Origin of the sequence: Allohahella marinimesophila (assembly GCF_039538005.1) — a bacterium.
Taxonomy (GTDB): Bacteria; Pseudomonadota; Gammaproteobacteria; order Pseudomonadales; family Oleiphilaceae; genus Allohahella; species Allohahella marinimesophila.
This window is the reverse complement of the sequence record NZ_BAABBO010000001.1, coordinates 691,059-747,024: the sequence shown is the minus strand read 5'-3', so window position 1 is coordinate 747,024 and position 55,966 is coordinate 691,059. Positions and strand designations below refer to the sequence as shown.

General features: G+C 57.2%; 56 protein-coding genes (2 of these 56 only partly in view). 27 read left to right on the top strand and 29 right to left on the bottom strand.

Translation table 11 applies throughout. The annotated features are described in order from the left end of the window. The 3 genes in view from ABD735_RS03330 to htpX are tightly spaced (at most 15 nt apart) and all read left to right on the top strand, a layout consistent with a single transcriptional unit that may run on beyond the window. A protein-coding gene (locus tag ABD735_RS03330) for a pyridoxal phosphate-dependent aminotransferase (protein ID WP_344803794.1) crosses the window boundary here: on the top strand, positions 1-877 show its 3' portion. Its footprint begins 341 nt before the window's first position; only the last 877 of its 1,218 coding nucleotides appear in the window; the start codon falls outside the window, past its left edge; it ends in the stop codon at positions 875-877. A gap of 5 nt (positions 878-882) precedes the next feature. Continuing rightward, complete coding sequence (locus ABD735_RS03325; protein WP_344803258.1) at positions 883-1,272, top strand: hypothetical protein; 390 nt, start codon at positions 883-885, stop codon at positions 1,270-1,272. A gap of 15 nt (positions 1,273-1,287) precedes the next feature. Next, the gene (gene htpX, locus ABD735_RS03320) at positions 1,288-2,178 is read left to right on the top strand and encodes a protease HtpX (RefSeq protein WP_344803256.1); all 891 of its coding nucleotides are present in this window, start codon (positions 1,288-1,290) and stop codon (positions 2,176-2,178) included. Positions 2,179-2,184: 6 nt separating this feature from the next. Here the strand turns inward: htpX and ABD735_RS03315 are convergent, their stop codons facing one another. The 3 genes from ABD735_RS03315 to ABD735_RS03305 are packed head-to-tail and all read right to left on the bottom strand — an operon-like array spanning position 2,185 to position 5,855. Next, complete coding sequence (locus ABD735_RS03315) at positions 2,185-2,898, bottom strand: flagellar brake protein (RefSeq protein WP_344803254.1); 714 nt, start codon at positions 2,896-2,898, stop codon at positions 2,185-2,187. Positions 2,899-2,946: 48 nt separating this feature from the next. Further along, the gene (locus ABD735_RS03310) at positions 2,947-4,194 is read right to left on the bottom strand and encodes a 4-phosphoerythronate dehydrogenase (protein WP_344803252.1); all 1,248 of its coding nucleotides are present in this window, start codon (positions 4,192-4,194) and stop codon (positions 2,947-2,949) included. A 26-nt stretch (positions 4,195-4,220) separates the two neighbouring features. Beyond that, on the bottom strand, positions 4,221-5,855 hold the full coding sequence (locus ABD735_RS03305) for a DEAD/DEAH box helicase (RefSeq protein WP_344803250.1): 1,635 nt from the start codon (positions 5,853-5,855) through the stop codon (positions 4,221-4,223). A gap of 339 nt (positions 5,856-6,194) precedes the next feature. Here ABD735_RS03305 and dsbD point away from each other — a divergent pair, with 339 nt between their 5' ends. After that, entirely contained in the window at positions 6,195-8,171 is a 1,977-nt protein-coding gene (gene dsbD, locus ABD735_RS03300; protein WP_344803248.1) for a protein-disulfide reductase DsbD, read from the top strand. Between the two features lie 2 nt (positions 8,172-8,173). Here the strand turns inward: dsbD and tusA are convergent, their stop codons facing one another. Continuing rightward, a complete protein-coding gene (tusA, locus tag ABD735_RS03295; protein WP_344803246.1) occupies positions 8,174-8,431 on the bottom strand; it encodes a sulfurtransferase TusA in 258 nt (85 codons plus the stop codon). A 342-nt stretch (positions 8,432-8,773) separates the two neighbouring features. Here tusA and ccoN point away from each other — a divergent pair, with 342 nt between their 5' ends. The 10 genes from ccoN to ABD735_RS03245 all read left to right on the top strand — a co-directional run bounded on the left by ccoN (position 8,774) and on the right by ABD735_RS03245 (position 18,993). Next, complete coding sequence (ccoN, locus tag ABD735_RS03290; RefSeq protein ID WP_344803244.1) at positions 8,774-10,201, top strand: cytochrome-c oxidase, cbb3-type subunit I; 1,428 nt, start codon at positions 8,774-8,776, stop codon at positions 10,199-10,201. A 26-nt stretch (positions 10,202-10,227) separates the two neighbouring features. Next, entirely contained in the window at positions 10,228-10,842 is a 615-nt protein-coding gene (ccoO, locus tag ABD735_RS03285; protein WP_344803242.1) for a cytochrome-c oxidase, cbb3-type subunit II, read from the top strand. Positions 10,843-10,847: 5 nt separating this feature from the next. Continuing rightward, the gene (locus tag ABD735_RS03280) at positions 10,848-11,021 is read left to right on the top strand and encodes a cbb3-type cytochrome oxidase subunit 3 (RefSeq protein ID WP_344803241.1); all 174 of its coding nucleotides are present in this window, start codon (positions 10,848-10,850) and stop codon (positions 11,019-11,021) included. A 6-nt stretch (positions 11,022-11,027) separates the two neighbouring features. Continuing rightward, positions 11,028-11,921 (top strand): cytochrome-c oxidase, cbb3-type subunit III, encoded by an 894-nt coding sequence (gene ccoP / locus ABD735_RS03275; protein WP_344803239.1) that lies wholly within the window; start codon positions 11,028-11,030, stop codon positions 11,919-11,921. Positions 11,922-12,013: 92 nt separating this feature from the next. Next, positions 12,014-13,462, top strand: coding sequence for a cytochrome c oxidase accessory protein CcoG (gene ccoG, locus ABD735_RS03270; RefSeq protein WP_344803237.1), 1,449 nt, complete (start codon positions 12,014-12,016; stop codon positions 13,460-13,462). A 42-nt stretch (positions 13,463-13,504) separates the two neighbouring features. Further along, entirely contained in the window at positions 13,505-14,107 is a 603-nt protein-coding gene (locus tag ABD735_RS03265) for a FixH family protein (RefSeq protein ID WP_344803235.1), read from the top strand. Continuing rightward, positions 14,088-16,607, top strand: a complete 2,520-nt coding sequence (locus ABD735_RS03260; RefSeq protein ID WP_344803233.1) for a heavy metal translocating P-type ATPase — start codon at positions 14,088-14,090, stop codon at positions 16,605-16,607. The genes ABD735_RS03265 and ABD735_RS03260 overlap by 20 nt, the downstream gene beginning before the upstream one ends. Positions 16,608-16,614: 7 nt before the next feature. Further along, on the top strand, positions 16,615-16,833 hold the full coding sequence (gene ccoS / locus ABD735_RS03255) for a cbb3-type cytochrome oxidase assembly protein CcoS (protein WP_344803231.1): 219 nt from the start codon (positions 16,615-16,617) through the stop codon (positions 16,831-16,833). Further along, entirely contained in the window at positions 16,833-17,564 is a 732-nt protein-coding gene (locus tag ABD735_RS03250; protein ID WP_344803229.1) for a sulfite exporter TauE/SafE family protein, read from the top strand. Before ccoS ends, ABD735_RS03250 begins: the two co-directional genes overlap by 1 nt. Then, positions 17,557-18,993 (top strand): methyltransferase domain-containing protein, encoded by a 1,437-nt coding sequence (locus ABD735_RS03245; RefSeq protein WP_344803227.1) that lies wholly within the window; start codon positions 17,557-17,559, stop codon positions 18,991-18,993. Before ABD735_RS03250 ends, ABD735_RS03245 begins: the two co-directional genes overlap by 8 nt. Positions 18,994-19,019: 26 nt before the next feature. Here the strand turns inward: ABD735_RS03245 and ypfJ are convergent, their stop codons facing one another. Both ypfJ and ABD735_RS03235 read right to left on the bottom strand, forming a co-directional pair. Next, complete coding sequence (gene ypfJ, locus ABD735_RS03240; protein ID WP_344803225.1) at positions 19,020-19,877, bottom strand: KPN_02809 family neutral zinc metallopeptidase; 858 nt, start codon at positions 19,875-19,877, stop codon at positions 19,020-19,022. 30 nt (positions 19,878-19,907) lie between these two features. Further along, complete coding sequence (locus tag ABD735_RS03235; RefSeq protein ID WP_344803223.1) at positions 19,908-21,341, bottom strand: mannose-1-phosphate guanylyltransferase/mannose-6-phosphate isomerase; 1,434 nt, start codon at positions 21,339-21,341, stop codon at positions 19,908-19,910. 180 nt (positions 21,342-21,521) lie between these two features. Between ABD735_RS03235 and ABD735_RS03230 the strand changes: the two genes are divergently transcribed. Next, positions 21,522-21,803, top strand: a complete 282-nt coding sequence (locus ABD735_RS03230) for a hypothetical protein (RefSeq protein WP_344803221.1) — start codon at positions 21,522-21,524, stop codon at positions 21,801-21,803. A 25-nt stretch (positions 21,804-21,828) separates the two neighbouring features. Here the strand turns inward: ABD735_RS03230 and ABD735_RS03225 are convergent, their stop codons facing one another. Beyond that, positions 21,829-22,815, bottom strand: coding sequence for an NADPH:quinone oxidoreductase family protein (locus ABD735_RS03225; protein WP_344803219.1), 987 nt, complete (start codon positions 22,813-22,815; stop codon positions 21,829-21,831). A gap of 54 nt (positions 22,816-22,869) precedes the next feature. Then, on the bottom strand, positions 22,870-24,009 hold the full coding sequence (gene mtnA, locus ABD735_RS03220; RefSeq protein WP_344803217.1) for an S-methyl-5-thioribose-1-phosphate isomerase: 1,140 nt from the start codon (positions 24,007-24,009) through the stop codon (positions 22,870-22,872). A gap of 106 nt (positions 24,010-24,115) precedes the next feature. Between mtnA and ABD735_RS03215 the strand changes: the two genes are divergently transcribed. From ABD735_RS03215 to ABD735_RS03195, 5 genes are all read left to right on the top strand, one after another. Further along, positions 24,116-25,552, top strand: coding sequence for a TRZ/ATZ family hydrolase (locus ABD735_RS03215; protein ID WP_344803215.1), 1,437 nt, complete (start codon positions 24,116-24,118; stop codon positions 25,550-25,552). Between the two features lie 167 nt (positions 25,553-25,719). Next, complete coding sequence (gene ubiG, locus ABD735_RS03210) at positions 25,720-26,424, top strand: bifunctional 2-polyprenyl-6-hydroxyphenol methylase/3-demethylubiquinol 3-O-methyltransferase UbiG (RefSeq protein WP_344803792.1); 705 nt, start codon at positions 25,720-25,722, stop codon at positions 26,422-26,424. Then, positions 26,417-27,127: an HAD family hydrolase gene (locus ABD735_RS03205; RefSeq protein WP_344803213.1), complete on the top strand. Its 711-nt coding sequence runs from the start codon at positions 26,417-26,419 to the stop codon at positions 27,125-27,127. The genes ubiG and ABD735_RS03205 overlap by 8 nt, the downstream gene beginning before the upstream one ends. A gap of 24 nt (positions 27,128-27,151) precedes the next feature. Continuing rightward, the gene (locus ABD735_RS03200) at positions 27,152-27,901 is read left to right on the top strand and encodes a YciK family oxidoreductase (protein WP_344803211.1); all 750 of its coding nucleotides are present in this window, start codon (positions 27,152-27,154) and stop codon (positions 27,899-27,901) included. Between the two features lie 78 nt (positions 27,902-27,979). Next, positions 27,980-28,483, top strand: coding sequence for a DUF1499 domain-containing protein (locus ABD735_RS03195; RefSeq protein WP_344803209.1), 504 nt, complete (start codon positions 27,980-27,982; stop codon positions 28,481-28,483). 33 nt (positions 28,484-28,516) lie between these two features. Here ABD735_RS03195 and ccmI read toward each other — a convergent pair whose 3' ends face one another. Genes ccmI through ccmA form a run of 9 tightly spaced genes read right to left on the bottom strand, consistent with a single transcriptional unit; the run spans position 28,517 to position 35,930 of the window. Then, on the bottom strand, positions 28,517-29,860 hold the full coding sequence (ccmI, locus tag ABD735_RS03190) for a c-type cytochrome biogenesis protein CcmI (RefSeq protein ID WP_344803207.1): 1,344 nt from the start codon (positions 29,858-29,860) through the stop codon (positions 28,517-28,519). After that, on the bottom strand, positions 29,860-30,357 hold the full coding sequence (locus ABD735_RS03185; RefSeq protein ID WP_344803205.1) for a cytochrome c-type biogenesis protein: 498 nt from the start codon (positions 30,355-30,357) through the stop codon (positions 29,860-29,862). The genes ccmI and ABD735_RS03185 overlap by 1 nt, the downstream gene beginning before the upstream one ends. Beyond that, entirely contained in the window at positions 30,354-30,890 is a 537-nt protein-coding gene (locus ABD735_RS03180) for a DsbE family thiol:disulfide interchange protein (protein ID WP_344803203.1), read from the bottom strand. The genes ABD735_RS03185 and ABD735_RS03180 overlap by 4 nt, the downstream gene beginning before the upstream one ends. A 3-nt stretch (positions 30,891-30,893) precedes the next feature. Then, positions 30,894-32,999 carry a heme lyase CcmF/NrfE family subunit gene (locus ABD735_RS03175; RefSeq protein ID WP_344803201.1) on the bottom strand — a complete coding sequence of 702 codons (2,106 nt, stop codon included), beginning with the start codon at positions 32,997-32,999 and terminating at the stop codon, positions 30,894-30,896. Next, on the bottom strand, positions 32,996-33,454 hold the full coding sequence (gene ccmE / locus ABD735_RS03170) for a cytochrome c maturation protein CcmE (protein ID WP_344803199.1): 459 nt from the start codon (positions 33,452-33,454) through the stop codon (positions 32,996-32,998). Before ccmE ends, ABD735_RS03175 begins: the two co-directional genes overlap by 4 nt. A gap of 53 nt (positions 33,455-33,507) precedes the next feature. Continuing rightward, entirely contained in the window at positions 33,508-33,759 is a 252-nt protein-coding gene (gene ccmD, locus ABD735_RS03165; protein ID WP_344803197.1) for a heme exporter protein CcmD, read from the bottom strand. After that, positions 33,756-34,547, bottom strand: a complete 792-nt coding sequence (locus tag ABD735_RS03160) for a heme ABC transporter permease (protein WP_344803195.1) — start codon at positions 34,545-34,547, stop codon at positions 33,756-33,758. The genes ccmD and ABD735_RS03160 overlap by 4 nt, the downstream gene beginning before the upstream one ends. A 28-nt stretch (positions 34,548-34,575) precedes the next feature. Further along, entirely contained in the window at positions 34,576-35,247 is a 672-nt protein-coding gene (gene ccmB / locus ABD735_RS03155; RefSeq protein ID WP_344803193.1) for a heme exporter protein CcmB, read from the bottom strand. Further along, complete coding sequence (ccmA, locus tag ABD735_RS03150) at positions 35,244-35,930, bottom strand: heme ABC exporter ATP-binding protein CcmA (protein WP_344803191.1); 687 nt, start codon at positions 35,928-35,930, stop codon at positions 35,244-35,246. Before ccmA ends, ccmB begins: the two co-directional genes overlap by 4 nt. Positions 35,931-36,097: 167 nt before the next feature. On the opposite strand from ccmA, the gene fliK reads away from it, so the two are divergent. The 5 genes from fliK (at position 36,098) to ABD735_RS03125 (ending at position 40,397) form a co-directional block, all read left to right on the top strand. Beyond that, the gene (fliK, locus tag ABD735_RS03145) at positions 36,098-38,038 is read left to right on the top strand and encodes a flagellar hook-length control protein FliK (RefSeq protein ID WP_344803189.1); all 1,941 of its coding nucleotides are present in this window, start codon (positions 36,098-36,100) and stop codon (positions 38,036-38,038) included. Between the two features lie 2 nt (positions 38,039-38,040). Beyond that, positions 38,041-38,334 carry an EscU/YscU/HrcU family type III secretion system export apparatus switch protein gene (locus ABD735_RS03140; protein ID WP_344803187.1) on the top strand — a complete coding sequence of 98 codons (294 nt, stop codon included), beginning with the start codon at positions 38,041-38,043 and terminating at the stop codon, positions 38,332-38,334. Positions 38,335-38,443: 109 nt separating this feature from the next. After that, the gene (locus ABD735_RS03135) at positions 38,444-38,728 is read left to right on the top strand and encodes a DUF1244 domain-containing protein (protein WP_344803185.1); all 285 of its coding nucleotides are present in this window, start codon (positions 38,444-38,446) and stop codon (positions 38,726-38,728) included. A gap of 349 nt (positions 38,729-39,077) precedes the next feature. Further along, entirely contained in the window at positions 39,078-39,278 is a 201-nt protein-coding gene (locus ABD735_RS03130; RefSeq protein WP_344803183.1) for a hypothetical protein, read from the top strand. Between the two features lie 186 nt (positions 39,279-39,464). After that, positions 39,465-40,397, top strand: coding sequence for a hypothetical protein (locus ABD735_RS03125; RefSeq protein ID WP_344803181.1), 933 nt, complete (start codon positions 39,465-39,467; stop codon positions 40,395-40,397). Between the two features lie 69 nt (positions 40,398-40,466). On the opposite strand, the gene ABD735_RS03120 is transcribed toward ABD735_RS03125, so the two are convergent. The 8 genes from ABD735_RS03120 to ppc all read right to left on the bottom strand — a co-directional run bounded on the left by ABD735_RS03120 (position 40,467) and on the right by ppc (position 48,187). Next, on the bottom strand, positions 40,467-41,066 hold the full coding sequence (locus ABD735_RS03120) for a YceI family protein (protein ID WP_344803179.1): 600 nt from the start codon (positions 41,064-41,066) through the stop codon (positions 40,467-40,469). Between the two features lie 85 nt (positions 41,067-41,151). Then, entirely contained in the window at positions 41,152-41,709 is a 558-nt protein-coding gene (locus ABD735_RS03115) for a cytochrome b (RefSeq protein WP_344803177.1), read from the bottom strand. A 29-nt stretch (positions 41,710-41,738) separates the two neighbouring features. Then, positions 41,739-42,650, bottom strand: coding sequence for a class I SAM-dependent methyltransferase (locus tag ABD735_RS03110; RefSeq protein ID WP_344803175.1), 912 nt, complete (start codon positions 42,648-42,650; stop codon positions 41,739-41,741). Then, on the bottom strand, positions 42,607-43,071 hold the full coding sequence (locus ABD735_RS03105; protein ID WP_344803173.1) for a hypothetical protein: 465 nt from the start codon (positions 43,069-43,071) through the stop codon (positions 42,607-42,609). Before ABD735_RS03105 ends, ABD735_RS03110 begins: the two co-directional genes overlap by 44 nt. A gap of 12 nt (positions 43,072-43,083) precedes the next feature. Then, entirely contained in the window at positions 43,084-43,884 is an 801-nt protein-coding gene (locus ABD735_RS03100; RefSeq protein ID WP_344803171.1) for an undecaprenyl-diphosphate phosphatase, read from the bottom strand. 67 nt (positions 43,885-43,951) lie between these two features. Next, a complete protein-coding gene (gene tsaB, locus ABD735_RS03095; protein WP_344803169.1) occupies positions 43,952-44,677 on the bottom strand; it encodes a tRNA (adenosine(37)-N6)-threonylcarbamoyltransferase complex dimerization subunit type 1 TsaB in 726 nt (241 codons plus the stop codon). Next, positions 44,678-45,331 carry an adenylate kinase gene (adk, locus tag ABD735_RS03090; RefSeq protein ID WP_344803167.1) on the bottom strand — a complete coding sequence of 218 codons (654 nt, stop codon included), beginning with the start codon at positions 45,329-45,331 and terminating at the stop codon, positions 44,678-44,680. A gap of 111 nt (positions 45,332-45,442) precedes the next feature. Further along, positions 45,443-48,187, bottom strand: a complete 2,745-nt coding sequence (gene ppc / locus ABD735_RS03085; RefSeq protein ID WP_344803165.1) for a phosphoenolpyruvate carboxylase — start codon at positions 48,185-48,187, stop codon at positions 45,443-45,445. 288 nt (positions 48,188-48,475) lie between these two features. Here ppc and ABD735_RS03080 point away from each other — a divergent pair, with 288 nt between their 5' ends. Beyond that, complete coding sequence (locus tag ABD735_RS03080) at positions 48,476-48,817, top strand: type 1 pili tip component (RefSeq protein WP_344803163.1); 342 nt, start codon at positions 48,476-48,478, stop codon at positions 48,815-48,817. Positions 48,818-48,878: 61 nt separating this feature from the next. On the opposite strand, the gene mazG is transcribed toward ABD735_RS03080, so the two are convergent. Together mazG and ABD735_RS03070 are read right to left on the bottom strand one after the other, a co-directional pair. After that, entirely contained in the window at positions 48,879-50,090 is a 1,212-nt protein-coding gene (mazG, locus tag ABD735_RS03075) for a nucleoside triphosphate pyrophosphohydrolase (protein WP_344803161.1), read from the bottom strand. Beyond that, positions 50,087-51,511, bottom strand: a complete 1,425-nt coding sequence (locus ABD735_RS03070) for a DNA recombination protein RmuC (protein ID WP_344803159.1) — start codon at positions 51,509-51,511, stop codon at positions 50,087-50,089. The genes mazG and ABD735_RS03070 overlap by 4 nt, the downstream gene beginning before the upstream one ends. Before the next feature lie 105 nt (positions 51,512-51,616). Between ABD735_RS03070 and ABD735_RS03065 the strand changes: the two genes are divergently transcribed. Then, positions 51,617-52,126: an acyl-CoA thioesterase gene (locus tag ABD735_RS03065; RefSeq protein WP_344803157.1), complete on the top strand. Its 510-nt coding sequence runs from the start codon at positions 51,617-51,619 to the stop codon at positions 52,124-52,126. Here ABD735_RS03065 and ABD735_RS03060 read toward each other — a convergent pair. After that, positions 52,110-55,091 carry a S8 family serine peptidase gene (locus tag ABD735_RS03060; protein WP_344803155.1) on the bottom strand — a complete coding sequence of 994 codons (2,982 nt, stop codon included), beginning with the start codon at positions 55,089-55,091 and terminating at the stop codon, positions 52,110-52,112. The two genes, ABD735_RS03065 and ABD735_RS03060, sit on opposite strands and share 17 nt — an antisense overlap. 40 nt (positions 55,092-55,131) lie before the next feature. Beyond that, a protein-coding gene (locus tag ABD735_RS03055; protein ID WP_425548556.1) for a tRNA nucleotidyltransferase/poly(A) polymerase-related protein crosses the window boundary here: on the bottom strand, positions 55,132-55,966 show its 3' portion. It continues 404 nt past the right edge of the window; 835 of the gene's 1,239 nt are visible here — the last part of the coding sequence; the start codon falls outside the window, past its right edge — the gene reads right to left on this strand; the stop codon is at positions 55,132-55,134.

The following is a 55,966-nucleotide window of genomic DNA, read 5'->3' as shown; positions in this document are numbered from 1 at the left end:
CCTGCTCAACAGTGGAGACGAGGTACTGATTCCTGCACCGGACTATCCACTGTGGACCGCTGCCGTCACGCTATCTAGCGGAAAAGCGGTGCATTACCGCTGTGATGAAGAGGCAGACTGGTACCCGGACCTCGATGATATCAGGAGCAAGATCACGCCGAATACCCGTGCCATGGTCATCATCAACCCGAACAACCCAACAGGTGCGGTCTATGACGAGGCCATGCTCAAGGGCATGATCGAGATCGCCCGAGAACACCGCCTGGTGCTGCTGTCCGATGAAATTTATGACAAGGTGCTTTACGATGGCACGACTCACACTTCAACGGCCGCACTGTGCGACGATTTGCTGGTCATGACCTTCAACGGTCTCTCCAAGAACCATCGTGCTGCCGGATATCGAGCTGGCTGGCTTATTATCAGCGGCGCCAAGCACAAGGCAAGAGACTACATCGAAGGCCTCAACATCCTCAGTTCGATGCGGCTGTGCTCCAATGTGATGGCCCAACTCGCCATTCAGACAGCACTCGGTGGCTATCAGAGCATCGATGACCTGGTGGCGCCGGGTGGTCGGCTGTATGAGCAGCGGAAAGTCGCTTACGATGCCCTGACCTCCATTCCAGGCGTCACCTGCGTGAAGCCAAAGGGAGCCATGTACATGTTCCCGAAGCTGGATCCGAAGCGCTATCCCATTCTGGATGACGAACGGCTGGTCTACGACCTCCTGAGTCAACAGCAGATCCTGCTGGTTCAGGGCAGCGCCTTCAACATGGACGATACCCAGCATCTGCGCATCGTGTTCCTGCCAAGGGTGGATGAAGTCGCGGATGCCATTGGACGCATCGGACGCTTTCTCGCCGGCTACGAACAGCACTAGTCGCCATGGCAGATCTCCATATCGAGGAGTTTCACAAGCACTGCATCGCAGTGCTGCTCCAGCTCTACACAGTGTTCCCACGCAAGGCTACGGTTTTTGTCGAAGACATCATCGGTCCTGAAGAAAAGGATGAATTCGGTCTGAACAGTAACTTGCACCAGAGCTGTTTTGGCGCAATGATCTGGCTGGCTGATGAGGGCTACCTGCGTTACGAATCCACCATACGGCAGGAAGCCGTTGATCAGGCGGTGCTTACCCAGCACAGTTTCGCCAGACTGGCGAAGCTGGTACCTGAACGGGGCCAATCGGTGGCACACGTTCTCGAGCAGGCGCTCCGTCATGAGTCCAGTACTACCTTGTCACGGCTGTGCGAAGACTATCTGGTGCACGACTAGAAGGAGTGTTGAAAGGTGTTGAGAATTATCCTGTTCCTCGCTACAAACCTGGCCGTCGTGCTGGTTGCGAGCTTTACCCTGCGGCTGCTTGGTTTCGATTCATATCTGCAGCAAAGCGGTGGCGGCCTCAACCTGACGGCCCTGCTGGTGTTCTGCGCCGTTATTGGCTTCGGTGGCTCGCTCATTTCATTGTTCATCTCCAAGTGGATGGCAAAACGAAGCACCGGCACCCGTATTATCGAGACACCCGGTAATGGCACCGAGCAGTGGTTGATGGACACCGTCGCTGAGCTCGCAGAGCAGGCCGGCATCGACATGCCCGAGGTTGGGATCTTCCCTGCACAACAGGCCAATGCCTTTGCTACTGGCTGGAACAAGAACGCAGCGCTGGTGGCTGTAAGCCAGGGCCTGCTTTCCCGTTTCAGTCGAGAGGAAGCGAAGGCCGTCATGGCTCATGAAATCGGCCACGTCGCCAATGGCGATATGGTCACTCTCGCGCTTATTCAGGGTGTGGTGAATACCTTTGTTCTGTTCTTTGCCCGAATTATCGGCAGCATTGTCGACCGGGTGGTGTTCAGAAATGAAAGCGGGCATGGCATCGGCTTCTTTATCGCTACCATGTTTGCCGAAGTGGTGCTGGGCATCCTGGCTTCGATCATCGTGCTGTGGTTCTCGAGAAGACGTGAATTCAGGGCGGACGACTGGGGCGCAAGACTGGCCGGAACATCGGGTATGGTGGGCGCGCTCGAGCGGCTGAGAAGCGAGAGTGGTGTACCAAACCAGATGCCGGACAATTTACAGGCGTTTGGCATCAATGCGGGATACAAGGAAGGCCTGAAAAAGCTGTTCGCTACCCACCCCCCGTTGGAAGAGCGCATCATGGCGCTGCGAAGCCGAGCTAGCTGAACCGGCTCAGGAGTGTCCCGCTGCCAGATCCTGCTGCTCGTAAATAAAGCCAGTGAGCATGATCTTGGCGGCATCGGACAGTTCGACAAACTGCAAGCCGTACAGGTAACGGTTTACGTCGTCAGGATCATTCATGACCTGGCGCTGGCGGATGATGCAGCTGATTCTGAACTTCTTGCTGATGCCGCTGACGCTCAGATTGAAGCTCGTCCTGATCCGGTCGTCTGGATAGCCGATCGACACCCTCGACTTGAGACCTGCCCCGGTCCGGCTGAGGTCGCAGACGATACCAGTCTTTGGCCAGCCTTCCACAACACCGTCCTCTGCCGGGGTGATATCCGTCGGCAGCTCAATCTTCAGCCGCTGGGCATTTCGAACTTCGAGCGCCAGCAACTCTTCAGGCCAAGCCAGGTGAGCGTAAGCGAATGGATACAGGTGCGCTTCGATGATTCTGCTCTTGAAGGCGCAGACCTTGTTACGGGCGGCTGACCTGACCGTAAAGGGCTGGTCTTTCTTCAGGATAATCTGCCGACCGTCTGCCACCGGCATCTTGATCAGAATCGACTGCCCCTTGGAGAAACCCACCAGGCGCGTTGGATAGCGTGATTGCTGATCAGCCGATTCCAGGAACAGCGGATCTCCTATCGCGAGGCCGAGTTGATCGAAATCGATCTCGACATCCTTGCCCTGATACTGAGATGGTTTTTCCTGCTGCGCCATGTAATCTCTCGTTGATTCGACTCAGCCTGATCAGGCTGCCGTGAAAGCCTAGTCGATTCTGAAGCCAACTGCCTCAAGATAATCCTGTAGCACCGAGCGTCCACCCTTGAGACCCACCTTCACGCGATTGAAACTGCGTCGAATTCGGTAGTTGGACCGCAGACTGTCGAAATACTCGCCGCGCTTCTCTTCCGGCAAGTAGCGCCCATGGCGCAGCTTGTTGTAGTCACCCCTGATGTCGTAGCAGGCTCGAATCGCCGTATGCAATGCCCACTGAGGCTCTGCATCCCGGGAAAAATTCATCTTGCGCAGTGGCGGCTCAGGCAGGAACTGGCCAAGCTTGTGGCGTACAGGCAGGCCCAATGTATTCGACAGCGCCTCATAGACCTGCGCCGTGGCCATGCCCTTGCCGTCTAGTGAATGACCGGCGATATGCGGCGTAGCGAGACGACACAGCATCATCAGTTCGTAGTCGATATTCGGCTCGTTTTCGAAAACATCCAGCACCGCAAACAGCTCGTCGATGCGTTGCAGGCGCTGCTTGAGAGCCGCCTGATCGATAATCTGCCCCCGGCTGGTATTGATCAGGGTCTGGTGAGACTGCAGGGCCGCGAGCATGTCGGCGTCGAGCAGGCGCAAGGTCCGGTAAGGCCCTTCCTTGATCAGCGGCACATGCAGCGTAACGAAGTCGCAAGCCATTGCCTTTTCCATCGGCTCGTACACCGGCTGCGACGGCTGCCTGCCCTCGTCACGCCCCTTCGCTGCCATCGCCTGTTGAGCTTCCTGCTGGGCATCGTGCAGCGGTGGATCGCAGCGCACCACGGTGCACTCAAGCTCTTCAAGGATATCTGCCAGCATTCCGCCGACATGGCCACAACCAATGACGCCGACACTCACATCCTCAAAGCACTTGTCGCGCTCGTCCAGCACCACGGTCATGGCACTGAGCACATATTCCACGACAGCGCTGGCGTTGCAACCGGGTGAATTGGCGAACGGTATCCCCGCCTGCTTCAGCCAGTCGGTATCGATGTGATCGGTACCAACCGTGGCCGAGCCAACGAAGCTGACCGAAGTGCCTTCGAGAAGCGCCTGATTCACAGGGGTGATGGATCGAACCAGAAGAATGTCGGCATTGCGTTCAAGCAGGTCCTGCCGCGATATTCTTCTGCCAGGCAATTTGATGATATTGCCGATGCTGGCAAAGAAAGCCTCCAGCAGGGGCATGTTCTCATCAGCTACGATGGTGAGGCGCCGGTCTGCTTCGGCAGTCTGTGCCTGGGCGACAGTGTCCATTTATCGGCTCGCTTCTACGGTAATCTTCAGGGATTCCCCAACAGTGACTCGTCGGGATGAGTGAGTTCGAGCTTCTTGCCGAGATAGGCTTCCAGTTCCGGAATCATGAAGGAATCATCCTCACAGGCAAAGCTGATCGAGACGCCCGATGCCCCTGCCCGGCCAGTTCTGCCAATGCGATGCACGTAATCTTCCGGATCCTCGGGCAAATGGAAGTTGATGACGTGAGAAACGCCTTCAATGTGAATACCTCTACCAGCAACATCCGTGGCGACGAGTACGCGATACCGTCCGGCGCGAAATTGCTCGAGCGCCTTCTGTCTTCTGGCTTGCGGCAACTCACCTGAAATCATTTCTGCCGGAATGTTGTTCTTCGCCAGGGTCTCGTTCATGGCGCGTGTCTGATCCCTCCTGTTACAGAATACGATGACACGTGACAGCTCTTCGCTCTTCAGAAGGTTCACCAGCAAGTTGAGCTTCTGGCTGCTTTCAACCATATAGACCCGCTGCTCGACATTAGTGGCTGCCTGCAGGTTGTCAACCGCGAGCAATACCTCTGCAGGATCCTGGGTCCAGCGCCGGGCCAGCTCCATGATGTCCTCACTGAAGGTCGCACTGAACAACAATGTCTGCCGGCCTCTTGGAGTAAGCCGAACGATGCGTTTTACATCGGGGATGAAACCCATGTCCAGCATGCGATCAGCCTCGTCAAGCACCATGATCTCGACCTGGTCGAGGAAGAGGTCACGGCTGCTGATGTGGTCTATCAGACGACCAGGCGTGGCGATGACCAGATCAAGGGCCTCTTCGCGCAGACGCTTCCTGAAACGGTCGACCTGTGTACCGCCAATCAGCGTCACGATATTGAGATTGATGCCCCGGCTGAGCTGGCGCGCATCCTTCTCGATCTGCAGGGCCAGTTCCCGTGTTGGCGCGATGACCACGGCGCGGGGCTCACTGGCAAAGCGGTCCTCGAGCGCTATCGGGCGGCTCAGTATTCGCTCCAGAATGGTCAGCAGAAAGGCTGCTGTCTTGCCCGTGCCGGTTTGCGCCTGACCAATCAGGTCCTGACCGGTCAAGGTGACAGGTAGCGTTTGAGCCTGAATTGGCGTGCAGTGACTGAAATTCATCCGCGCGAGCGCACTCTGCAGCGCCGGATTCAGCGCGAGCTGGCTGAACGCCACCTCACTGGTCTTGACGCCGACGGCTTCGTCCGCAGCCTTGCCCGCCTGAGGAGCTGAAGGCGAAACGGGGATTTGCCCATCCGCCATGTCATCGGATGCCATCTCGACTTCAGTCATCGTCTCGTCGGCGTCTCCTGCGGTGGCCTCACGCGCTGCAGCTGCGTTTTCCGACTGCTCGACGTGGGCCCTGGAGCGCTCGGCAGCATGTTCTTCTGCACGCACGTCTGAGTCGACCGACACATTGGCTTCGTCGTCCCAGTCTGGCGCATCCGGGAAACCAGCGCTGTCATCGATGCGTGGCGCGCCGTCCTGAGAGGCGCTCGTGCTTGAGGTGCTGTCAGCCTGCTCACCAGCAGCCTGTTCACCGCCTACTTCCGGCACTGTCTGCGCAGCCTGCGGTCGTCCAGCAGTCTCCCTTCCAACCGGGCTGTCATCGATGGCTTGCGCCGCTGTCTTGTGATCGTTTGTATCTGTCAAAAGGCCTGTCTCTGCTTGCTGGCTTGGCTTGATAGGAAGGTAGTGTCGGACGCCTGGAGGGCTGCTTTTCTATATGCGCCGAAGGACGGCTGCATTCACTACCTCTGATAGTGGTGGTAATGTACGCCAGCCCTACCCGTGCTGCAAGCCGGGGTAATGTCAATAGGGACCTGTAACCGGATGTCAGGATTGTGTTGATTTTCGTCATTATGACAGGATCGTCAACCTTTGCGGGCCCAGCCTCGTGTATTCTGACGCCGGTGAAAGCTCGGTCTGGCGCTGCCTGTGACGTTTCGGGGTCTCGGCAGCGACGCAATAAAACTGGTGGATTGCGCATACATGGTCATGCTGAAAAACATTCTTGGTGTTATGGCCCTGCTGCTCACGCTGAGTCAGCCTGCGCTTGCCGTGGCGCCATTCTCCACTGGCTCGGACAGCGCTTCACCAGCTTTCTCCGCAGCACCGTCGGAGTTTCTTCCGCCACAGGAGGCCTTCAGGCTTCGAACCAGTGTCGACGGCGAACAGCTCAGGGCAGAATGGGACATTGCGCCTGATTATTATCTCTACAAAGACAGATTTGCCATCAGCTTCACGGCGCCCGATCTCGCCCATCTCGAACCCCAAATCGGTTTTTCTGCCGAGGGCGAACCCAAGGAAGATGAGTACTTTGGTCTTGTGGAGGTATTTTACGAAAAGGCTGTCCTGACCGTAGACATTCGCCCCGCCCTCGACATACTGGCAGCGAAAGCACAGACAGCCCGGTCTGAAATAGAACTGGCCGTCACTTATCAGGGCTGCGCCGAAGCGGGCCTGTGTTATCCGCCTCAGACTGAAAAAGCGCTGTACATGGCGGACTCAGGACCTGATTCTGCTGCGAGCGTAGTCAACGGCTCGCCAGGGCCTGGTGGCTCAGGCGGCATCGATACCGAATCGGCGAGTTCACTTGCCAGCATATTGTTGTCGGAAGGTACGCTGTTCAACCTTGGCTTGTTCTTCCTCCTCGGCATCGGTCTGGCGTTTACTCCTTGCGTCTTCCCGATGATACCGATTCTATCCAGCATCATTGCTGGTCAGCAGCAAAGGCCATCCACCCCGAGGGCATTCATGCTATCGCTCAGCTACGTGCTCGGTATGGCCGTGACCTATGCCATCGCCGGCGTAGTCGTTGGCTATTTCGGTGCGGCTGCGAATATCCAGAGCGCCATGCAGAATCCCTTCGTGCTCTCGGTATTCAGTGTCATCTTTGTTGTGCTGGCACTGGCGATGTTTGGTCTTTTCGAGCTGCAGCTACCAGCCTTCCTGCGTGACCGCCTGAACTCGGTCTCACAGAAGCAAAGCGGTGGGCATCTTGCCGGCGTTGCTGGCATGGGCGCTGTTTCAGCTCTGGTGGTTTCCCCCTGTGTCACCGCACCGCTGACCGGGGTCCTCATTTATATCAGCACAACCCAGAATGCGCTGTATGGCGGACTCGTACTGCTGGTACTGGCCCTGGGCATGGGCTTACCCCTGTTGCTCCTCGGTACTGGCGGAGGACGTCTGCTCCCCAAGGCTGGCGCCTGGATGAACCGAGTCAAGGCTGTGTTTGGCATCATGTTGCTTGGCGTGGCAGTCTGGCTTCTGGAGCGCATCCTGCCGGGCGCTGCCACTCTGGCGCTATGGGGCGTGCTGGCAGGGGTCTCCGCCGTCTACCTCGGCGCCTTCGACACGCTGCCTGCACAGGAACAGGGTTCTGGTGTCTTTCGCCTGCGAAAGGGGCTCGGCCTTGTTCTTTTCATCTATGCCGTCACCCTGCTCCTGGGCGCAGCGGCGGGCAGTAGCAATCCTTTCAGCCCACTCGAGCGCTTCGCACTGAATAGCCGTTCACTCGATGCTGGGGGTGCTCTGTCGTTGGCGGCGCCCGTCGAGCCTGTCGACACCAGTAAAGCCTATTCGTTCAGAGTCGTGAAAACCCTTGCAGAGCTCGACGAAGCGCTCGCGACAGCTGTCCGAAATGGTCAGCCAGCCATGCTGGACTTCTATGCGGACTGGTGCATCAGCTGCAAGGTGATGGAGCGTCAGGTATTCCCCCATCCCAATGTGAGCAGCAAGCTACAGGCCTTTGCCCTCATCAAGGCTGATATCACCGATAATGACGTCGAGCACAAGGCCATGCTGGACCGCTTCCGATTGTTCGGACCGCCGGCGCTGCTATTTTTCAGCAGCCAGGGGCGCGAGCTGGAAAATCAGCGGATTGTTGGCGAAATTGGACTGGCCGCGTTCAGTCAGCATCTGGCTGATGTGCTACTGACCAATCGCGAATTGACAGCAAGCCGCTGAGCTCAGGTGTTTGACCCCAGCCTGATCACGTAATGAAATTCGTTCTCTTCCTGCTGAATGTGCGACTCGCACAACTCATGTCCCAGGAACAGGCAGAACTTGGGAATATCCCGCTGTGTCGCCGGGTCAGTTGCACGAACCAGAATGGTATCGCCAGGTTGAAGTGTACGTATAAGTTCATGCAGCTTCATGACTGGTTCGGGACAATACATTCCCCTGAGGTCCATGTTGCAGGTATAGATTGCCCCGGTATCGTCCATTTTTCGTTCTCTGTCGCTTCCGGTGTCGAGGTCGGTTAAACTTTCAGCAGAACCACCACAACTACAAATAGCATCTTCTGGATGCATCTTCGCAGCTGTAATGCATCCGCTTTGATTTATATCAGTATAGCGAGAGTCGTTCTTTGCGACTATTGTTCACCTGAATCGGCGACCATGCCTACCGGCGCTCTGCTCATTTTTTAGGTTGACTCACCCAGAGTGCGAACCTAGTATGCGAGCCGTTTCAAGCAGCCCCACCCATCCAGTGGCGCTTGCGGCTACCTCGGACAACATTCAGGAATCCCGGTAACACCGTAATTCAATATCCAGCGTGGTAAGAGAATGACTACTGCAGTGAGCAATGAAACCTACAACTACAAGGTCGTTCGCCAATTCGCGATCATGACCGTCGTCTGGGGCATCGTCGGCATGACGGTGGGCGTGTTGATAGCCTCCCAGCTTGTGTGGCCAGAATTGAATACTTCACTACCCTACTTCCACTTCGGTCGTCTGCGTCCCTTGCATACCAACGCCGTCATCTTCGCCTTTGGCGGCTGTGCACTCTTTGCCACATCCTACTATGTCGTGCAGCGCACTTCACAGGCGCGACTGTTCTCTGACGGGCTAGCCAGCTTTACCTTTTGGGGCTATCAGGCTGTCATCGTGGCCGCAGTCATTACCTTGCCTCTCGGTTACACCTCAAGCAAGGAATACGCTGAGCTCGAATGGCCCATCGATATACTGTTGGCTATCGTCTGGATCAGTTACGCGGTCGTGTTCTTCGGTACCGTGGTCAAGCGAAAGATGAAGCATATCTATGTCGCCAACTGGTTCTTTGGCGCATTCATCCTGATGGTAGCCATTCTGCACATCGGCAATAGCATGGCGGTGCCTGTGGGCCCGCTGAAGTCCTATTCGATCTACCCTGGCGCGATCGATGCGATGGTCCAGTGGTGGTACGGCCACAATGCAGTCGGCTTTTTCCTGACCGCAGGCTTTCTCGGCATCATGTATTACTTCGTGCCAAAGCAGGCCGAACGCCCTATCTACAGCTATCGCCTGTCGATCGTGCACTTCTGGGCGCTGATCAGTATTTACGTCTGGGCCGGAGCGCATCACCTTCACTACAGCGCCCTGCCAGACTGGGCCCAGGGCGCAGGCATGGTCATGTCACTGATACTGCTGGCGCCGTCATGGGGCGGCATGATCAACGGCATGATGACCCTCTCTGGCGCCTGGCACAAGCTGCGCACAGACCCGATCCTACGCTTCCTGGTCGTGTCCCTTTCTTTTTACGGCATGTCGACGTTTGAAGGTCCCATGATGTCGATCAAGACAGTCAACGCGCTCTCGCATAATACTGACTGGACAATTGGACACGTGCACTCCGGCGCCCTTGGCTGGGTTGCCATGATTTCGATCGGCGCGCTGTATCATCTCCTGCCACGTCTTTATGGCCTGAAGGAAATGTACTCAGTCAACCTGATCAACGTGCACTTCTGGCTCTCGACCATCGGCACTGTGCTCTACATCGCAGCCATGTGGGTGAACGGCATCATGCAGGGTCTCATGTGGGGCGCTACCAACGATGATGGCACGCTGACCTACAGTTTCGTGCAGTCGGTCGATGCCAGTTACTACGGCTATGTGATCAGGGCGCTCGGCGGCCTCATCTTCCTGAGCGGCATGTTCGTGATGGCCTATAACCTCTACCGTACTGTGCGTCAGGAAAAAGCCGTCAGTCTGGACAGCGTAGCGCAGGCTGCCTGAAGACATTAGCTGGAGAGTATTGACTGATGAAACATGAAGTTGTTGAAACCAACCTAGGGCTGATGATTCCACTCATCATCCTGGTGGTGAGCTTTGGTGGTCTGGCGGAAATCGTTCCACTGTTCTTCCAGAAATCGGTGACTGAACCAATCGAAGGCCTGACACCACTCACAGCAGTCCAGCTGGAAGGGCGTGATATTTATATCCGTGAAGGATGCCACGTCTGTCACACACAGATGATCCGGCCTTTCCGTTCAGAAACGGAGCGATACGGCCCCTATTCTGTGGCGGGCGAGTTCGTGTACGACCATCCCTTTCTCTGGGGTTCGAAGCGTACCGGTCCAGACCTGGCACGCGTTGGTAACAAGTACAGCGACGCCTGGCAGCGCGCACACCTCTACAACCCCAGAGATGTGGTGCCGGAGTCGAATATGCCGGCCTTCCCATGGCTGTTCTCGCAAAAGCTCGATGCCAGTCAGACCGCCGCGAAGATGACGGGGCTGCGTCGTGTGGGCGTACCCTATGCCGATGAGGACATTGCCGGCGCGGCTGAGGCCGTAGAAGGCAAGTATGAAATCGAGGCCCTCGTAGAGTACCTGCAGCAGCTGGGTACTGTCCGAAGCGGCCGTGAGCGAGGGTAATACTGATGGACTCAGGCACGCTTCGAGGCATATTTACGCTTGTTCTCATGGCCACCTTCATCGCACTGATTTTCTGGGCATTCAGCAGAAAGCGCGCGAAACAGTTCGACGAAGCCGCCAACCTTCCTTTCGCGGACGAGGAAAAAGACCGTGAAACTCTACAGAAACAACAGGATTAATGGGCTATGAGTACCTTTTGGTCTGTATGGATATCAGTCATCGTTCTGGGTTCTATTCTTGGCTGCGCCTGGCTTATTCTGGCGACACGCAAAGGCGAACGCTTCAAGGACTCTACCGAGGAGACGACCGGACACAGCTTCGATGGCATTGAGGAATATGACAATCCGATGCCAATGTGGTGGCTGAAGCTGTTCTGGCTCACCATCATTTTCGGCATCATCTATCTCATCATCTATCCGGGGCTGGGCACGTTCAAGGGCGTAGCTGGCTGGACTTCACACGGCCAATGGAGCGATGAGATCGTGGCTGCGGATCAGAAATACGCGCCGCTCTACGCTGAACTGGCCGCTCAGGACCCCGAGCAGCTGATGAACGATGAGGAAGCGCTTGGCATCGGTCAGCGCCTGTTTGCCAACAACTGCTCCGTCTGTCATGGCTCTGGCGGGCGAGGTAATGTCGGTTTCCCGAATCTTACGGATGACGAGTGGCTGTATGGCGGTTCGCACGAGAAGATTCTCGAGACATTGCTGAACGGTCGTCAGGCGCTGATGCCAGCATGGCAGGATGCTCTTGGCGCTGAGGGCATCACGCAGGTAGCCCATTACGTCCGTTCGCTGAGTGGGCAGAAAAATGTGGATGAGACCCTTGCCCAGGCCGGAGCCGCAAAATTTCAGCAGAACTGCGTGGTATGTCATGGTGCCAACGGCGAAGGCAACGAGGCCTTTGGTGCACCAAGCCTGAGCGACAGTATCTGGCTGTACGGCGGCACCCAGAATATAGTGGAAATGACTTTGCGCTATGGCCGCAAAGGCAGGATGCCGAACTTCGAAGAAGTTCTCGGCGAGGACAGGCTGTATGTTCTGGCCGCCTACGTAAAAAGCTTATCTCAGCAAAAATAAAGACAAAGCTCAGGTAGATAAGCCTCGAATGTCCCGCGGCACTGCAGCCTCTGTTGCAGTGCCGCTGACGATTCACTGCATGTGAGAGGCCTATGTCAGATCGAATTCCGGTTACCCAGATAGACCCAAAGGCAGCGGGTGCCTCGCTTCACGCTGATTCAAGACGTGACCTGGAAACAACCGATCTATACGAAAAGCGCAAGAAGATCTATGTCAAGAAAGTGCTCGGCTTCTTCCAGAGAATCCGGACCTTCACGCTGTACTTTTTTCTTGGCGCCTACTTCCTGACCTGCTGGGTCAGCATCGACGGACAGCAACTCGTTCACTTCGATCTTCCTGAGCGACAGTTTCATATTTTCGGTGCAACGTTCTGGCCACAGGATTTCACTCTCCTTGCTGCCATGCTCATCATCGCAGCGTTTGGTCTGTTCTTTGTGACTACCCTCTTCGGCCGCGTGTGGTGTGGCTACACCTGTCCGCAGACAGTCTGGACCTTCATTTTCATGTGGCTGGAAGAGAAATTCCAGGGCAGCCGCAATGCCCGCATGAAGCTGGACCAGCAGGCCTGGTCAAAAGAGAAAGTCGTCAAGAAGGGACTCACTCACGCCAGCTGGCTGCTCGTCGCCCTCGCCACAGGAATGACTTTTGTCGGCTATTTCTATCCCATCCGAGATCTCGTGCCGGATTTCTTCACTTTCTCGGTTGTCAGCGGATGGGCCTATTTCTGGATAGCGTTCTTCACGATAGCCACTTATCTCAACGCCGGCTGGCTGAGAGAGCAGGTCTGCATCTATATGTGTCCATACGCTCGCTTCCAGTCGGTCATGTTTGACCAGGACACCCTGACTGTGGCCTATGATCCAGAGCGGGGGGAGCCTCGCAGTGGCCGGAAGAAGTCTGTCGACCACAAGGCCGTCGGCCTGGGTGATTGCATAGACTGTGGCATGTGTGTTCAGGTCTGCCCCACTGGCATCGACATTCGCGACGGCCTGCAATACGAGTGTATTGGCTGCGCCAAGTGCATCGATGCCTGCGACAACATCATGGACAGAATGGGTTACGACCCTGGGCTGATTCGATACGCTACCGAACGCGAACTCAATGGCAAGCCATCCCGCTTGCTGCGAGCTCGAACTATCGGCTATGGGGTGGCCCTGACTGCAATGATCGCGTTTTTCGCCTACTTTATTCTGAATCGATCCGATCTTGTTCTGGATGTGCTACGCGACAGGGGGGCGCTATACAATACGGCGCCAAGCGGTTTCATTGAAAACTCGTACCTACTGCAGATCTCGAACAAGACAGATGTCGAGCGGACCTTCCAGGTTGAAGTCACCGGCGCTCTCGACTTCCAGATCAGCGGCAAGACAACGATCACCGTAGCCCCGGCGGCCGTCGCTTCACTACCGGTCGCAGTAGAAGTCGACCCCGAAACCATTCAGCAGAGTAACTACGAACTCGAGTTCACGCTCGTACCTGATGACATGACAAGCCAGGCAGTGCACACACAGAGCACCTTCCTTGGTCCCATAGCACGCTGACGATCAGTAGTGCTGCCACGAGCCCCTTTGAGTATTCAAGCCATGCCCCAGCAAGAACCGTCGTCCAGCCGTCCCACAGCGGATGCAGTGGAGTCCCGTCCCTGGTACAAGGAGAAGTGGGTATGGTTACTCATCGCAATTCCCTCCTCCTCGGTCGTTTTCGGCATCATCATGCTGACGCTGGCGATTCGGAGCGACACCGCACTGGTCAGCGACGACTACTACAAGGAGGGACTTGCCATCAACCAGACCATGGCGCGTGAGAGAGTAGCGGAAACCCTCGGGCTGAGTGGCACGATGACTCTGGATGACAGCAGCGGTCAGCTCAGTATCGTTTTGGATAGCAGCATCAGCAGTTCGGCTGAAGGTCAGCGGCTCGGTCATATCCCTACCCCACCGGCCCTCGTGCTCGAAGTGGCCCACCCCACGAAGGCAGATCAGGACGCATTCATTCAGCTCTACCCCTCACAGGTTGGTGATGGCAGCTACGGTAGCTATGAGAGCGTCGTAAGCCCGGAAGTCCTTCAGACACTCGGTGGCCGCCGCTATTTTAGCTTGACCGACTCGGCAAATACCTGGCGAATCAGGGCAGAAGGTGATCTGGCGCAAGAGGACTCAGTGGCACTTGGCCAAGCATCCGACTGACACCTGCTTTCACTGCCATAACCCGATTGCGCCAGGCGTCGTCATTGCCGTCCAGCGGGCGGCCGATACGGTCGATCATGTTTGCTGCTATGGCTGCAAGGCCGTTGCTGAACTGATTCTTGGCCAGGGCCTTGGACGTTTCTATCAGTATCTGGACACGCCACTGCCTCGCCCGGACGAGATGTCCGATTCGGAGGATGCGGCGCTCTCGGTCTATGACCGGGACGACCTGCTGGCAGAACTGGCCGAGTCTCGCAGTGTAAAGGCGCCCGACGGGACGTCCAGGACGCTGCACAGCATTCGGCTCAGCCTTCGTGGCATCACCTGCGCAGCCTGCGTCTGGCTGATCGAGAACGCTCTGCGGACCGAGTCGGGGGTTGATAGCTGTCTGGTTAACCTGAGTACGCACGAGGCACAGCTCGAGTGGTATCAGGCGGATATTCCCTTGAGCACATTACTGAGTCGTTTACGACGGTTGGGGTATGAAGCCACTCCCCTGACAGCCGAGGCACATGAGGCCGAGCTACAGAAGAGCCAGCGCACGGATCTGCTGCGCATCGGCATCGCCGGCATTGGTGCCATGCAGGCCATGATGCTGGCGATTCCGACCTATTTCGGGCTGCTCGATGTCAGCGGCGAAACCATGCTGACCTTCTTTCGTATGGCCAGTTTGCTGATTGCCACACCAGTTGTCTTCTTTTCCGCACAGCCCTTCTTTGCCGGTGCAAAGCGCAGTCTGATCAACACAGTCAGAATGCGTCAGATTCAGCAGTTGACGATGGAGGTGCCAGTCGCGCTGGCGATGGCACTGGCCTATGGCGCAAGCCTGTGGATTACCTGGCAGGGCGGTGACGAGGTCTATTTCGATTCAGTTTGCATGTTTACCTTCTTCCTGTTGCTGGGCCGCTTTTTCGAGCATCGTGCCCGACTGAAGATGGTTCATGAATCAGCCCGCTTGTCGCAGCAACGCTTTGTATTGTACGAACGCCTTGATCCGGTCACCCTGCATGTTCAGGATCAGGTGCTGGTGCGCGACATGCAGGTTGGCGATGTGATCAGGCTTGGAAGCGGTCAACTCATTCCTTTTGACGGCGACATCTGCCGAATCGACAGTCACCATGCTCAAAGTTATCACGTCAATGAAGCTGCGCTGACCGGCGAGTTCAGACCGCAGCGGAAGTATCCGGGCGATACGGTATTGAGCGGCTCGGTCGTCGTCGACACGCCTGTGCCAGCGCGCGTCATCAGGGTCGGTGGTGAGAGTTTCCTCTCGACAGTCGATCGTCTCGTCAACAGAGCCCTAGCCGAGCGCCCGGCTGTAGCTCGCCTGGCTGACAGGATTGGCGGCAGCTTCGTCTTTGGCGTGCTGGTCGTGACCACGCTGGTGTTTGCATTCTGGTATCAGCACGATCCGGGCTCACCTCAACGGGCTTTTGAAATTGCCCTCTCGGTGCTTGTGGTGACCTGCCCTTGTGCACTGGCATTGGCTACGCCGACTGCTCTTACAACAGCCACGAATGCGCTGCGGCGACTGGGGCTCATCGTGACTCGAGGTCATACCATAGAGACTATGGCCCGCGTCGATACCACTGTCTTCGACAAGACCGGCACGCTGACTTTCGGCCATCTTTCGCTTCGGAACGAGGTCAACCCGTCGCGTCTGCAACTCGCGGCGGACCTGGCCGACCATTCCGAGCATCCGGTGTCTCGAGCACTGGCAAAGGCAGCTGAGGGGATGACCAGCGGCGTGCAGCGACAGCATTCGCGATTTGAATCGGTACGGGTGGTACCGGGGGCCGGCGTCGAAGGCCAGCTAGACGGCATCGTCTACCGACTCGGCAACGCTGCTTTCATATCTGAACTACTTGTCGGACATGCGTTCGGAGACAGTGACGATGAGCACACCGAAGCCTGGTTCGTCAGTGCTTCTCCCACACCAGAGCTTACCCGATTCGAATTCGATGATGAGATCCGGCCTGAAAGTCGGCAGATCATCAGCAGCCTGAGGAATACGCTCGATCAGGACTGCCGAATGATGTCCGGAGACCGACCAGGTCCCGTTCATAGAGTGGCTGAAGCGCTCGGAATCGAGGAGGCGCTCGCCAGCTGCTCACCGGATGACAAGCTTAGAGCCGTTCAGGGCCTGCAGCAGGACAGAGTGGTGGCGATGATTGGCGACGGCATCAACGATCTGCCAGCCATGGCGGCAGCCCATGTCTCTATCGCGATGCATGAGGCCAGCGACCTGGCCCAGGTCAAAGCTGATGCTTTGCTCGGCGCAGGTCGTCTGGGCGTCCTGCCCGATGCGTTCGCTCATGCGCGAAAGACGCTGAAAATCATACGGCAGAACCTGGGCTGGGCTCTGGGTTATAATGCGCTTGCATTGCCGCTGGCAGTGGCTGGCCTGATTCCGCCCTGGGCCGCGGCCATTGGCATGTCCCTGAGTTCGCTCATTGTCCTGTTCAATGCCATGCGACTGAATCGAATTTCACCAGCCTGAGGCCGTCATGGAAATTGTACTCGTTCTCATCCCACTATCGTTGATACTGCTGAGCGTGGCAGTTCTGATCTTTCGCTGGGCCGTACGTAACGGCCAGTACGACGACCTGGAAGGGCCGGCACATCGCATCCTGTTCGATGACGATCTCGCGGAGACTCCGGACAAGACAGCTAGCGAGAGCAGGGCTGAATCCGGCAGGGCGTCTGATAAGGACTCCTCAGCCTGATGTGGACGCCGCTCATCGCTGTCGGGATCGGCCTGCTGGGCAGCACCCACTGTCTGGCCATGTGTGGCGGTATTGCCGGTGCCCAATCGCTGTCGAGCAAGCAAAGCGGCGGCGCTAGCCCAGGCGCGAGGATAGATCTCGCGCCGGTCGTACTCTTCAACTTCAGCCGTCTGCTCAGCTATGCCCTGCTCGGCCTGATCTTTGGCACTATTGGATCGGTGCTTGTCATCAATATGCCGGTGCTGATTCTGCTACGGACCTTTGCCGGGCTGCTGCTGATCGCCATGGGCCTGTATGTGGGCCAGTGGTGGTACGGTTTGGTCTCGCTTGAACGCATCGGTAGCCGACTATTTCAACCGGTGCAGCGCGCCCAGAAAATCACGGCACGCCCCTGTGGCGAAGCTACCGAATCTCGTCAGGGCGCCAGATCTCTCTGGCAGATCATTGCAGCAGGCATGCTGTGGGGGTTGTTGCCTTGCGGGCTTGTTTATAGCGCACTGGCCTGGTCATTCAGCCAGGCAGACGGTCCACAGGCTGCCTTGTTGATGTTCTGCTTCGGCCTCGGAACACTTCCGAGCATGATTTCAGCAGGTCTGCTGGCCTACCACGTCCGTCGCATACTGGGCCGTCGAGACGTTCGCAAGGCCGCAGGCTGTCTACTGGTCATTTATGGAATCTGGACCATCCCACTCGGTGCCATCATCCGCATGTTCGCCTCGACCCATGCCTGAACCCGCTATCATCTATCTACTACAGACGCCGTGTACGGACTTCACGACGCTGCGATCCGAACTCGGTGCGTTTCATGAGCATCCTTTGGATATTCGAGAGATCGACAGTCTTCGAAGACTCGCAGACATCATCGCGAGCTCCAGTTCCGAAGCTGCCCTGCGCGCCGCCACCTCATCATGGCAGCGCAGTCTGCTCGTGTGCTGGCGCATCAGCAAACGCAGCCTTCGTGAACAGTGTCAGGCACGGTTTAGAGCCTGCTTCAGTGGGCAGGACGAAGCCAAGGCACTGCAGGATATTCTCGCGGCGCTGCCATGGCAGGATGATGTCGACGTACTCACATCGGCTCGGGCGCTGTTGCAGGCTTATCAGCTGGGGCGACTCGACCAGAACGACCTTGTCCAGCGACTGGCCAAGCTGGCAGTCGAACTCGACCGACTCTATCGTCAGGCTATCGCAACTGCCGACAAAAGGGGTTTCGCGCTGATTCAGATGCCTGAAACGACTGATCCTGCACAGGCGGCCACCATGCTGGTAGAGAGGCTAAGGATGAATTCAGGTCACAGCTTCGAGCCCATCCGACAACATTTTTCCCAGCGCATCTACGCGAGCGACAAGGGCCGCCTGCGACGGGATCTGATCCTCGAGGATGTGCAAGCGATTGTAGGTGGAAGGTCTGAGCGAATGCAGGTGCTCGATGTGGGTTGTGGCGAAGCGCCGATCAGCCGTCGCTTACTGCGCTCGACCAGGCGACTGGTGCTGATCGAACCGTCAGCCAGCATGCTGGACACCGCCATTGCCAATATGACGCGGGCACTAGCGGCGCAGCCTGGACAAGAGACCCCGGAGATCAAGGCGGTCAATGACTTTGCGCAAGCAGCCATCGATACGATAGGTGGACAATTCGACCTGATTCTTGCTCACGCGATCATCGAATGGACCGACGCACCGCTCACACTGCTCAGTCAGATCTGTGACAGACTCGCACCAGGTGGTCGACTCTCCCTGGCAGTATATAACGAGCACGGCTTGCGTTTCAGACGACTGATACGCGGCCATTATGAAGCGCTGCCGGCACGGCCGCGTCCCTTCGGCGGAGGGCTGACGCCAGTGTACCCGCTTACGCCGGATGAGATCGCAGCCTGGTGCGGGCTCAACGGTTTTCGCATTGAAACCCTGCGCGGCCTCCGCTGTTTCGCTGATTATCAACAGGGGCATTTGCAGTCGGCTCCGTCAGGCGAGGCTAACCCTCCGGGATCACCGGAGGCTGCGGACCCGGAAGCTGAATCATCGGATACCGAACAAGACTTTGCTACAGCCCTTGCGCGATACCAGAGGCTTCTGGCCGCCGAGCGCGAAGTCTCATTGCAGGATCCCTTCCGCCAACTTGCGCGCTACCTGCATATCGTAATTCGCCGGGCAGAGGCCTGAAGCGCCGGGCGGACTCCAGGCCGCTCTCAACCAGCGTTTGAGAAGGTGTCACAATCCTCCACACGACCACTGTCGAAGCCGCGTCTGAACCAGTCCATCCTTTGCTGCGAAGTACCGTGGGTGAAGCTTTCGGGGACGATGTAACCCTGACTGCGTTTTTGCAGGCGGTCGTCGCCAACAGCACTGGCTGCACTAAGACCTTCTTCAAGATCGCCATCCTCCAGCAAAGCACGCTTCTGCTCTGCGGAATGCGCCCAGATACCGGCGAAGCAGTCAGCCTGCAGCTCCTGCCTCACCGAGAGCGCATTGATCTCAGCTTCGGATCGACCCCGCCCCTGCGCTTGCACCTGAGCAGAAATGCCCAGCAGTGTCTGCACATGATGACCGACCTCATGCGCAATCACGTAGGCCTGCGCAAAATCACCCGGCGCACCATAGCGCTGACCCAGATCGTCGAAGAAACTCAGATCCAGATAGACCTTTCGATCCGCAGGACAATAGAAGGGCCCCATCGCCGCCTGCGCAAATCCGCAGGCCGAGCGGACCGAATCAGAAAACAGCACCAGGCGCGGCTCTTCGTAGCTGCCGCCCCCGCTGTCGAACACGGCATGCCAGGTGGTTTCCGTATCACCCAGTACCGCAGCAATAAACTGTGATTTCTCATCGGTCAGCTGCTCTGGTGCGGTGGGGGCGGACTGCTCGCTCGATTGCGACGCTCCGGGGTCGAGCAAGGTGCCAATCACCGCAGGATCGACTCCGAAGTACATGGCTACCAGAATCAATACGACGGAACCAAGCCCGCCACCAAGCAGACGCCTGCCACCGGAACTACGCCCACGCCTATCTTCGACATTGCGGCTACTCCGCAGTTTTCTCCATTTCATGCCTGTCCGCCCGCTTCACCTGTTGTTGCTTCAGGTACGACCATACGTGTCTTCGAAGCGAACGATATCATCTTCGCCGAGATAGCTGCCTGACTGTACTTCGATCAACTCGAGCGTGATGACGCCGGGATTTTCCAGCCGATGGGTGACACCCAGCGGAATATAGGTACTTTCATTTTCACTCAGCAGCATGTCCTCGCCATCGCGACTGACCAGTGCAGTGCCGCTGACGACCACCCAATGTTCAGCCCGATGATGATGCTTCTGCAATGACAGGCGCCCACCTGGCTTGACCTGAATGCGCTTGACCTGGAAGCGCTCTCCCAATGCAATGCCCTCATAGGTGCCCCAAGGCCGATGAACCTTCTTGTGGAAGCGATGCTCATCGCGCGCCTTGGCTCGCACCTGCGCCACCAGCTTCTTTACATCCTGGACCCGGTCCATAGCAGCCACGAGCACGACATCGTCTGTTTCGACCACGACATGATCCTGAAGCCCTATTGCGGCAATCAGCCGCCCCTCGGAATGCAGGTAGCAACCACTGACGTCTTCGGTGATAACATCGCCGCGAGCGACGTTGCCATGTGCATCCTTGCCCTGCATCTCATAAAGCGCAGACCAGGAGCCGACGTCGCTCCAGCCTGCGTCGAGCGGCACGACTACGGCCGAGTCGGTCTGTTCCATCACGGCGTAGTCAATCGAATCATCCGGACAGGCATTGAAACGAGCTTCGTCCACCCGGAGAAAATCCAGGTCACGTGTCTTCCCGGCAAAAGCCGCCTGACAGGCCTCATGGATTTTCGGGCGAAATGTCTTCAGTTCCTCCAGAAAGCGCTTGGCCTGGAAAACGAACATGCCACTGTTCCAGAGATACTCGCCAGAGGCTACATAGCGCTCTGCCGTTGCCTGGTCAGGCTTTTCCACAAACTCGGTCACAGGCATCGGGCTGGTGTCATCGGCTGCCCGGCCCTCGGCTCTGGCGGAACGGATATAGCCGTAGCCGGTATGAGGGCTGTCTGGGACGATGCCGAAGGTGACCATGGCGCCTGTCTTCGCGGCCTCCACTGCGGTGGCGACCGCCGCCACAAAGGTTTCGGTTCCAGTAATGACGTGATCCGCCGGCAATACGAGCAGGATGGCTTCCGGGTCCGATTCCAGTGCTTCAAAAGCGGCCAGCGCTATGGCGGGTGCGGTATTTCGTGCACTCGGCTCGAGGATGATGGCATTGCCACCGTTGCTCGCCTTGAGACCCGCGTTCTGCAAGGTCGCCGCGACCAGAAAGCGATGCTCTTCGTTACTGACGACCAGCAGCCGGTCGGCCTCGAGCTTTCCGATTCGCGCAATCGTTTCAGCCAGGAGCGATCCCGCCTGGGTGAGGCTCAGGAACTGCTTGGGAAAAGCCTCTCTGGAAAGCGGCCACAGGCGGGTGCCAGACCCGCCGCATAAAATGACACTGGTTAACATCCTTTGATCCTGTCGAAGTGTTCTGGCACCTACGGCGCCGGTCAATCTGGTCAGTAAGTCTACAACACTCTGAGCAACTCTGCCGTAGCCCGGAGAGTCTGCTACAAATACTGATACCGTGAGTTCGGACAAGATCCTAGACTAGTCAGTTCCAATGGAATGCGTAAAATGGAGACCGGAGTGCCGGCACAAGCTACATCGACTCAACAACTGAACTCGCGACGCCAGAATTCGCAGTTCTACAAAGCCATATTTGCCACGGCCTTTCTGGGCCTGCTGGCCATGTTCGGTAATGAAAACGAAGCGACCTCGCCTGAAGTGCTGATGGTAGATACCAGCGAAGCAGATTACAATCAGGCCGAATTGCGCGAGACCAGCGAGTGGTTGTCAGTTGAAAAATTCAACCCGGACTTCGCACTCGAGCCGGTCAGAATCCTGACCAGCACATTCAGGGCGCCCTGAGGGCGCCGACACAATCAGGCACGCTCTACCCTTTCGCTGTTACTCTCACTACTGCCTTCCCTACCAGCTTTCGCTCCGCCATATTCTCGATAGCCTTAGGCGCATCCTCGAAATCGTAGATCTCGTTTACCTTCGGCTTGAGTTGACCGTCGTTCAGCCAGACGCCCAGCTGCTTGAAGTTCGCGAAGTTTTCCTGCGGAAACTTCTGTGCAAACGCACCCCAGAACACGCCGACCAGCTGGCAGCCTTTCAGGAGAGTAAGGTTCGCAGGGACTTTGGGAATCTCACCACTGGCGAAGCCGATGACCAGGTGACGGCCATTCCAGCCCAGAGATCGCAGTGCAGTTTCCGTCTTGTCGCCGCCTACAGGATCATAGACGACATCGATGGGATCATTCTTGGAAATGGCCTTGAGCGCATCCCTGAAATCTTCACGACCGTAGTTGAGAAACTGGTCGGCACCGGCAGCCTTGGCTGCTTCGAGTTTCTCATCGCTGCTGGCAGCTGCAATGACATATGCACCCATAGCCTTGGCGATTTCGACAGCGGCAAGACCGACGCCGCCGCCAGCGCCAAGAACCAATACCCGCTCTTCCGGCTGCAAATCTGCTCGCTGCTTCAGTGCATGCATCGAGGTACCGTAAGTCATCATGAACCCGGCAGCAGTCACATCGTCCAGACTCTCCGGCGTCGGCACGATATTGGATGCGCCGACCACGACCTTTTCTGCAAAACCGCCCCAGCCGGTCAGGGCCATCACCCGGTCACCGACCTTGAAGCCTTCGACCTGCTCACCCACTTCCAGCACGCGTCCGCTGATTTCACCGCCCGGGCTGAAGGGCAGCGTCGGTTTGAACTGATAGTTACCTTCGATAATGAGGGTGTCGGGAAAATTGAGACCGGCTGCGGCGACTTCTATCAGCACACCCTTGGCATTCAATTTTGGATCGGCGGTCTCTTCGATGACGAGATTGCTCGCAGGTCCGAGCGTCTTACATAGAACGGCTTTCATGAATCACTGTGCTCCTCGTGTTTTTGTTAACTGAGTCTACCGCAAGCTGACGGCTCAATCGACGCCAAGCTTCAGCTCGGCAATGCTGTCGCGTCTTGGGCGGTTGATGACGCCTCGTTCGCTGACCAGATAATCGATCAGCGCTGCCGGGGTCACATCGAACACCGGATTGATGGAGCGTACGCCTTCGGCAGCGAAGCGACTGTCGCCAATCTGAACGATCTCGCTTCCTGGCCGCTCCTCTATTTCTATCTCAGCGCCGGTCGCGACGGCCGGGTCGAAGGTACTTGTGGGTGCCACCACCATGAACTTCCAGCCGTGGTATCGCGCCTGAACCGCAAGGCCGTAGGTGCCGATCTTGTTTACGACATCGCCGTTGGCAGCGACCCGATCCGCGCCGACGATCACCCAGCCCTGCCGGGGTGAGCGCGCCATCATCGAAGCGGCAGCCGAGTCGACAATCAAGGCACATGGAATGCCTTCTCGCTGAAGCTCCCAGCTGGTCAGGCGGGCACCCTGCATCCATGGGCGTGTTTCATCCACATACACCAGGTCGACAAGTTGCTGCTCATGCAGGCTGCGAATGACGCCAAGCGCTGTGCCGTGACCGCCAGTGGCCAGACTGCCAGTGTTGCAGTGGGTCACGATGGGCTGAGCCTGACCGTCCTTGGCGAGGGCGCTGATGAGCTCGGCGCCATGCCGGGCCATGAGCAGATTATTCTGTAGATCCTCATCGTGAATGGCGACGGCTTCAGCAGAAAAGCCCTTGATGAAAGTCTCCGCTGCTTGGACAGAACCTTCGCCCAGCGTTGGCAGCAACTGCTCGAGAACACGATTCATGCGCCGAATCGCCCAGAACAGATTTACGGCCGTTGGTCGGGAGGCGGCCAGTAACTCACTCGCCGCATTCACGGCCACAAGCATCGTTTTTGAACAGGCACTTGAGTGGCCGGCATCGACCGCAGCCTTGGCAGCGAGCACCATGCCATAAGCGGCACTGATACCTATCGCCGGCGCGCCGCGAACGACCATCGTACGAATCGCATCTGCAACGGCATCTGCAGAGTCACATACTATCCATTGTTCCCGCAGTGGCAGGGCCCGCTGATCAAGCAGATGCAGGGCCTGATCATCCCAGCGAATGGCGGTAACAGTATCCGTGGATGTGACGGAAGATCGGGTTGATGATGTCATGGTCTGGAAGTTGCTCCGGCAGATGCGTAGTGGGTACGGGCAGGCTGAATTTCTGTATACTTATGTGACTGTTACAACGCACCGCAGATATCGGATACGAGTAGACATGGAGTATACAGCAAGCGCTCACGCAGAATCACCGACGGCTCCGGCTGGCCCTGGTCAGAATGGCCTGACTGCACTCGATGAGCGTGGGGAGGCACTGAAAGATCGTAGCACTCAGCCGGCGACCGAACTCATCGTGCCGCGCTGGCTTATCACCATGACCGGCGGCGTGGCTCATGTGCAGAGCGAGCAGGCAGTAGTCGTAGCAGGCACTGACATACTCGCGGTCGGTCATGCGGCTGAACTCAGGCAGCAGTATGCATCAACCCGAGTCACCGAGCTGCCCCACCATGTGCTGGTTCCAGGTCTGATCAACGCTCATGGTCACGCCGCGATGACGCTCTTTCGTGGTCTGGCTGACGATCGCGACCTGATGACCTGGCTGCAGGAACATATCTGGCCAGCGGAAGCGGAACACGTCTCCGAACAGTTTGCCAGTTGTGGTGTGGAGCTGGCAATTGCCGAAATGCTGCGTAGTGGTACGACCTGCTTTTCGGATATGTATTATTTTCCCGAGGTCACAGCGAAAGTCGCGACCCGGCTTCACATGCGGGCACAGATTGCCTTCCCGGTGCTGGACTTCCCCACCGTGTGGGCGAGCGACGCCGACGAATACCTGCGCAAGGGTACGCGCCTGCTGAACGAATATCGCGACGATGGACTGATCAAGGTCGCCTTCGGTCCTCACGCGCCCTATACGGTGTCTGATGAACCGCTCAAACGGATTGCAGTACTGGCAGACGAACTGGATGCAGACATACAGGTCCACCTGCATGAGACCGCTTTCGAGGTCGAAGAATCGCTGAAGATCCATGGCAAGCGACCCATACAGCGACTGGCTGAGCTGGGATGCCTGACCCAGAACACGCAGTGTGTGCACATGACACAACTCATCGACAGCGACATCGGACTGCTCCAGGCAACCCATGCCAAGGTCATTCACTCGCCCGAGTCCAATCTCAAACTGGCCTCGGGCTTCTGTCCGGTGCAGAAGCTGCTGGACGCCGGCGTGGTGGTGGGTATTGGCACCGACGGGGCTGCCAGCAACAATGATCTCGACTTGCTGCTCGAGATGCGCACGGCTGCATTGATTGGCAAGGCTGTCAGCGGCAGTGCAGCGGCGGTTTCAGCTTCCGCAGTCCTGAACATGGCCACACTCGGCGGAGCGACAGCGCTTGGTCTGGCTGATCGCTGCGGTAGTATCGAAGCCGGCAAAGCTGCCGATCTGACAGCGATCACCCTGACAGACCCTTCCTCCCAACCCTGTTATGATCTGGTCTCGCACCTCGCCTACAGCGTAAACTCACGTGATGTCAGTGATGTCTGGGTCGGTGGCCGGCGACAGCTGGAGCGCGGACTGCTCGTCAATATCGATACGGACCGGCTGATGGCAGAGGTGGGACGCTGGCGTGAAACCATCGCCAGCAACAGGGGCTGAGCAGGGCCAGATCCTTGCCGCCCCCGGGCTGGGGCCACACCGCCCCGCCCTTTTCTCTTTCATATTTTCAGGGACTTCAGGACAGGATAATGACTCAGCACAGTAGCTCACAGGAACATGGCAGCTCATCCGGGCACAGTGCGGGTGGTCAGCCCCCGGTGGTCAACATGGCCAACGTCGACAATGCCGAAATTGCCAAATTTGATGCCCTGGCTCATCGCTGGTGGGACCCCAAGAGCGAATTCAAGCCACTGCACGACATCAACCCACTCAGGCTCGACTACATCAACGAACGCGCTGAACTCCCGGGGCTCAAGGTGCTGGATGTTGGCTGCGGCGGTGGTCTGCTGAGCGAAGGCATGGCGAGCCTTGGCGCGCATGTGACCGGTATAGATATGGCCGAGACGCCGCTGTCGGTCGCCCGCCTGCATAGCCTCGACAGTGGTGTCGAAGTCAATTACGAGCAGCGGACAATTGAATCTATGCTGCCGCAGCATGCTGGCAGTTTCGACGTCGTCACCTGCCTGGAAATGCTCGAGCACGTGCCAGATCCGGCCGCCATCGTCAAAGCCTGTGCGCAGCTGGTCAAGCCTGGAGGGCATGTCTTTCTCTCGACCATCAACCGCAACCCGAAATCATTTCTTTTCGCCATCGTTGGCGCTGAATATGTGTTGAGACTTCTTCCCCGTGGCACCCATGAATGGAAGAAATTCATAACGCCGGCGGAACTCGGCAAGGCTGTTCGTGCTGCCGATCTCGAACTCCTCGAACTTACAGGGATGACTTACAACCCGATCACCAAGGTGTATAGCCTCGGCAAGGACGTTGACGTCAATTACATGATGCACGTGCAAAGGCCGGACAATGAGTGAGACAAGCACCCGTCTGAAGCAGACACCGGCAGCTGTGCTGTTTGACCTCGATGGATGCCTCATCGACACCGCACCGGACTTCCACCGCGTGGTCAATCTGCAGCGCGAACGCTATCAGCGGGCGCCGCTGGATTACTCGCAGGTTCGACCGGTTGTATCTTCAGGCGCACGGGCGCTGATTGGCCTTTCGTTTGGAATTGACGACAGCCATCACAGCTACTCCGAGAAACGACAGGAGCTGCTCGATCTGTATCTTGAATTCATTCGTGTCGACAGTCAGCTCTTCGAGGGGCTCGAAGCCGTTATCGAATCCATAGAGCGCAAAGGTATCAAGTGGGGCATCGTCACCAACAAGCCGCGCGTCTACGCTGAAGCCCTCCTCAAGGCCATGGAGCAGGATATTCAGTGCGGTGTGCTGGTGTGTCCGGATGACGTCAGTCGCACCAAGCCGGATCCGGAGCCACTTTTTCTGGCTAGCCAGCTGCTGGGCGTCGAGCCCTCTGCCTGCTGGTATCTGGGCGACCACGTCAGGGATATACAGGCTGGTAATGCAGCCGGCATGCTCACCATTGCCACAGCGTATGGCTATGTAGACGCTGGTGAGGATCCCGCCGCCTGGGACGCCGACCTCTGTATACACACACCTGATGAACTGCTCGGCTTTCTCGAGGCGCTCCCGCACGAGTCTGGAGCGCCGCATTGATCATCACCGCAAGGATTTCTCACCATGTTTAGTTATCAGGCACCCAGTGATCTTCTGAAAGAGCGGGTTATCCTCGTCACCGGTGCAGGGTCCGGTATCGGGCGAACAGCAGCTCTGACCTTTGCGCGTCATGGCGCGAGCGTGATTCTCGTAGGCCGCACTATCAGTAAACTCGAATCCGTCTACGATGAGATCGAAGCGGCCGGCGGCGCCAAGCCCGCCATTTTTCCGGTCAATCTCGAAAGCGCACTGACCAATGATTATGATCAGCTGGCCGTGGCGATTGAAGACACATTTGGTCGACTCGACGGCCTGCTGCATAACGCCGGCCTGCTCGGCCAACTCACACCGCTCGAACAATACGATCCCGATAGCTTCAATCGGGTCATGCAGGTGAACGTGCACGCCGAATTTCTGATGACGAGAGCATTGATCCCACTTTTGAAGCAGTCGAAGGATGCCTCCCTCGTATTTACATCGTCCAGTGTGGGCCGCAAGGGCCGTGCTTACTGGGGCGCCTATAGTATCTCCAAATTTGCCGTGGAAGGCATGATGCAGGTACTGGCGGAAGAACTTGGCAGCGCAGTACGCGTTAACAGCCTCAACCCAGGCGGTACCCGCACCCCGATGAGAGCCAAGGCTTTTCCAGGCGAAGATCCGGACTCATTGCCGACGCCGGAAGATATCATGCCAGTCTATCTCTACCTCATGGGGGCAGATAGCCGTGGCATCAGTGGCCAGACCTTTTCAGCCAGAGAGGGTTCAGCTGGCTGATCATCAGGCCTGATAGCCGGCGCGGAGTATCAGCCAACACAACAATCACTTCATTATCTCGACACACAGGGAAGCAGTATGATCAATGTAAGGAAAGTCGCGCCATTCGCGCTCGGCAGTATTCGCAAGGCAGGCCACAAGGTTGGAGCGATAGCGAGTGGATTAGGGCTCGCAGCCATTCTCGGTGGCTGTAGCGGCACGCCGCCGAGCGACCTTGGCGTCGAAGGTGACCGCCTCAAGCCCTGCCCTGACAAGCCAAACTGTGTCAACAGCTTTGCCTCGAAAGACGACACTGACCATCACATCCAGCCCCTGGCTGCAGCGCAGCCGCAGCAGACCTGGCAGATGCTCCAGACGCTCATCAGCGAGACGGGCAATGCCACGATCGTTTCTCAGAGCGAAGGCTATATGCGAGTGGAATACAAGAGCAGCCTGTTCGGCTTCGTCGATGATGTGGAGTTTCTGCTCGCCCCCGAGGCAAAACAGATTGACGTTCGCTCGGCTTCGCGCATGGGCTACAGCGACCTGGGCGTCAACCGGGAACGCATCGATGAAATCAGGGCAGCGCTCGCTGACAAATAGATCAGCGTCCTGATCTAGCCCCGCAGGCCTTGATCAGGGCGTGGCAATGACGGTATCGATGAGCAGTTCTACGGTCTGAGCACCGGGCGTCAGCGTATGCCCGCTCAGGCGGCCCTCAATATCCCCGGCCTGGGCGATTGGCGAACCGGATCGGGATAACCTTGCTATCACATCCACTTGCGGAAACATCGATAGCTTCGCGGCTTCTGTCATCGCATTGCTGTCGCTGAGCGTGACGGCGGCTGGTAAATCAGCGCCAGTGGTTTTCACCACAGCCAGCGGCATCGGCGGCCCTTTGCCCTCTGGTGCCTTGGCCAGAACAAACAGCGTGAGCTCGCCGAGGTCAGTGCCCTTGAGCTGCTCAGCCATTGCCTCTGACAGCCTGGTTTTGACGACTACGGCAGGCCCAGCTGCTGCCTGTTCGGACTGGAGCTGGTCAGGCCCGGCTGCTTCCGCAGATGAGGCCGGCTCAGCTGTGTTCGCTGCCACTTCGCCGCCTGAGGCCAACTGCCGCGCCCGCGCAATACCATCACGTAGTACCGCAGCATCCTTGCCCTCAGGATCTAGCGCCAGAATGCGCTCCCAGAAACCTGCAGCCCGCTCGTACTGACCCGCCTGAAAGCTGGCGATGCCAAGAAGACTCAGGGCATTCAACTCCTCTGGATCATTGGCGAGGGCCTGCTCTACCGCACGCTGTACATCGGGCGTAAGCCGATTGTCACGGAAAAACAGGGCTTCAGCGCGCAAGCCCCACGCGGACCCCAGGCGTGACGAATTGTTTTCTGTCCGCTGCAAGGCCCTGACGAGCTGGGTGTAACTTTCCGCAGCTTCCGAGTACTGCTGCATCGCGGTCAGCGTTCGGCCAAGCAGAAGCCAACCCTCCGGATTGTCCGGATCCTCCGCCAATCGGCGTTCAAGCGTGGCCACAGCCGCCTCCACATCACCAGGCTGCGCGGAAATGGCTGTTCTGGTGTCTTGCAGCCATTGCGCCTGCCTTAACCCGCCGACACTGCCGAGCTGCAGGTACACCAGCAACGCAACAAGCGGAATCATCACGGTCAATATCGCCAGCGCAGGAGCAGCCCAACGCCTCGGCGCAATACGGCTTGGACCGGCATCGCCAGCATCATCCTGGAGCAGACTCGAATCAAGCTCCTTGAGGAGAAGCGAATGCTGATCGGCATCGATGGTGCCCGAAGCCAGGTCAAGTTCCAGCTCTTTTTTTCGATCGGTGTAGAGCGCGAGATTCGACTGCGCTTCATCGGGCAGCAGTTCGGGCTGGCGCTGCCGAATAGATCGCGCGCCGAGAACAGGCATCAAAAGGGCCGCAACAGTGCCTGCTGCAATAAGGAAAAACAGTAACCACAGGGAAAACATCAGTCTCGACGTACCTCATAATCGGCAGCCTGGCGCTTCAGTTCGGCCAGACGCTGTTCATCCATTTCATCAACCTGTGGTGCTGCTTCAGCTGCCACATGGTCACGTCGAGCTTTGACACGGAGCCACCAGAACAGCCCGATCAGGGCTGTGAGCACTGCTGCGGCTGGGCCAAACCATAGAATGGCGGTGCGTTCGTTCACCTGCGGCTTGTAGAGCACGAACTCACCGTAGCGGTCCGTCATATGATTGCGAATGGCTTCATCACTGTAGCCATCTTCGAGCAGACGCTGCACTTCATCACGCAGATCGCTGGCCAGGGGTGAGTTCGAGTCAGCGATATTCTGGTTCTGACATTTCGGACAACGCAATTCGTAGACCAGTTCCTCGAAACGCTCCTGGAGCTCAGGGCTGCTGAACTCGTAAATCGCAGCGGGCAAATGGCCTGAAAGACTCATGACCATCAGCATCATGAGTGTGCGTAATAATCGGGTCATGGCTTCCAGCCTGCTTCAATCAATTGTGGCCGCAGAATATCCTGCCAGACCTTTTCGTTAACGATGCCGATGTGCCGATACCTGAGCAGACCTTCGCTGTCGACTACGTAGGTCTCGGGCGCGCCATAGACCCCAAGATCGAGACCGAGGCGGCCATCCTTGTCGAAGAGCACCAGGCTGTAGGGGTCCCCAAGATCAGTTAACCAGGCGACCGCCTTGTCACGCTCGTCCTTGTAGTCGAGACCAACAATGTTTATACCCTTCTCTTTCAGATCGACCAGGTACGGATGCTCGACCCGACAAGCCGGGCACCAGGTGGCCCAAACATTAATGAGGTAGGGCTGGTCCGGCAGGTCGGCGTTGTTAAGGGTTCGTGTCGGCTCATCCAGTGCCTCGAGGCTGAAATCCGGCACCGGCTGACCAGCTCTCGCCATATCCAGCTGAGTAGGATCGGTATCCATCTGGGCATTGAAGAGAACGACAAGGATGATGAACACCAGAAGCGGGATGAACAGGAGTATGCGCTTTCTCAACAATCAGGCTCCACTGCGAGGGGCTATAGGCTTGAGGACGCTGGCATCGACATCAGACGATGGCGTGATAGCAGGCTCGCCAGGCGAGCGGTCGATGCGCTGGCGAATCTTTAACCGATAGCGTCGATCACTGACTGCGAGTCCACCGCCGAGTGCCATGAAAATGGCCCCTAGCCAGAGCCAACGCACCAGCGGCTTATACTGAAGGCGCACCGCCCAGGCCTGTTCCTTCTCTCCCGACCCCAGGGGTTCGCCGAGGGAAATGTAGATATCCCTGAACAATCCCGGATTGATCCCCGCTTCAGTCATGAGCGAGCTCGAGACCACGTAACGGCGTTTTTCAGGCTTGAGCTCGAACAGCGGCTCTGCACCCTCTCCGACATATTTCATCTTCAGCGCGGCCGGCGATAGTCCCGCCAGCGCTGCCGTTTCTCCAGGTGCCGGGAACACATCGAATGTAGCTGCATCACCGATGTAATTCGGGCCTCGCACCTTCTCCATTCGATCGAACGTCACCAGGAAATCACCGAAAACAGCAGCCTCTCCGGGTGCAAGCCGAACATTACGTTCGACCGTGTAATGAGACACTATCGCGGCGCCCATGATCATTACAGCCAGCCCGATGTGCCCGAAGATCATGCCCTTGTAGCTGCGCGAGGTCTGCTGCCATCCACGCCAGAGTCCCTTGTTCCGGGTCTTTTCACGGATGTCGCTCACGGTTGCACAGCTTACCCAGGCCGCAATGAAGACACCTACCATGGCCAGGAAGAAAAACTCGCCATATAGCCAGGGAATGATCACGGCAGCCACGAATGAAATCGCAGCGTGGATAACGGTCTTGTCCAGCAGCCGCGCCGAACTGGTGGTCTTCCACCGGCTACGCGCACCGAAACCGAGGGCGATAGCCAGCAGCGGGGTCAGGAAGGCGAACATCAGGTTGAAATATGGTGCACCGACTGACACCTCATAATCATAGAACTCAGCGGCGAGCGGAAACAAGGTACCGCCGAGTACGGTCAGCGAAGCGACGAACAATATGATGTTGTTGGCCAGCAGAAAGCTTTCTCGGCTCGTTTCAGTAAAGTGAACACGGCTTTTGATCACCGGCGCACGCAGTGCGTACAGCAGCAATGACCCACCGATGACCACGCCGAGCATCATCAGCACGAAACGGCCCCGCTCAGGATCATTGGCGAACGCATGGACCGAAGTCAGTATGCCGGAACGCACGAGGAAGGTGCCCAGCAGGCACAGTGAAAAGGTGAAAATGGCCAGCAGCACTGTCCAGCTTTTGAAGACACCACGCTTTTCGGTCGCGGCCAGCGAATGCATCAGCGCTGTCCCAGCCAGCCAGGGCATGAAGGACGCGTTTTCGACAGGATCCCAGAACCACCAGCCACCCCAGCCGAGTTCGTAATAGGCCCACCAGCTGCCCAGCGCGATACCGAGGGTCAAAAAAGCCCAGGCCACTGTGGTCCAGGGGCGGGACCAGCGCGCCCAGGTGGCGTCCAGTCTTCCGCCCAGCAGTGCAGCGATGGCAAAGGCAAATGCGACCGAGAAGCCTACGTAGCCCATATAGAGCAACGGCGGATGCACGATCAGGCCAAAGTCTTGGAGCAGCGGGTTGAGGTCCGCGCCATCAGTGGGCGAGTTGGGCAAATAACGCTCAAAAGGGTTGCTGGTCAAGAGGATGAACAGCAGGAAGCCGACATTGATCATGCCGAGCACCGAGAGCACCCTCGCCTTCAGTTCGAGCGGCAGCTGTCGGCTCAGAAGCGCCACAGCTGCGGTCCAGAAAGACAGGATGAGCACCCAGAGCAGCAAGGAGCCTTCGTGACCACCCCAGACGGCGCTGAACTTGAAATACCAGGGCATCAGCGAGTTGGAATGGGAAGCGGCATAGACTACGGAAAAGTCGTCGGTCAGGAAGGCGTGAGTGAGTGCGGCGAAAGACAGTAGCAGCAGTGCGCCATTCACCACCGCCAGCGGTCGGGCACTCTGCTGCCAGAGCGGCACTTTCAGGTAGGTGCCGGCAAGCGGTACCAGAGACAGCAGAACCGAAACGCAGAGCGCCAGAATGAGGGCGAAATGACCGGCTTCAGGAATCACAGGCTGCCATCTTCCGTTGGGGCGCCTGATTCGTGCGCCTTGTCCAATGCGCGCTGCACATTTGGGGGCATATAGTTTTCATCGTGCTTTGCCAGTACTTCGGTGGCTTCGAACACGCCTGCACCATTGAGTTCCCCTGAGGTCACGATCCCCTGCCCTTCTTTGAACAAGTCCGGGAGTATACCAGTGTAGGAGACGGTCACGGTATTCTTGTAGTCCGTCAATGCGAACTGAACCTGAAGCGACTCAGGGTCCCGTCGGACGCTGTCTTCCACCACCATTCCACCGATACGAATTCGCTTCGCGAGCGGCGCTTCTCCGGTGGCAATCTGGCTTGGATTGAAGAACAGATCGATGTTGCTGCGCAGCGCATAGGCTGCAAGCCCGATAGCACTGGAGACGCCGAAGACAATCAGGCCGACGGCCATCAGACGCTGTTTGCGTTTAGGATTCATGACTACTGCAACCTCTGACTTTTGGGTCATGCATGGCTGTTAGCGCCGCGAGATCAGGATTGGCTGGCATCCCTGGCAGCGGACGCTGAGTCCACACCCTGCGCGGACGGTTCAGAGCCCCCTGCGGAGACAGCGTCCAGCCTCGCCAGACGACGCACCTGCTCGAAGGCCTGGGCTCGCTGACGTTTCGCTAACAGAATATTGATGAGAATGACGGCAAAGCCGACGCCATAGGAGAGCCAGACATAAAACCCGTGCTTGCCCATCGCGAAAAAGGCTTCCAGGCTATCGAAGGCAAAGGTCATGACTGCGCTCCAGATCCTGAGTTATTAGCATCGGGCACACCCGTTCCGGCCACCAGCGATCGGACCCAGAGGGTACGTCGTTCACGCCGTATAATCTCGTTACGCGTTCGTAAGAATACCAGAGCGAGAAACAGCGCATAGAACCCGATGATACAGACCAGCAGGGGCATCCACATCTCTGCGGGCATACTGGGTTTTTCAGTTAACTTGAGACTGGCCGGCTGATGCAGCGTATTCCACCAGTCCACGGAATATTTGATGATGGGAATGTTGACCACGCCGACAATGGCCAGCAGCGCGCAGGCCCTGCCAGCTGCCGCCAGATCCTCTATTGCCGAATACAGCGCCATAATGCCGACATAGAGAAACAGTAGTATGAGCATCGAAGTCAGTCGTGCGTCCCAGATCCACCAGGTGCCCCAGGTGGGCTTGCCCCAGACGGCGCCGGTAAACAGTGCGATGAAGCAGAACGACAAACCGATGGGCGCGGCCGAAATCAGCACCACATCTGCCACTTTCATTCGCCAGACGATACTGACGACGCCAGCCACTGCCATCATGATATAGCAGGATTGCGCGACGAAAGCTGCGGGCACATGGAGATAGATAATTCGGTAACTATGACCTTGCTGATAGTCCACCGGCGCGAAGGCAAGGCCCCACACGACACCGAGTGGGACCATTACCAGGGCGACGAAAGTGAAGATGTGCTGCCAGCGCCGGCCACGATCGTAAAACCATTTTGGCGAACCCCAGCGGTGAAACCATCGTTTGAATACAGCAGTCATTGTGTTCTATTCCAGAGACAGGTCAGCATCAATTCTGACTCACACTGATACGCAGTGCAGCCGCTATGGCAAATGGTGCCAGTGCCAGCGCGAGTGCAAGCAGCGCTCCCAACACCGCCAGTTGGCCATCAAACTCAGCACCGGCCTGTGCAGAGAGCACCGCACCCGTGGCGAACAGCAGAACAGGCACATACATCGGCAGAACGATGAGGCTCGTGATGATATGTGCGCCTCTCAGCCCCAGAGTCAAGGCACTGCCGATGCCCCCGATAAGGCTGAGTACAGGTGTGCCCAGCAACATCGACACCAGCAGCACTGGCAACAGATCCGCCGGCAGTTGCAGCATGACCGCCAGTAAAGGCGTCATGAGAATGACCGGTAGGCCGGTCACTACCCAGTGCACGGCTACCTTGCACAGGGCAATGGCAAACAGAGGCTGCCCCGATACCAGCAATTGCTCCAGTGTACCATCCTGGGCATCACTCTCGAAAAGCTGATTGAGCGACAGCAGGGTGGCCAATAGCGCGGCTACCCAGATCAGGCCTGCGGCCGCTGGAACGAGAAAGCTGTCCTCCGGACTGACGCCGAGCGGGAACAGGGTGAGCGCAATAACGAAAAACGCAAGGGCATTGACAAAGTCGGCCGGCCTTCGAAACGCCAGCTTCATGTCGTGTCTGATAACGGTCAGAAGCGTGCTCATGCGCTCTGCCTCAATTCGATCTGGCGCAAATTGGCGATGTCGGGCACGTGATGAGAGGTCAGCAATATGATCCGGCCCTCGGCGGCCAGGGCTTCGAGTCTTCGCTCGAGCAGGACAACGCCATCGGCATCGATGGCCGTGAAAGGTTCGTCGAGAATGCATACCGACGCCTGCGTCAGCGCAAGACGGGCAAGCCCGGCTCTGCGCTGTTGGCCAGCTGACAGGTAGGCGCACTGGGTGTCAATACTCTGTTCCAGGCCTGCCCAGCCAAGTGCTGCCCGAAGCTCTTCTGCGAGCGCCGAATCGGCGCGACTGTCATGGTGATTGAGACGATACCAGAACAGCAGATTTTCAAGGGGGGTCAGCAAAGACTTCACGCCGCTGCGGTGTCCGATGAAGCAACAGCCGAGGCCACTCTGCGACCAGTTCATGGTGCTGCCTTCGACACCCAGCTGCATCGGGACCGCCTCGGCACCGACCAGGCTGACCACCACACGACCAGCCTGCAGCGGCGTCAGGCCGGCGAGACTTTTCAGCAGCGTCGTCTTGCCCGCGCCGTTGGCACCACGAAGTTGACAGATTTCGCCTGCCTTCAACTCGAAATCGAGCCCGGAATACAGTAGACGGTCGTTGCGTTCGCAGCCAAGGCCTTGTGCGCTCAGGAGACTGACTTTAGCGGACAACAGCCCTCGCTCCTCATGAAACTAGCGGCAAAAGTGACAGCCCTCAGCGATGTGAGTTTCGGCAGGGGGCTTACGGATGCGCTACTCTAGCATGAACACCTACATCATTTGCAGCGTCCATTTTGTGAAGGCTGGCGCGAACGAGAGCAGTCCAAGACTGTCTGACCATGAGCATAGACAATAATATTGGCAGCACACCCGGCGGCGCTTACTCCGGTTCACGACGCAGCGCAGGATCTACCGGCGACAGCGGGCGCGCATCAGAGGCCGCGAAGCCAAGCGGCGATGCGGGCAAGGCTCGCGATGTCAGACAGCCCTCGCCAGACAACACAGTTAATGATGTGCGCAAATTGCCGGAAGGCACGCGTATCGACGCCAGAATCGTATCGCTTACGCTCGCTGACCAACAACTTCAACAGACGCTGCAGCAGCGTAGCCAGCAGGCCGCGTTGCTTGCCCTTCGCCTGCAGCTGACCAATCAACCCATGCCAGGTGCCGCACCCCGAGAGGGTGCCACGCTGACAACTACGATCCGCGCCGGAGAGTTGTCTGCGGCACTTGGCGGCAGTAGTGGATCCAGATCGATCCCAGCCGCCACATCGTCTGGTGAGGCATCCACTTTGCAGCGCCTGCAAAAGGCGGTGAACGCCCAACCCTTTCTACAGCTCCGCGTCAGCGGAGGTCGGCTGGAGCTGCTGTCGGCCACAGCACTACCCGCCTCTGCGCAGACACACCATGACGTGACCCTGCAAAGCCAGCAACAGTCGCTGGCCAAGTGGATGCCGCTGCAGGCCGACACCCGTGCCAGTTTACGGGCCCTGCTCGATATCGCCCTGAGCGCCGCCCCCCGAACAGCGTCAGCGAGCGCAAGCGCCTCCGTACCTGCTGATGCACAGCCAGGCTCCGACCCGGCAGCGCTCAACGTCAAACTCGACAAGGCCCTGGCCGCCCTGACCCCGCCGCCCGTTTCACAAGTTCGTTCGCAGGGCTTTCTTCAACAGCACATGCAGGGCTCTGGCCAGTTCATGGAAAATCGGCTTGCTACAGCATTGGCTGCTGCGACCACATCGACACAGGGCGACAGCCCATCCAGAAATGAGGCGCCGAGCGGCGCCTCTACCTTGCGTCACTTCGCCATGGCCCTGAAGAATGCGTTGTCCAGTGTCAACGGCGATCCGGGCAAATCGGCAGGCAATGCTCTCGACGCCCGGCTGCAGAGTGGCCCGCCACTGCACACCGGCCGTCAGGGTGATGTCTCTCGACCGCTGGAAACGACTCCAAACACTGCGCCTGCTACCCCTGCGCCGATGTCGAGCCTGCCACCAAGTGATCTCAAGAGCGCCGTGATCGAAGCGCTTGGCCTCGTGCTGAAACTCCAGACAGGCGGCCAACCCGGGAGCGAAACACGAGATGGCCAGTTGAGCGCGGCTAGTGGCATGGCGCAACCGCAGACGGCCGCGCAGCTGGTCAGACTGCTGCGAGCCGAAATACTCAAGACCCTGGATACACCGGCACGACTCTCCGGCCTTACGCCAGACGCCCAGGAACAAGCTGCCGTCTCGATGTTGTCTCGAGCGGCACTCAACTCCAGCAAGGAAGACAGCGACAGGGATACCGGTGAAATACTCAAGCACCTCGCCAGACTGCTGTCACGCGTTCAGACCAACCAGTTGACGTCGATCCAGGCGAGTCATCAGGCAGATGCCGAGTTACCCGGCAGCCAGACGCTCGTACTCGACCTCCCCTTCCTGCATCACCAGGCGGAGATGGTCACGGTGCTCATGGAACGCTATCCCACACAGGGACAACACACTGGCGACACTCAGGAACAACGCTATGGGTATCGGATTGTTCTGGACTTCAACTTCGATAAAAATGAAAGGATCACCGCGCTGAAGAGCCATGTTCGGTATACCGAAGGCACTGTCTCGGCAGCCTTCTGGACCAGTAGCGAACACGAAGCCCAAATCGTGGCCAGCCACCTGCCGCACCTTCGGCAGGAGCTGACCCGCTGGGGTCTGACTGTTGGAGAGCTGAGCCTGCAGGTTGGCGAGGCGCCTCCCGCCAGACAGGGTGTGCGCAAGCAGATCCTGAACGAAAGGATCTGAATATGAGCACACCACGGTCTGCCATCGCCCTGTTCTACGATGGAAAAGCCGCCCCCAAGCTGAGTGCCAAGGGCGAAGGCGACATTGCTGAGGAAATTGTTCGAATAGCCCTCGAGCATGGGGTACCGCTCTATGAAAATGCGGCCCTTGCGCAATCCCTCTCCTCGCTCGAACTCGGAGACGAAATTCCTGAACTGCTCTATCGTGTCATTGCTGAAATCATTGCCTTCGCCTACGTCATCCAGGGCAAGGCCCCGGATAACAGTTCGGAGACAGGTTCAGCCGAGGTCTCCTGAAGCATAGACACTACAAAGCCATCAGAGCCGTGTAGTACACTCGCGCAGCATTATCCCAGAGAACTTACGGCGCGCGATTGACATTGCGCGCTTCTACCGGAGCATGATCATGCAAAGCGAAAACAGTTCAGACGCATTCGAACAACTCGATGAACAGACACAGCAAATGCTGAAGGCCGCTGCCTTCGACACACTGGTATCGCACTTCCAGTCCAGAACGGATGTGCAGAACATTGATGTCATGAACCTGGCTGGCTTCTGCCGAAACTGCCTCAGCAAATGGCTGGCGACTGCGGCTGAAGAGCGTGGTATCGACCTCGATAAGGCGGCTGCCCGCGAACATGTGTATGGCATGCCCTATGAAGATTGGAAGGCCCGCTTCCAGACACCCTGACGCTTCTTTTGGTGAGGCAGTGGGCCGAATGCAGCCTCTAGTCATTTGCAGAAAGCGCAAAATCGCTGGAAAATAGTGTGTTTCGAGAAAATTTAGAACTTTTACCTCATTTCTAAAAAAGTTCTACTATGCTTCAATCCAACGATCAATGAGATCGACACACTACTTAATCCACTTTCTATAATAATAGTGCTTACCGATGATCTACAGAAGCTTTCGGCGGCAGCCGCTTATGAGTCGTTCAGCGTCAACGCCAGTTCAATTTGCCTCGCGTACACTATCGCCTTGTCGACATCGAACCTGCGTCGTGGCTTGTACTGCAGTTATTCTACTGAGCCAGGGCTGTTCCATGACTGAGCTGCGAAAGACGGCCTACTCTGCGGCCATGCAGTATGGCTGTCTCGAAATGCGCAGTGATATCCCCAGCCAGGAGAGCCGACGGCTTGAATGTGCTCTCGGCTTCAACGAAGGCGCGATGAGCTTTGAGCAGTACGAGAACCAGAGAAAAGGTCTCGCTGAGCCAATGTTGCCATCGTTTTCGTATCGCTAAGTTAGGCGGCTACAACGACCCTCCTCGTCGGCTAGGCACGCACAAAAATCGCGCCGCCCATGAAATTGCTGAACTTTGTTCTACACTTGCACTTGAGTGTGCTGGTTTGTGCCTGCTTTGTGTCAGGGGCCTCAAAACAGGAGCATATTCTTAATCAAGCCGGCGAAGGGTACAGGAGCAATAAAAATGGCTAAGAACGAAAAAGGCGTTGTCAAAAAGAACATCGACAAGATAAGCGAGATTGTGTCGAAAGAGCTGAGCAAAGCGACACAGCAAGTGCAGAATGTCGTCAACGACTTCTACAAACAGGCCGAGGAACTGCAGAAGCAGATCAAGGAACCTGTCATGAAGATGATCGGCGATCTTGATGAACTCAAAGACAAGGAACTCAAGAAGGTTCAGGATGAATATCAGCGGGTCATCAACGAACTGAACGATCTTCAGGAACAGATTCGTGATCGCATTCCGCTGTTGAAAGGCAAGGCTAGCGTTTCGTCTACACGCAAATTGCCAGCGCCTGCGAAATCCAAGTCAGTTGCGAAATCAGCTGCCAGCACAAAAACTGCGACGGCCTCTGCCAAGACAGCTGCTACGAAGCGTACGACAGCCGGAGCGAGTGCCAGCAAATCCAGCAAAGCGAAAACCAGCACTGCAAAGTCCGCTGCATCGAAGCCCGGCCCAAAGAAAACTCGCGCTGCGAAGAGCAGCTCCACTGCCGGCACAGCGAAGGCTGGCGCGGGCAAAGCAGCTTCTACGAAAGTAGCCAAGACCAAGCCTGCTGCATCCAGCACATCGACGACCAAAGCGAAAAAAGCCACTGCCCCGGCAAAATCAGCGACGGGAAAGAGTGCGACACCTGGCGCCAAAGCCGGCGCCGCCAAGACCACTGGCGCATCGGCGAAGAAGGTAGTCACTCCAAAGGCTGCCACGGCGAAAAAACCCGCTGGCGGACCGAAGGCGTCCGCTGGAAAAACTTCTTCAGCCAGGAAGACCGGAACTAAAACGACGTCCACGCCGAAGTCAGGCGCAGCGAGTAGTGCTTCCGGAAATACTGCGGCTAGTAAGCCAGTGTCAGCGAAGCCATCAAAGGCTGGCGACACCGATAGCGACAAGACCTGATCATTCGTCGCTATTCCGACGGCCGGCTGCGGTCCCCTGCAACCGGCCTTTTTTATCCCTACTCCCCGCTTACTGTCGAATACCTTCAATAGAGAGGTACATCTCGACGGTCTGTGAAGCTGGCCCGAGATCCTTCGGCACTCCAAAATCATCCAGCGTCAAAGTGGTCGTGCCTTCGAAGCCCTGCCTGTAGCCACCCCATGGATCATCTCCACCGCCGATTCTGTTCGCATCAATGACGATTTCCTTGGTAACGCCACGCAAGGTCAGATCGCCTGTAATCTCAGCCTTGTCTTCTCCGGTCTTCTTCACGGAAGTGCTGACAAAAGTGGCCTTGGGGTATTTTTGTACATCCAGAAAATCGTCAGAGCGCAGATGCTTGTCACGCTCGGCATGGTTGGAGTCGATACTGCCTGTGTCGATTTCGACCTTCACCGAACTCTTTTCAGGGTTTTTCTCATCGAAATTGAAGCTACCTGAAAAGTCGTTGAAGCGTCCAAGCAGCCAGCTGTAGCCAAGGTGCTGAATCTTGAACTGAACGAAGGCATGAGCGTCCTTGGTGTCGATAAGATATTCAGCTGCCTGCACGCTCACTGAGCCCAGGGCACTTGCTGTGAGAATGGAAGCACTAAGTAAAGCGGATCGAATTTTCGCGCCTGATCTGAGCATGAATAACCTCTTTGTATGACGGATTGAGCCTTGATTCAAGCTTCAACAGTAAAACAAAGACTGCAGGCAAATCATTACGCTTCGTTCATTTCCCGGCCGAAGGCCCGAGCATACGCCGGAGCGTTTCGTCCCGGTCGATGAAGTGATGTTTGAGGGCGGCAGCGGCATGCAAGCCTGCCATCGAGACGAGCACGAGTGCGGCGTACCAATGCACTATCCCGGCAAGCTCTTCCCGGCCCTTTTCGGCAGGCAGGAGTGCTGGCAAGTCGAACAGACCAAACACGTCGATGCTGCGACCATCGGCGGTCGAGATCAGGTATCCGGATATCATGACAATGAAAAGATCGAGATAGAGCAACCAATGTACGATCGCGGCTGCCAGCCGTTGCAGCTGTCCATGCCCCGCCACCGGGGCAGGCTGCGGGTTGCTCAGTCGCCATATCAGCCTGGCGCTGACCAGGGCCAATAGCACGATTCCAATACTGCGATGGAGATCAGGCGCATCCGTATACCAGGGATGGTAATAATCCAGATCGACCATATAGAGGCCGAGACCGAACATTGCAAATACGATGAAAGCGATGATCCAATGGAGCGTGACGGCAACCAGACCGTAGCCCTGTCTGCTGTTGCGTATCTGCATCCGCATGTTCTCCCGTTTCGAGGCTGCGTCTAGCGAGCTGGGGTCTTTTTGAGTGATCTTAGAGCATAGATATCGAAGCGACCAGCCTTTCCCTCGAGCTGCAGGTCTGTTTTCTCATCGGCGAGGAATGGGGCGAGCCTGGCGCGCTTGACCACCACCCGCGAAGGATTTAGCGAAAAAGCCTTGTCCAGCAGCCGACGTTCATTCAACTGCCGCTGTTCCGCATCTGACAGCTCTGTTGCATGTAGCTCGTGTAGCAGCTGCATGTCCTTCTTGACCAGGGGACCCTTTTTTCTGCTTGCCCGCCCCCCAGGAACAGCCTCTGCGTCAGCTGCGAACATGGGATCGAGATAGACGATATCGACCTGGAGATCCTCTGTGGGTGTCCATGAAGTAAAATCCATGTCACAGAGCGTCATCCGGTCGATGGTGTCAGCTTGCATGGGCGCTGAAGCATCATCCCTGGCGCGATCAAGCCCATCCTGAAGCAACCTGGCCAATACCGGATGTCGTTCGAACAGCCACACCCGGGCTACCTGACCTGCGATGATATGCGCGTCACGCCCAAGCCCGGCAGTCGCGTCAACCACTGTCAGGCCTGCGCCTGAATTCCGATGCAGGCTCATGGCCTTCAATACCTGCTCGTGTGCGGTACCACCGGCGCTCTGGGCTTTCTGCTGACGGAATCCTGCCTTGCCAGCGATGAAATCCACGCGCAACGGCTTCAACTTTGGCTGCGTAAGACTCCTCAACTGAACGGCGGACTCTGAAAATTCAAGTGCAAGCGAATGGTAAGACGCAGCAAACGGGCGGACATCGTCAGCCGGGACAAGCTCAGGGTGGTATTCGAATTGATGAGCAGAAGCGAAGGCACTGGCTTCTGCCAGCCGACGTACGCTAGATGAAAAGATCAACACCGAGTAACGCTGTCGACTCAGCATCTGGATGACGGCGGCCCAGATCGCTGGACTCCACTGCGCTGTACATGGTGAGTGCCGCCTGACTGCGAAGTGGCAGCTCATCCAGATCTCGCTGCCGACGCAGAGGGCCCTGCTCGACGGTGACGATACCTGAGCTGCCATCGTCCCGCATCTGGCGAAGCTTGTTCAGTTCCAGAAATGCCTGACTGGCAGCATAGGGTTCGATTCTATAGACGGCCTGGTCGGCCTGTGCAGATCGTACGCTGGCATTGCCGATATCTGTAACAACCGACGGACGTGACGACGCTCCGGACCTGAGGACATCCGCCTGCTCGTCGCGCCCGGAAGCAGCATCAGGATTCTGATTGTGCCGCGGCGCTGCATTGTTGGGATACTGATCAGGTCTTAGCCTTGTGGGCCCCTGACCATTGATGACAGACATAGATCCTGAGAATCAATAAAGGAATACAAGATATAATAGCCCAAGACCCAGTACCATGCGATACCAGACAAATGGCATAAATCCTATTTGTTGCAGCAATTTAAGGAAGAGATGAATACAGGCCAGTGCGCTGATGAATGAAACGGCAGCTCCGACCAGGATCTGTAGCCAGGCCACATGGTCGCCACTATTGGCGAGTTCGAGCATTTGATGACTGCCGGCTGCAAGAATCAAAGGAATCGACAGCAGAAATGAAAATCTCGCGGCCGCTATGCGGTCAAGCCCGAGAAACAGAGCAGCGGTCATGGTAATGCCTGACCGGGAGACGCCTGGAACAAGCGCGATCGCCTGAGCCAGCCCAACCAGCACCGCATCCTTCAGCGTCAATTGACTAATCGTCCGCGTACCTCGCGCCTTGTCCGCGAAGCCCAGCAGCACGCCAAAAACAATGGTAGTCACGGCAATGACGAGCACCGAGCGTAGATCCTCTTCGATGAAGTCGGCAAATGCCAGGCCGAAAACTACAGCGGGCACGGTACCAATCACAACTGCCCAGGCAAGGCGGGACTCTTCGGACGCACCCTTGCCAGCGACTTGTCGACACCAGGCCTGGGTGAGCGAAATGATGTCCTGTCGGAAATACAGCACTACGGCCAGCAATGTGCCGATGTGTACTGCCACATCGAAAGCAAGGCCCTGGTCTGCCCACCCAAGCACTTGTGAAGGCAATATAAGATGGGCTGAACTCGAAACGGGGAGAAACTCGGTAAGCCCCTGAATCAATGCAAGAACAATTATTTCCAACCAACTCATGACGCTTCAGCCTTGCAGTAATGAATGACCACGAAAATCAGAATCCTTTTCATAAGGCGCACACTCGTCAATCGGTAGCTCCGGCCTTGTGAGTGGTTTTCTTCCAGGCAGAGGCGCCTCGGAGGTAAGTGGGTATGGCTGCCTTTGGCAGATCCGACGAAGCCTGACCCGGGAGATGCTGGGCCAGCAGCGCGATGCTCGCGGCGTGAAGCTGGTCTGCAACAACGTCGAATCCTTCGGGCTGCGATGACGATGAAAAGTAATCCCCCGAGAGAATACTGACCCGTTCGGTCCTGCAACGCGCCAGGCAGACCTCGGACGTACTGAGCTGAGCATCGCAAATCGGGTGGAAAGGTAGTCCAGCTGACGACGCCTCAGCCACTTCAAATATCTGCCAGTACACCTCCGACATTCTCGCATCGATCACGCAGGCAAAACGATCGCCAGAAGACAGCCGCTCAGTGGCGGTGAGCTGCCAGGCAAAACCCATCAGCGAGCTGACGGCAGAGACGGGCTGACCACCGACATAGGCCAGTCCCTGCACCAGGGCAGCAGCAATCCGCAGCCCCGTAAATCCACCCGGACCAGCATCAAAAGCCAACACATCCACTTCAGAGACTGACCCCAGCCCTGCAGCCCTGATCAGTTCATCTGCCATGGGGAGCAAACGGCGAGCGTGGGCTCTCGCTGCCGTCTCACTCAGACTACTCAAGCGGCCCTCGTGTATCAGGGCTACCTCGCAGCGCTCAGCCGACGATTCGAATGCAAGAATGGTTGGCTGGTCGGTCTGCACTCAGTTGTCGAGCTGCGCAAAAATCTGATCACGGATACCGTTGACGTCGCCAACCCCATGCACTTTGAAATACTTCACGTGCGTGTCGGGATCGGCTTCGCGGGCCTTGTAGAAGTCGACCAGCGGCGCCGTTTGCGCGTGATAGACCTTGAGACGCTTGCGAACGGTCTCTTCGTGATCATCACTGCGCTGCACCAGCGGCTCGCCAGTCACATCGTCCACGCCAGCCTGTTTCGGTGGATTATGCTGCATATGATAGATGCGGCCACTCGCCTCATGCACCCTGCGGCCACTGAGACGCTGAACGATTTCCTCGTCATCCACGGCAATCTCGACAACGTAATCGATGAGGATACCGGAATCCCGAAGCGCTTCCGCCTGAGGAATGGTTCGTGGAAAGCCATCGAAGAGAAATCCGTTTGCACAATCCGGCTGCTGAATTCGGCTTTTGATCATGGCAATGATCAAATCATCGGATACCAGTCCTCCGGCATCCATGATGTCCTTAGCCTGACGCCCGAGCTCAGTCCCCTCCCGAACAGCTGCACGCAGCATGTCTCCGGTAGAAATCTGAGGAATATCATAACGTTGGGTGATGTTCTTGGCCTGCGTTCCCTTGCCTGCTCCGGGCGCACCCAGCAAAATGACTCTCATAACGTAGTTCCTTGGAAAATTGTAGGGAGGCATTATACGTAAGCGTGCCAGCTTGTCCAAATTCTACAGGCCACTGGGCCCGAAACATGGACGCGGGACACGCTGCCGTGATCAACCGGTGTTTCTCATGCCCGCGGCCACGCCAGCCATGGACACTTTCAAGGCTTTTTCCACCGTCTCCGTGCTGCGCTTGTCAGCCGATTGCCGTCGGTCCCGTGCCAGCAATTCGATCTGCAGGTAATGCAATGGGTCAGTGTACGGATCCCGTACTTTCAGGCTGAGTCTGAATACCGGGTTGTCTGCCAACAGTCCGTCCTGATTCTTGAGCTCACGCACAAGCACGACCAGTTTCATGACTCGCTCGCGAAGCTGCTGTCCAATGTCGTGCAGGTGGGGCTCCACCAGGCGCGCCTCGTAAGAGGCCGCAATGTTGATATCCACTTTTGCCAACACCATTTCGAGCATATCGATATGGGTCTGGAAGAAAGGCCAGCGATCCAGCATGTCTTCGAGCACTGGTCTCTTGCCGCCTGAAAAGGCTTCCTGCAACGCAATATCACTGCCGAGCCAGGCTGGCAGCATCAATCGCATCTGGGTCCAGGCAAAGATCCAAGGAATCGCCCGCAGGGTCTCGACTCCCCCGCCGGTCTCACCGGGCGGAATCTGGCGGCGGGCGGGTCGACTGCCCAGGGCAAGCTTACCGAGTTCCTGCTCAGGTGTTGCCGCCCTGAAATAGGCAACAAAGTCCTCATTACCTTTCACCAGAGCACGGTAGGACGTCGTCACGCTCTTCGCCATCGCCGTCATCGTGTCGCGCCACTCGGGCTCAGGATCAGGTGGCGGCGCCAGCGTCGCTTCCAGCACAGCGCCGACATACAAATTGAAGCTCTGTACTGCCACCGCTGGCTGACCGAACTTGAAGCGGATCATCTCGCCCTGTTCCGTGATTCGGAGACGGCCTGCCACAGAACCAGGGGGCTGAGAGAGTATGGCGCGGTTGGCCGGTCCGCCGCCTCGTCCTACAGTACCGCCACGACCATGAAACAGCGTCAGTCGCACCTTGTGACGCTCGGCAGTGGCCACCAGCGCCTCCTGCGTCTGGTACTGCGCCCAGGCGGCAGCCATCTGGCCACCGTCCTTGGCAGAGTCGCTATAGCCGATCATGACCTGCTGATACCCGGAGGTATAGCTTCGATACCATTCCGTATTCAGCAGACGGTCGATGCTCTCAGCTGCGCCTTCAAGATCCGCCAGGGTTTCGAACAGGGGTACGATTGGAATGTTTCTCGTCACGCCGCAAGCCCGCAGAAGCAGTATGACCGCGAGCACATCTGAAGGCTGGCTGGCCATCGAAATGACATAACAGGCAATACTGCCTTCTGGCTGCGCGGCAATGACGCGACAGGTATTGAGTACTTCGTTCACCTGCTCGCTCGCCTGCCAGTCGAAGGGCAACAGCGGGCGCCTCGAGTCGAGCTCCCGCACAAGAAACTGCTGTCGCTCCGCTTCCGACCAACTGGTGTAGTCACCGTAGCCGAGTTCATTGCAGATTTCTCTGAGCGCCTCACGATGACGACTCGAATCCTGACGAATGTCGAGACGCACCAGCGATAGCCCGAAGGTTCTCACCCGATAAATAGTACTCAGCAATGGCCCCTTGGCGATAACGCTCTGGCCACAGGCCGTCAGTGAGTCGTAGCAGAGCCTGAGTGGCTCGAGCAACTCTTCGTCATACAGCAGCACGTCCCTCGACGTTGAGTCCTGCGATAGAAGCTGCTTCATCTCACGCAGATAGGTGGGCAGGTCCATGGTGGACACCTGTCGTGCCCAACTGCGAGTCGCTTCCAGTCTGACCCGCAGATTCGTCAACATTGCACGATAGGGTTCGTTGCTGCCCGGTACTCGCTCGCGAAGCGCCTCCGTCGCTGTGGACATCGACAACTGCGCGCGCAAAAGCTCAATGTCCCGCAGGAAAAGATCAGCAGCCATCCAGCGACTCAGCGACAGCACCTCCTGCGACACAGCGTGGGTCACGTTCGGATTGCCATCACGATCGCCCCCCATCCATGAGGTGAAGCGCAGTGGCGAAACACTGGGCGGAAGCCCCTCGCCTATGCGCTCGGTCAGCACGGCATCCAACTGTCGATAGAATCCCGGCACGGCTTCCCAGAGTGAATATTCGATGACTGAAAAGCCCCATTTCGCTTCATCGACAGCGGTTGGACGTGTCTGCCGGATTTCATCGGTATGCCAGACCTCGGCGATCAGCCTTTCGAGAATCTGTCGTAAGCCTTCGCTCTCGGATTTCAGCAGGTCGTCCCGATCAAGCGCCTTCAACGTTTCCGTTATGGCGTCATATTTCTGAATCAGTGTTCTTCGGGTAATTTCGGTCGGGTGGGCCGTGAGCACAAAATCTATGTGCATGTCCTGCAGTGCTGCCAGTATCCCCGCAGGGTCCTGACCATTCTTCAGCAGACGATCCAGCGCTGTTTCAACTGTATCGAGGCGGTTGGCCACTAGCTCGTCAGCGGGCGCCTTGCGTCTGACAAAGTGATACTGCTCAGCAATATTGGCGAGGTTCAGGAACTGATTGAACGCCCGGGTTACCGGCACCAATTCATCGTCGGAGAGCTTGGCCAGCACGCCCTTGAGCTCGTCAGACCCCACCTTCCTGTCGGTCTTTGCTGCTTGCCGTATTGCTTCGATGGTATTGAAGAAATCATCACCGAGATGTTGCTTTATAGTCTGTCCCAGCAAGTCGCCCAGCAACCTGACGTTATCCCGAAGTGAGGGATTGAGTTCGATTCTGGCCGGCTGTTGCTGCCCTGCATCTGGTTCGGCATTGGTAGTGCTCATAGGTTGCAACTCCTTTGGCTATGTCCGTGGCTGCCACCGACCTGTCACCCTTTCGGACTACAGGCCGGAAACATATTGCAATAGAAGACTACAAAACTCCGGCGGATTTAGGTAATAAATCCTATGGTACTTACCCGGCCATCTTCCTAAACTGTTATCAGCGGTTGAATATTGAGCAAGCTGATCGGAGTGTGATCAGACGTATGCTCTGATCAGCAGCCTTGCAGATACCCTGCATTAAAAGACATCAACGTATACCAATACGCGAAAAGCGACAGGATACCGGATATGAATATCAATGCGCTGGTCACTCACTGGGAAGACACAGCAAAGGTCAATCTGACTCACGAAGAATACACGATGCGCCTCCGCATGGAAGATGCTGCCCGAATTGCAGCCCTGGCTGAAATGTACCCACGCCGATCACAGGGTGACATTATCAGTGAACTGCTGGCAGCCGCCATCGATGAACTCGAAAGCAGCATGCCTTATGTCGAAGGACGCAAGGTGATTGGCTGTGATGAGATGGGTGACCCGATGTATGAAGATGTGGGCCCAACACCCCGTTTCCTCGAGCTCAGCCGCAAATATATGAGTCTCATGAAGCAGAACCGCGCAGCCAACGGCTGAGTGGGTTCATGCCTGCAGATCGTCAGGCTGCCTGAAGGCAGCTGACGCTCTGGTGAAGTGACTACTGCGAACGCTTGGCTTCCACCCAAAGCGCTTCCATGGTGTCGAGGGATACTTCCCTGTCCATCCAGCGCTCCCGGGTCACGCCCTGCTGCAAGAGTGCTGCTTCGATATAGTTGAATCGGCTGGTGAATTTCTCATTGGCATGTCGCAAGGCCGCCTCAGGCTCCACCTTGAGGAAACGTGCAAGATTCACGCAGCAAAACAGCACATCTCCCAGTTCGTCTACGATTCGTTCGTGATCGCCAGGCGCCTGTAGCTCGCCATCTTCGCCTAACCCGATTTCTTCTCCCAGCTCATCGATTTCTTCACGCAGCTTTTCAAATACCGGCGCCAGCTCTGTCCAGTCGAAGCCAACCTCCGCCGCCTTGTTTTGCAGACGTGTGGCCTTCTGCAAGGCGGGCAGACCAGCATTGATTTCCGCCAGGAGCCGCTTCGAACCTGCTGAAACAGTTGAAGTCTTTTCCAGCGATTCGCCGCTCAGCCCCAGGGTCTTCTCTTCGGCCTTGATACGCTTCCAGTTGGCACTGACCTCAGCCGGATCCACCTTGGCACCTGCTGGTCGCCGACTGTCCAGCCGGCCGTTGGGGAACACATGTGGATGCCGCCGTAACAGCTTTCGTGTGATGCTACCCACCACGTCTTCCCAGGCAAAATGACCTTGCTCTTCTCCTAGCCTGCAATAGAACACAGCCTGAAAAAGGTAGTCGCCAAGCTCTTCGGCGACATGTGGCCAGTCCTCACGCTCTATGGCTTCGGCAAGTTCGTAGGTTTCCTCGAGAGTGTGCGGCAATATAGTGTTGAAATCCTGTTTGAGATCCCAGGGACAGCCGTCGGCAGCATCCCGCAAGCGGCTCATGAGATAACGCAGGTCCTGCAGCGAATACCCTTGCTCCGGCTGATAGTCCACTCCGGGCCAGCACTGGCGGATTTCTTCAGCCTGCTGCTGCAGGGTGAAACAGGCCCACTCGATGCCATTGCAGTCGACTTCATTGCTGACTTGCGCCTGCTCCGGGAGTTCCCAGCCCAGGTGTCTAAGTCCGGGTTCATCGGCCTGTCTTACGCACAGATTGAGTTCAGCAGTCCGCCACAGCGCAAACTCACCATTGATGACCAGGGTGGGCCGACAACCAAGACGACTCGAATAATCGATGACCGTCTGCTGCAGGTCGCTGCAGTCGAGCGAGAGATGAAGGCGGCGCGCGATGGTCATACGTGGTCCTCTGGGGCGTCGGTGGCATTGCGTGGGAGCGACTTGATAATTGGTACACCCATGTCACGGAATCTGTCGACCTGCTTGACCAGGCTGCCCTGCCCGTCCTTGATGCCTGACCAGGCCTGGTCGTAGCTTTTCTGCACAGTGCCGATTTGCTGCCCGAGCTTTTCCATGCGCTCGAGGAAAATTCGCAGCTTGTCATGCACCTTGGCTGCCTGCTCCGCCAGCACCATGGTATTCTGGTTCTGCTTGTCGATCGTCCACAGGTGAGCCACAATTCTGAGACAGGCCATCAGCGTACTGGGCGTCACCACAGCGACGCCAGCCTGATAGGCTTCGCGAAACAATGCCGGCGCCCTTTGTGCTGCAGCCAGATAAGCGGGCTCCGTAGGCACGAACATGAATACCAGCTCGGTACTCTGCAGCCCTCTCAGCTTGGTGTAGTTCTTGTTGGACAGTGAACTGAAATGCTTGCGAAAGGCGATGACCAGCCGGTCGAGCGCCTGATCCCGCTGCTCGTCAGTTTCGGCCGAGACGGCCTCGACATAGCTGTTGAGCGACACCTTGCTGTCGAGCACGATATGTTTTCGCTCCGGCAGATTGATGATGAAGTCCGGCCTGAAATGCTGACCCTCTTCGTTCTTCAGTGAAGTCTGGCTCTCATACTCGATGCCCTTACGCAGACCGGCATCCTGCAAAAGCAGTTCGAGCTGCAGCTCACCCCAGTCGCCCTGAATCTTCTTGTTGCCCTTGAGCGCGTTCGTCAGGTTGAGGGCATCCTCGCCCATGCGCGCACCGAGCTCGACGACCTTGCCAATTTCAGCCTGCAAGGCGGAATGCTTGGTGATCGATGCATCATGAACATCATTTACACGTTTTTCGAAGCTGTGAATCTGCTCCCTGAAGGGCTTGAGCAAGGCATCGATCGACTCGCTACTGACCTTGGAAAATTGCTGGGTCTTTTCGTCAAAAATCCTGTTGGCCAGGTTCTCGAAATCACGAGTCAGTCGTTCGCGACTCTGCTCCAGCAAGGACAATTGTTCGGCATGACGGCGATCGCGCTCGGCAAGATCTTCCTCGCGGCGCCGGGTCACGGCCTCAAGCTTCGTCTCAAGCTCACGGCAGAGCACCGCGCTTTGCTGCTCCCGCCTTTGGCCCTGTTCGAGCTGATAACGCTGGGTTTTCTCCAGCTCTCGATGCTGCCATTCTAGATCCGCCAGGGCCTGCGCCTTGGCAGCGAGCTCCTGTCTGACCACCGCGATGGCTTCCGCCTGTTCAGCCTGGCGTAACTCATGCCCCGCCTGTAGCGCAAGACGCCGCCTTCGACCCTGCAGATAGACCAGCAGGCCGGCGAGGCACGAGGCGGCAGCCGCGAGAACAAAGGGTGATATCGCGTTGAGAGGCGCGGTGAGTTGCATGATAAGCTGTTGCAGGAGGTCTACTGAGTTCATATGGGACTTTATACAGTAGACTGTCGCTGAAAGCAGCAGCTGGAAGCGCTGTAGAACGTACTGGAGTGGCAGATGAACAAACAGAAGAAGCGGGTGAGCGACTCATCAATCGAGGGTCACGTCTACAAGGTGTTCCCGAGTGATCTCAACGCCCATTACTCAGTATTCGGCGGACTGGTCATGGCGACTTGCGACCGGCTCGCTCTCGTGGTCGCAGAACGTCACAGTGGCCACCCCTGCGTGACTGCATCAGTCGATTCGATGCATTTCAGGGCGCCGGCCAAGGACGGGGATACGCTGATATTCAAGGCCGCAGCTAACCGAGTGTTCAAGACCTCAATGGAAATCGGCATCAAGGTCATGGCTGAAAATAGCTACACTGGCGACGAGCGGCATATCGTATCCGCTTACTTCACCTTCGTTGCCCTCGATGACGACAAACGCCCGGTGGAAGTCGCCGACGTAGAGCCAGCGACACCTGATGAGCGCAGGCGCTACAGAAATGCCGACATCCGGCGCAGCGCCCGCCTCGATACTCGGGAGCAACTCAAAAGCAGTCGCGGCTCTACTCCGAAGCCGTAACGCCGGTCCGCAATTTCGTCACGAGATCAAGATTGCCCTTGGACTCGTTCGCGACCACCACGACTTGCGCATCGCCGAGTACCGGATAAGCGCCACACACCTCACCGACACTGCAACTCTCGCCATTGAAATCGATATCGGAGCTGACGGACAGGGTGTAGGTCCCATTCGGTACATCAGTGAACTCATACCTGGCTGATGAACCGCTATTACCGCCAATTCGCTTGGTCCGCACCACCTGCTGAGTGCGAGACTCGGCGAGCGACACCGTCACGCTCGTCAGCACTCCAGCCACGCTTTCAGAGCCCACTCTCACTGATACGGGCACCTGTAATTCGTGGAAGGTCCCCAGCACCTCATCGTAAAGCGTGATGTTGATGGTCGAGCCATGGACACCATCTCCAAGCTGTGAGCGATCAACGACCACATTGTAGTCGCCAAAGAGACCACCATTTACTGAATTGACACGCAGCCAGCTCTTGTCAGCATAGAGATCACTGAGTATCAAAGATCCCCCGCCCTCGTTTCTCAGCGTGAACTTTGCGCTGTCGCGCAAGCCCAGGCTGACAAAACTCGGCGTCGCCGTCAGGGCGGGCGGCAGAGGAATGACATCAGTTCCGGCAGCGAGCCGTGAAGCTGCCTGCACAGCCTTGAGTGCGTTAATTCGACCATAGCCGAAACTGACGGTGGTCCCCTGGGTAGCACCCGATCCGAACTCGGTGTCCGTGAGTCGGTCCGTCAGCTGCCCACTCCGGATCAGATTCATCACACCATCGTGATCGAGCGCAGGGTATAGCCCCTTCATCAGTGCGATGACACCCGAGACATGCGGCGCCGCCATGGAGGTGCCGTGCAGTGGCAGATATACTGACTGCGTCTGACCCGGGCCTTCGGAAGACGTACTGTAGACACCGTCCGGTCGCGCGTCGCCGGTGTCGTCACGCGCCAGGTCACCCCCTGGCGCAGTCACGTCGACATAGCCGCCGTACGACGAGTAGGGCGATCGCCGGTTGGCGGCATCGATGGCACTGACGGCAATGACTCTCGGATAGGCTGCTGGGTAGAAGTCAGCATCATTGTTCTCGTTGCCGGCAGCAGCCACGAAAATGACGCCGGCCGCTGAAGCCTCGGCGATGGTATCAGCCACGGCCTGGGCGTAGCTCGGCCCGCCGAAACTCATGTTCACCACGTCCGCCCGTCGCGAAGGCACGATGCCAGAAGTATTCGCCAGACCACTGGCATAACGTATGGCCTGAATGATGTCGTATGTTTCACCGCGTTCGGTGAGCGTCCGCAAAGGCATCATTCTCGCGCCCCAAGACACGCCCGCTACGCCTAAACCGTTATTGGACTTGGCGCCAATGGTGCCGGCCACGTGAGTGCCGTGAAAAATCGACGTAAAACCAGTGCTGGCGTTGAGCTCTTCATTCGGATTGGGGTCGATACCATCACCATCTCCTGCCTGTTCTGGACTGCTGATAAAATCATAGCCATCCACGAGCTGACCACTGAGATCTTCGTGCTGCGCGATGATACCGGTATCGATGACCGCCACAGTCACGGGGGCCGCTGGCGCGAGGCCAGTGGTGATGTCCCAGGCCTGGGGCAGCCTTATGTTCGCAAAATTCCATTGGCGATCCCACAACCGATCATTTGGAATGGCAGTGGGCGCGACGAGATAATTAGGTTCCGCATAGACGACACCCGGCTCTCTGGCAATACGCTTCATCTTACGCAGGGTCTGAAGACGGGTGAAGGCATCCGGGTTACGAGCGGCCAGCTGCTGATTCGCCTCGATTTCCGAATCCGTGAGGGTAAACTCTTCAGGAACCGAGGCCGAAGCCGGACCGTCGAACGCCAGACCAGCTGACGTTCCGCCTGATATGTCGAAGGTCATCAATTCCGGCATACTGCTGCCGACATCGGCAGCAATGTGTGCGGGCGCCGCTGCACTGTCGCTGCGCTCGCGTTTGACAATAAGCTCACCAGGAACGAAATCGGCCGGACGAACACGGTCCGAAGCCATATCTCCTGCAGAGGCATTCGTGCCTGCCCTCACGTTGAGGAGATATTTCGAGCTGCCGGCAACGCCCTCGAGCAACACCACATAATCGCCGGTAGCCGGGATGGTGACGGCTTCGTTCGCGCCAAAACCGACTGAATTGGTCAACAGGTCTGCCTTGGCATCAAAGAGGTACATGTCAATGTCCACTTTGCGCTCCTGGCCCGGCGCAGGATCGAAATCGACAATCTGAAGCTCGAGGCGCTGACCGGCAGACAGGGTCATTGCAAAGTAATCAGCAGGATCAGTCTCAGGGGTCTTTCCACTCGAGAACCGGCCGTTGCCTGCGGTCGCTGACTTGGTCAGGAAACCCTGAATCGTTGCAAAACTGGCCACCGGCTGGGCCGAGTCGAACGAGTTATTTTCCTCAAAAGGCGCTGCAGGGTCGTTCACATCCATATCAGTCACGATGGCAATTGCCGACGTCACTTCGCCTGAAAGGGTATTCCTGATGTCATTTTTGACGCAGCTTACCTTTACCGAGGAGATATTTTCATTTACCACTGTGCCGAGGCCACCCTCCACCGTGCAGGACTGACCAACTGGGGGAACGAACACCTCAACTTCATATTCTGCACCCGTTTCAACGGGCGTGTTGAAAACGAACGCCCCGTTCTGGTTGCGCGTCAACTCGGCTCCGCTTCGCTCTGTCAGCCGAATCTCACCTTCGAGACCCTCGATCGTTCCACCGATTTGATACTGCCCGGACTGCAGCGGTGCACCAGCACCCTGCCCTGGAATGGGTAGCCCATCTGGCCCCTCCGCAGGGGCTGGTCCACCCGAGCTACCACCACCGCCGCCGCCGCAGGCTGATAATTGAACAGCAGCTGCCAGCACAAGAACCCAGCGAAGCTGTGGAGATCTGGTGACAGAAGAAGAAATATTGAGCAAAGTCTGAAACATTATCGAATATTTTCCCTAGTCGGGAGAACCTTGTCCTGGGCTAGGCGAGGGCCTTATGGATAGCCGCGAGACGAGCCAGGCGCAGTTCTCTTCCGACTTCTATGCCTTTGAAACCTTTTTGAATCAATTCCTTGGCGTCCACAGCAGCCGCAGCGGCCAATGAAGCCACAACCACGCGGTGCGATGAGGCCCAGGGCCACTTGTCTTTATCTGGCAGTGTACACATGTCGACCAATGCTGTATTGACCGCACTATTACGTAAAGCTACATCTTCGAACTTTTCGTAACACTGCGCTTCTGTACATAAAAAGTACAGGCATGCCTCAAAACAATTTTGCATCAGTTCTGGGCGTCGAAAGGCATCTGCAGCTTCAAACAGACTCAGCAAATACTCCGGCTTATCAGCATCGATCACATCGCCCTTCAGAAAGCCTTTGATTTTATTATAATTACTGGCGCATAGCCGGCTAACGAGCAGCGCCTGTTTCGGTGTCTTGAGGCGTTGATTCACAGCGTCAGCGTTCGACCTGCTCAGCGGGCAGGCCAGAATGCCTATCTTCACGAACAGCGACTGGACCGCCCTGGCTGCCGCATCCAGCGCTAAACAGGCCTGCAAAAACGCAGGCACCGGCAGATTAAACTCTGGAAAGAGTGGTTCCACTGCATTGCACTCACTAAGAATGGTGAAAAACCGAGATGGGCGATCCTCCATCAGTGCCCGGCTCATCTCCTTCCAGACCCGTTCGGGCGTCAGCAGCTGAAGCTCACCGGATGCGGCTATCTCCTGCATGAGCTTGCGGGTTTCCGGGGCGAGACCGAAGTCAGGGAAACGAGCAGCAAAGCGCGCCACTCTCAATACCCGCAGGGGGTCTTCG

Bases quoted from the DNA above. Each gene is read 5' to 3' on its own strand.
- ABD735_RS03325 (WP_344803258.1), top strand. From the start codon at position 883: ATGGCAGATCTCCATATCGAGGAGTTTCACAAGCACTGCATCGCAGTG.
- ABD735_RS03315 (WP_344803254.1), bottom strand. From the start codon at position 2,898: ATGGCGCAGCAGGAAAAACCATCTCAGTATCAGGGCAAGGATGTCGAG.
- ABD735_RS03310 (WP_344803252.1), bottom strand. From the start codon at position 4,194: ATGGACACTGTCGCCCAGGCACAGACTGCCGAAGCAGACCGGCGCCTC.
- dsbD (WP_344803248.1), top strand. From the start codon at position 6,195: ATGGTCATGCTGAAAAACATTCTTGGTGTTATGGCCCTGCTGCTCACG.
- tusA (WP_344803246.1), bottom strand. From the start codon at position 8,431: ATGGACGATACCGGGGCAATCTATACCTGCAACATGGACCTCAGGGGA.
- ccoN (WP_344803244.1), top strand. From the start codon at position 8,774: ATGACTACTGCAGTGAGCAATGAAACCTACAACTACAAGGTCGTTCGC.
- ccoO (WP_344803242.1), top strand. From the start codon at position 10,228: ATGAAACATGAAGTTGTTGAAACCAACCTAGGGCTGATGATTCCACTC.
- ABD735_RS03280 (WP_344803241.1), top strand. From the start codon at position 10,848: ATGGACTCAGGCACGCTTCGAGGCATATTTACGCTTGTTCTCATGGCC.
- ccoP (WP_344803239.1), top strand. From the start codon at position 11,028: ATGAGTACCTTTTGGTCTGTATGGATATCAGTCATCGTTCTGGGTTCT.
- ccoG (WP_344803237.1), top strand. From the start codon at position 12,014: ATGTCAGATCGAATTCCGGTTACCCAGATAGACCCAAAGGCAGCGGGT.
- ABD735_RS03265 (WP_344803235.1), top strand. From the start codon at position 13,505: ATGCCCCAGCAAGAACCGTCGTCCAGCCGTCCCACAGCGGATGCAGTG.
- ccoS (WP_344803231.1), top strand. From the start codon at position 16,615: ATGGAAATTGTACTCGTTCTCATCCCACTATCGTTGATACTGCTGAGC.
- ABD735_RS03250 (WP_344803229.1), top strand. From the start codon at position 16,833: ATGTGGACGCCGCTCATCGCTGTCGGGATCGGCCTGCTGGGCAGCACC.
- ABD735_RS03245 (WP_344803227.1), top strand. From the start codon at position 17,557: ATGCCTGAACCCGCTATCATCTATCTACTACAGACGCCGTGTACGGAC.
- ypfJ (WP_344803225.1), bottom strand. From the start codon at position 19,877: ATGAAATGGAGAAAACTGCGGAGTAGCCGCAATGTCGAAGATAGGCGT.
- ABD735_RS03235 (WP_344803223.1), bottom strand. From the start codon at position 21,341: ATGTTAACCAGTGTCATTTTATGCGGCGGGTCTGGCACCCGCCTGTGG.
- ABD735_RS03225 (WP_344803219.1), bottom strand. From the start codon at position 22,815: ATGAAAGCCGTTCTATGTAAGACGCTCGGACCTGCGAGCAATCTCGTC.
- mtnA (WP_344803217.1), bottom strand. From the start codon at position 24,009: ATGACATCATCAACCCGATCTTCCGTCACATCCACGGATACTGTTACC.
- ABD735_RS03215 (WP_344803215.1), top strand. From the start codon at position 24,116: ATGGAGTATACAGCAAGCGCTCACGCAGAATCACCGACGGCTCCGGCT.
- ubiG (WP_344803792.1), top strand. From the start codon at position 25,720: ATGGCCAACGTCGACAATGCCGAAATTGCCAAATTTGATGCCCTGGCT.
- ABD735_RS03205 (WP_344803213.1), top strand. From the start codon at position 26,417: ATGAGTGAGACAAGCACCCGTCTGAAGCAGACACCGGCAGCTGTGCTG.
- ABD735_RS03200 (WP_344803211.1), top strand. From the start codon at position 27,152: ATGTTTAGTTATCAGGCACCCAGTGATCTTCTGAAAGAGCGGGTTATC.
- ABD735_RS03195 (WP_344803209.1), top strand. From the start codon at position 27,980: ATGATCAATGTAAGGAAAGTCGCGCCATTCGCGCTCGGCAGTATTCGC.
- ccmI (WP_344803207.1), bottom strand. From the start codon at position 29,860: ATGTTTTCCCTGTGGTTACTGTTTTTCCTTATTGCAGCAGGCACTGTT.
- ABD735_RS03185 (WP_344803205.1), bottom strand. From the start codon at position 30,357: ATGACCCGATTATTACGCACACTCATGATGCTGATGGTCATGAGTCTT.
- ccmE (WP_344803199.1), bottom strand. From the start codon at position 33,454: ATGAATCCTAAACGCAAACAGCGTCTGATGGCCGTCGGCCTGATTGTC.
- ccmD (WP_344803197.1), bottom strand. From the start codon at position 33,759: ATGACCTTTGCCTTCGATAGCCTGGAAGCCTTTTTCGCGATGGGCAAG.
- ABD735_RS03160 (WP_344803195.1), bottom strand. From the start codon at position 34,547: ATGACTGCTGTATTCAAACGATGGTTTCACCGCTGGGGTTCGCCAAAA.
- ccmB (WP_344803193.1), bottom strand. From the start codon at position 35,247: ATGAGCACGCTTCTGACCGTTATCAGACACGACATGAAGCTGGCGTTT.
- fliK (WP_344803189.1), top strand. From the start codon at position 36,098: ATGAGCATAGACAATAATATTGGCAGCACACCCGGCGGCGCTTACTCC.
- ABD735_RS03140 (WP_344803187.1), top strand. From the start codon at position 38,041: ATGAGCACACCACGGTCTGCCATCGCCCTGTTCTACGATGGAAAAGCC.
- ABD735_RS03135 (WP_344803185.1), top strand. From the start codon at position 38,444: ATGCAAAGCGAAAACAGTTCAGACGCATTCGAACAACTCGATGAACAG.
- ABD735_RS03130 (WP_344803183.1), top strand. From the start codon at position 39,078: ATGACTGAGCTGCGAAAGACGGCCTACTCTGCGGCCATGCAGTATGGC.
- ABD735_RS03125 (WP_344803181.1), top strand. From the start codon at position 39,465: ATGGCTAAGAACGAAAAAGGCGTTGTCAAAAAGAACATCGACAAGATA.
- ABD735_RS03120 (WP_344803179.1), bottom strand. From the start codon at position 41,066: ATGCTCAGATCAGGCGCGAAAATTCGATCCGCTTTACTTAGTGCTTCC.
- ABD735_RS03115 (WP_344803177.1), bottom strand. From the start codon at position 41,709: ATGCAGATACGCAACAGCAGACAGGGCTACGGTCTGGTTGCCGTCACG.
- ABD735_RS03110 (WP_344803175.1), bottom strand. From the start codon at position 42,650: ATGCTGAGTCGACAGCGTTACTCGGTGTTGATCTTTTCATCTAGCGTA.
- ABD735_RS03105 (WP_344803173.1), bottom strand. From the start codon at position 43,071: ATGTCTGTCATCAATGGTCAGGGGCCCACAAGGCTAAGACCTGATCAG.
- ABD735_RS03100 (WP_344803171.1), bottom strand. From the start codon at position 43,884: ATGAGTTGGTTGGAAATAATTGTTCTTGCATTGATTCAGGGGCTTACC.
- adk (WP_344803167.1), bottom strand. From the start codon at position 45,331: ATGAGAGTCATTTTGCTGGGTGCGCCCGGAGCAGGCAAGGGAACGCAG.
- ppc (WP_344803165.1), bottom strand. From the start codon at position 48,187: ATGAGCACTACCAATGCCGAACCAGATGCAGGGCAGCAACAGCCGGCC.
- ABD735_RS03080 (WP_344803163.1), top strand. From the start codon at position 48,476: ATGAATATCAATGCGCTGGTCACTCACTGGGAAGACACAGCAAAGGTC.
- mazG (WP_344803161.1), bottom strand. From the start codon at position 50,090: ATGACCATCGCGCGCCGCCTTCATCTCTCGCTCGACTGCAGCGACCTG.
- ABD735_RS03070 (WP_344803159.1), bottom strand. From the start codon at position 51,511: ATGCAACTCACCGCGCCTCTCAACGCGATATCACCCTTTGTTCTCGCG.
- ABD735_RS03065 (WP_344803157.1), top strand. From the start codon at position 51,617: ATGAACAAACAGAAGAAGCGGGTGAGCGACTCATCAATCGAGGGTCAC.
- ABD735_RS03060 (WP_344803155.1), bottom strand. From the start codon at position 55,091: ATGTTTCAGACTTTGCTCAATATTTCTTCTTCTGTCACCAGATCTCCA.